Annotated in this window: 54 protein-coding genes and 1 pseudogene; 27 read left to right on the plus strand and 28 right to left on the minus strand. The window is 69.4% G+C overall.

Annotated elements, in window-relative coordinates:
- Window positions 1-101 precede the first annotated feature (101 nt).
- Both ABZU75_RS21525 and ABZU75_RS21530 read right to left on the minus strand, forming a co-directional pair.
- Window positions 102-1,598, minus strand: a complete 1,497-nt coding sequence (locus ABZU75_RS21525) for an MFS transporter (protein WP_355556848.1) — start codon at window positions 1,596-1,598, stop codon at window positions 102-104.
- Window positions 1,599-1,858: 260 nt separating this feature from the next.
- The gene (locus ABZU75_RS21530; protein WP_355556851.1) at window positions 1,859-2,080 is read right to left on the minus strand and encodes a hypothetical protein; all 222 of its coding nucleotides are present in this window, start codon (window positions 2,078-2,080) and stop codon (window positions 1,859-1,861) included.
- 418 nt (window positions 2,081-2,498) lie between these two features.
- Here ABZU75_RS21530 and ABZU75_RS21535 point away from each other — a divergent pair, with 418 nt between their 5' ends.
- The 3 genes from ABZU75_RS21535 to ABZU75_RS21545 are packed head-to-tail and all read left to right on the plus strand — an operon-like array spanning window position 2,499 to window position 5,876.
- On the plus strand, window positions 2,499-3,983 hold the full coding sequence (locus ABZU75_RS21535) for an FAD-dependent oxidoreductase (RefSeq protein WP_355556854.1): 1,485 nt from the start codon (window positions 2,499-2,501) through the stop codon (window positions 3,981-3,983).
- On the plus strand, window positions 3,964-5,508 hold the full coding sequence (locus ABZU75_RS21540) for an FAD-dependent oxidoreductase (RefSeq protein WP_355556857.1): 1,545 nt from the start codon (window positions 3,964-3,966) through the stop codon (window positions 5,506-5,508). Before ABZU75_RS21535 ends, ABZU75_RS21540 begins: the two co-directional genes overlap by 20 nt.
- On the plus strand, window positions 5,505-5,876 hold the full coding sequence (locus tag ABZU75_RS21545) for a nuclear transport factor 2 family protein (protein WP_355556860.1): 372 nt from the start codon (window positions 5,505-5,507) through the stop codon (window positions 5,874-5,876). The genes ABZU75_RS21540 and ABZU75_RS21545 overlap by 4 nt, the downstream gene beginning before the upstream one ends.
- 171 nt (window positions 5,877-6,047) lie before the next feature.
- Here ABZU75_RS21545 and hsaA read toward each other — a convergent pair whose 3' ends face one another.
- From hsaA to ABZU75_RS21580, 7 genes are all read right to left on the minus strand, one after another.
- On the minus strand, window positions 6,048-7,283 hold the full coding sequence (hsaA, locus tag ABZU75_RS21550; protein ID WP_355556863.1) for a 3-hydroxy-9,10-secoandrosta-1,3,5(10)-triene-9,17-dione monooxygenase oxygenase subunit: 1,236 nt from the start codon (window positions 7,281-7,283) through the stop codon (window positions 6,048-6,050).
- A complete protein-coding gene (dmpG, locus tag ABZU75_RS21555; RefSeq protein WP_355556866.1) occupies window positions 7,280-8,302 on the minus strand; it encodes a 4-hydroxy-2-oxovalerate aldolase in 1,023 nt (340 codons plus the stop codon). Before dmpG ends, hsaA begins: the two co-directional genes overlap by 4 nt.
- Before the next feature lie 18 nt (window positions 8,303-8,320).
- Entirely contained in the window at window positions 8,321-9,223 is a 903-nt protein-coding gene (locus ABZU75_RS21560; RefSeq protein WP_355556870.1) for an acetaldehyde dehydrogenase (acetylating), read from the minus strand.
- A gap of 10 nt (window positions 9,224-9,233) precedes the next feature.
- Window positions 9,234-10,034, minus strand: a complete 801-nt coding sequence (locus ABZU75_RS21565; protein ID WP_355556873.1) for a 2-keto-4-pentenoate hydratase — start codon at window positions 10,032-10,034, stop codon at window positions 9,234-9,236.
- A 136-nt stretch (window positions 10,035-10,170) separates the two neighbouring features.
- On the minus strand, window positions 10,171-11,205 hold the full coding sequence (locus tag ABZU75_RS21570; RefSeq protein ID WP_355556876.1) for a ferredoxin--NADP reductase: 1,035 nt from the start codon (window positions 11,203-11,205) through the stop codon (window positions 10,171-10,173).
- Entirely contained in the window at window positions 11,202-12,890 is a 1,689-nt protein-coding gene (locus ABZU75_RS21575; protein WP_355556880.1) for an FAD-binding protein, read from the minus strand. Before ABZU75_RS21575 ends, ABZU75_RS21570 begins: the two co-directional genes overlap by 4 nt.
- Window positions 12,887-13,756, minus strand: a complete 870-nt coding sequence (locus ABZU75_RS21580) for an alpha/beta fold hydrolase (protein WP_355556883.1) — start codon at window positions 13,754-13,756, stop codon at window positions 12,887-12,889. Before ABZU75_RS21580 ends, ABZU75_RS21575 begins: the two co-directional genes overlap by 4 nt.
- Window positions 13,757-14,006: 250 nt before the next feature.
- Here ABZU75_RS21580 and ABZU75_RS21585 point away from each other — a divergent pair, with 250 nt between their 5' ends.
- On the plus strand, window positions 14,007-14,612 hold the full coding sequence (locus tag ABZU75_RS21585; protein WP_355556886.1) for a flavin reductase family protein: 606 nt from the start codon (window positions 14,007-14,009) through the stop codon (window positions 14,610-14,612).
- 22 nt (window positions 14,613-14,634) lie between these two features.
- On the opposite strand, the gene ABZU75_RS21590 is transcribed toward ABZU75_RS21585, so the two are convergent.
- From ABZU75_RS21590 to ABZU75_RS21600, 3 genes are all read right to left on the minus strand, one after another.
- Complete coding sequence (locus ABZU75_RS21590) at window positions 14,635-15,525, minus strand: IclR family transcriptional regulator (protein ID WP_355556889.1); 891 nt, start codon at window positions 15,523-15,525, stop codon at window positions 14,635-14,637.
- Window positions 15,526-15,949: 424 nt separating this feature from the next.
- A complete protein-coding gene (locus ABZU75_RS21595) occupies window positions 15,950-16,129 on the minus strand; it encodes a hypothetical protein (RefSeq protein ID WP_355556892.1) in 180 nt (59 codons plus the stop codon).
- 180 nt (window positions 16,130-16,309) lie between these two features.
- Entirely contained in the window at window positions 16,310-17,044 is a 735-nt protein-coding gene (locus ABZU75_RS21600; protein ID WP_355556895.1) for a helix-turn-helix transcriptional regulator, read from the minus strand.
- Between the two features lie 67 nt (window positions 17,045-17,111).
- On the opposite strand from ABZU75_RS21600, the gene ABZU75_RS21605 reads away from it, so the two are divergent.
- Together ABZU75_RS21605 and ABZU75_RS21610 are read left to right on the plus strand one after the other, a co-directional pair.
- Complete coding sequence (locus tag ABZU75_RS21605; RefSeq protein WP_355557007.1) at window positions 17,112-18,476, plus strand: MFS transporter; 1,365 nt, start codon at window positions 17,112-17,114, stop codon at window positions 18,474-18,476.
- Between the two features lie 136 nt (window positions 18,477-18,612).
- A complete protein-coding gene (locus ABZU75_RS21610) occupies window positions 18,613-19,515 on the plus strand; it encodes a hypothetical protein (RefSeq protein ID WP_355556898.1) in 903 nt (300 codons plus the stop codon).
- Window positions 19,516-19,555: 40 nt separating this feature from the next.
- Here the strand turns inward: ABZU75_RS21610 and ABZU75_RS21615 are convergent, their stop codons facing one another.
- Both ABZU75_RS21615 and ABZU75_RS21620 read right to left on the minus strand, forming a co-directional pair.
- Window positions 19,556-20,896 carry a HAMP domain-containing sensor histidine kinase gene (locus ABZU75_RS21615; protein ID WP_355556900.1) on the minus strand — a complete coding sequence of 447 codons (1,341 nt, stop codon included), beginning with the start codon at window positions 20,894-20,896 and terminating at the stop codon, window positions 19,556-19,558.
- Window positions 20,897-21,342: 446 nt separating this feature from the next.
- Window positions 21,343-22,341 (minus strand): AraC family transcriptional regulator, encoded by a 999-nt coding sequence (locus ABZU75_RS21620; protein WP_355556903.1) that lies wholly within the window; start codon window positions 22,339-22,341, stop codon window positions 21,343-21,345.
- 131 nt (window positions 22,342-22,472) lie between these two features.
- On the opposite strand from ABZU75_RS21620, the gene ABZU75_RS21625 reads away from it, so the two are divergent.
- Window positions 22,473-24,233: an NmrA family NAD(P)-binding protein gene (locus ABZU75_RS21625; RefSeq protein WP_355556906.1), complete on the plus strand. Its 1,761-nt coding sequence runs from the start codon at window positions 22,473-22,475 to the stop codon at window positions 24,231-24,233.
- Window positions 24,234-24,970: 737 nt separating this feature from the next.
- On the opposite strand, the gene ABZU75_RS21630 is transcribed toward ABZU75_RS21625, so the two are convergent.
- Window positions 24,971-25,489: a GNAT family N-acetyltransferase gene (locus ABZU75_RS21630; RefSeq protein WP_355556909.1), complete on the minus strand. Its 519-nt coding sequence runs from the start codon at window positions 25,487-25,489 to the stop codon at window positions 24,971-24,973.
- Between the two features lie 82 nt (window positions 25,490-25,571).
- Here ABZU75_RS21630 and ABZU75_RS21635 point away from each other — a divergent pair, with 82 nt between their 5' ends.
- Window positions 25,572-25,781, plus strand: a complete 210-nt coding sequence (locus ABZU75_RS21635) for a hypothetical protein (protein ID WP_355556912.1) — start codon at window positions 25,572-25,574, stop codon at window positions 25,779-25,781.
- On the opposite strand, the gene ABZU75_RS21640 is transcribed toward ABZU75_RS21635, so the two are convergent.
- The 3 genes from ABZU75_RS21640 to ABZU75_RS21650 all read right to left on the minus strand — a co-directional run bounded on the left by ABZU75_RS21640 (window position 25,775) and on the right by ABZU75_RS21650 (window position 27,171).
- Entirely contained in the window at window positions 25,775-26,179 is a 405-nt protein-coding gene (locus tag ABZU75_RS21640) for a hypothetical protein (protein ID WP_355556914.1), read from the minus strand. The genes ABZU75_RS21635 and ABZU75_RS21640 overlap by 7 nt on opposite strands.
- A gap of 244 nt (window positions 26,180-26,423) precedes the next feature.
- On the minus strand, window positions 26,424-26,606 hold the full coding sequence (locus ABZU75_RS21645) for a hypothetical protein (protein WP_355556917.1): 183 nt from the start codon (window positions 26,604-26,606) through the stop codon (window positions 26,424-26,426).
- Between the two features lie 49 nt (window positions 26,607-26,655).
- Window positions 26,656-27,171, minus strand: a complete 516-nt coding sequence (locus tag ABZU75_RS21650) for a nitroreductase/quinone reductase family protein (protein WP_355556920.1) — start codon at window positions 27,169-27,171, stop codon at window positions 26,656-26,658.
- 318 nt (window positions 27,172-27,489) lie between these two features.
- Between ABZU75_RS21650 and ABZU75_RS21655 the strand changes: the two genes are divergently transcribed.
- Window positions 27,490-28,149, plus strand: a complete 660-nt coding sequence (locus ABZU75_RS21655; protein ID WP_355556923.1) for a TetR/AcrR family transcriptional regulator C-terminal domain-containing protein — start codon at window positions 27,490-27,492, stop codon at window positions 28,147-28,149.
- Window positions 28,150-28,309: 160 nt separating this feature from the next.
- Here ABZU75_RS21655 and ABZU75_RS21660 read toward each other — a convergent pair.
- Window positions 28,310-28,435, minus strand: a pseudogene (locus tag ABZU75_RS21660) (XRE family transcriptional regulator); the annotation flags it as partial.
- A 1,006-nt stretch (window positions 28,436-29,441) separates the two neighbouring features.
- Between ABZU75_RS21660 and rox the strand changes: the two are divergent.
- Window positions 29,442-30,869: a rifampin monooxygenase gene (rox, locus tag ABZU75_RS21665; protein WP_355556926.1), complete on the plus strand. Its 1,428-nt coding sequence runs from the start codon at window positions 29,442-29,444 to the stop codon at window positions 30,867-30,869.
- 108 nt (window positions 30,870-30,977) lie between these two features.
- On the opposite strand, the gene ABZU75_RS21670 is transcribed toward rox, so the two are convergent.
- Window positions 30,978-31,529: a hypothetical protein gene (locus ABZU75_RS21670; protein ID WP_355556929.1), complete on the minus strand. Its 552-nt coding sequence runs from the start codon at window positions 31,527-31,529 to the stop codon at window positions 30,978-30,980.
- 19 nt (window positions 31,530-31,548) lie between these two features.
- Window positions 31,549-32,124 (minus strand): hypothetical protein, encoded by a 576-nt coding sequence (locus ABZU75_RS21675; RefSeq protein WP_355556932.1) that lies wholly within the window; start codon window positions 32,122-32,124, stop codon window positions 31,549-31,551.
- 330 nt (window positions 32,125-32,454) lie between these two features.
- Between ABZU75_RS21675 and ABZU75_RS21680 the strand changes: the two genes are divergently transcribed.
- A complete protein-coding gene (locus tag ABZU75_RS21680) occupies window positions 32,455-32,775 on the plus strand; it encodes a hypothetical protein (protein WP_355556935.1) in 321 nt (106 codons plus the stop codon).
- Window positions 32,776-33,180: 405 nt separating this feature from the next.
- Here the strand turns inward: ABZU75_RS21680 and ABZU75_RS21685 are convergent, their stop codons facing one another.
- On the minus strand, window positions 33,181-33,537 hold the full coding sequence (locus tag ABZU75_RS21685; protein ID WP_355556937.1) for a helix-turn-helix domain-containing protein: 357 nt from the start codon (window positions 33,535-33,537) through the stop codon (window positions 33,181-33,183).
- Window positions 33,538-33,668: 131 nt separating this feature from the next.
- Between ABZU75_RS21685 and ABZU75_RS21690 the strand changes: the two genes are divergently transcribed.
- From ABZU75_RS21690 to ABZU75_RS21710, 5 genes are all read left to right on the plus strand, one after another.
- The gene (locus ABZU75_RS21690; RefSeq protein WP_355556940.1) at window positions 33,669-34,409 is read left to right on the plus strand and encodes an SDR family oxidoreductase; all 741 of its coding nucleotides are present in this window, start codon (window positions 33,669-33,671) and stop codon (window positions 34,407-34,409) included.
- Window positions 34,410-34,838: 429 nt separating this feature from the next.
- Window positions 34,839-35,729 carry an NAD-dependent epimerase/dehydratase family protein gene (locus tag ABZU75_RS21695; protein ID WP_355556943.1) on the plus strand — a complete coding sequence of 297 codons (891 nt, stop codon included), beginning with the start codon at window positions 34,839-34,841 and terminating at the stop codon, window positions 35,727-35,729.
- Window positions 35,730-36,437: 708 nt separating this feature from the next.
- A complete protein-coding gene (locus ABZU75_RS21700; protein WP_355556946.1) occupies window positions 36,438-37,025 on the plus strand; it encodes a sugar O-acetyltransferase in 588 nt (195 codons plus the stop codon).
- Window positions 37,022-37,597 (plus strand): TetR family transcriptional regulator, encoded by a 576-nt coding sequence (locus tag ABZU75_RS21705; protein ID WP_355556949.1) that lies wholly within the window; start codon window positions 37,022-37,024, stop codon window positions 37,595-37,597. The genes ABZU75_RS21700 and ABZU75_RS21705 overlap by 4 nt, the downstream gene beginning before the upstream one ends.
- Before the next feature lie 42 nt (window positions 37,598-37,639).
- Window positions 37,640-38,878, plus strand: coding sequence for an MFS transporter (locus tag ABZU75_RS21710; RefSeq protein ID WP_355556952.1), 1,239 nt, complete (start codon window positions 37,640-37,642; stop codon window positions 38,876-38,878).
- 307 nt (window positions 38,879-39,185) lie between these two features.
- On the opposite strand, the gene ABZU75_RS21715 is transcribed toward ABZU75_RS21710, so the two are convergent.
- The gene (locus ABZU75_RS21715; protein ID WP_355556955.1) at window positions 39,186-39,662 is read right to left on the minus strand and encodes a DUF6194 family protein; all 477 of its coding nucleotides are present in this window, start codon (window positions 39,660-39,662) and stop codon (window positions 39,186-39,188) included.
- A gap of 87 nt (window positions 39,663-39,749) precedes the next feature.
- On the opposite strand from ABZU75_RS21715, the gene ABZU75_RS21720 reads away from it, so the two are divergent.
- Window positions 39,750-40,493 (plus strand): MerR family transcriptional regulator, encoded by a 744-nt coding sequence (locus ABZU75_RS21720; RefSeq protein ID WP_355556958.1) that lies wholly within the window; start codon window positions 39,750-39,752, stop codon window positions 40,491-40,493.
- Window positions 40,494-40,787: 294 nt separating this feature from the next.
- The gene (locus ABZU75_RS21725) at window positions 40,788-40,979 is read left to right on the plus strand and encodes a hypothetical protein (protein WP_355556961.1); all 192 of its coding nucleotides are present in this window, start codon (window positions 40,788-40,790) and stop codon (window positions 40,977-40,979) included.
- Window positions 40,980-41,320: 341 nt separating this feature from the next.
- Here the strand turns inward: ABZU75_RS21725 and ABZU75_RS21730 are convergent, their stop codons facing one another.
- Window positions 41,321-41,728: a RidA family protein gene (locus tag ABZU75_RS21730; RefSeq protein ID WP_355556964.1), complete on the minus strand. Its 408-nt coding sequence runs from the start codon at window positions 41,726-41,728 to the stop codon at window positions 41,321-41,323.
- Between the two features lie 77 nt (window positions 41,729-41,805).
- Between ABZU75_RS21730 and ABZU75_RS21735 the strand changes: the two genes are divergently transcribed.
- Window positions 41,806-42,444 (plus strand): TetR/AcrR family transcriptional regulator, encoded by a 639-nt coding sequence (locus ABZU75_RS21735; RefSeq protein WP_355556968.1) that lies wholly within the window; start codon window positions 41,806-41,808, stop codon window positions 42,442-42,444.
- 308 nt (window positions 42,445-42,752) lie between these two features.
- On the opposite strand, the gene ABZU75_RS21740 is transcribed toward ABZU75_RS21735, so the two are convergent.
- Entirely contained in the window at window positions 42,753-43,187 is a 435-nt protein-coding gene (locus ABZU75_RS21740) for a MarR family transcriptional regulator (protein WP_355556971.1), read from the minus strand.
- 118 nt (window positions 43,188-43,305) lie between these two features.
- On the opposite strand from ABZU75_RS21740, the gene ABZU75_RS21745 reads away from it, so the two are divergent.
- From ABZU75_RS21745 to ABZU75_RS21765, 5 genes are all read left to right on the plus strand, one after another.
- Window positions 43,306-44,163 (plus strand): SDR family NAD(P)-dependent oxidoreductase, encoded by an 858-nt coding sequence (locus ABZU75_RS21745; protein WP_355556974.1) that lies wholly within the window; start codon window positions 43,306-43,308, stop codon window positions 44,161-44,163.
- Between the two features lie 72 nt (window positions 44,164-44,235).
- Window positions 44,236-44,547, plus strand: a complete 312-nt coding sequence (locus tag ABZU75_RS21750) for a hypothetical protein (protein ID WP_355556977.1) — start codon at window positions 44,236-44,238, stop codon at window positions 44,545-44,547.
- Between the two features lie 80 nt (window positions 44,548-44,627).
- Window positions 44,628-44,768 (plus strand): hypothetical protein, encoded by a 141-nt coding sequence (locus ABZU75_RS21755; protein WP_355556980.1) that lies wholly within the window; start codon window positions 44,628-44,630, stop codon window positions 44,766-44,768.
- A 272-nt stretch (window positions 44,769-45,040) separates the two neighbouring features.
- On the plus strand, window positions 45,041-45,592 hold the full coding sequence (locus tag ABZU75_RS21760) for a YciI family protein (RefSeq protein ID WP_355556983.1): 552 nt from the start codon (window positions 45,041-45,043) through the stop codon (window positions 45,590-45,592).
- The gene (locus tag ABZU75_RS21765; RefSeq protein ID WP_355556986.1) at window positions 45,589-46,203 is read left to right on the plus strand and encodes a class I SAM-dependent methyltransferase; all 615 of its coding nucleotides are present in this window, start codon (window positions 45,589-45,591) and stop codon (window positions 46,201-46,203) included. The genes ABZU75_RS21760 and ABZU75_RS21765 overlap by 4 nt, the downstream gene beginning before the upstream one ends.
- Window positions 46,204-46,503: 300 nt before the next feature.
- Here the strand turns inward: ABZU75_RS21765 and ABZU75_RS21770 are convergent, their stop codons facing one another.
- Window positions 46,504-47,106 (minus strand): CGNR zinc finger domain-containing protein, encoded by a 603-nt coding sequence (locus ABZU75_RS21770; RefSeq protein WP_355556989.1) that lies wholly within the window; start codon window positions 47,104-47,106, stop codon window positions 46,504-46,506.
- A 42-nt stretch (window positions 47,107-47,148) separates the two neighbouring features.
- Here ABZU75_RS21770 and ABZU75_RS21775 point away from each other — a divergent pair, with 42 nt between their 5' ends.
- Window positions 47,149-47,538: a RidA family protein gene (locus ABZU75_RS21775; RefSeq protein WP_355556992.1), complete on the plus strand. Its 390-nt coding sequence runs from the start codon at window positions 47,149-47,151 to the stop codon at window positions 47,536-47,538.
- Between the two features lie 127 nt (window positions 47,539-47,665).
- Window positions 47,666-47,890, plus strand: a complete 225-nt coding sequence (locus ABZU75_RS21780; RefSeq protein ID WP_355556995.1) for a Tn3 family transposase — start codon at window positions 47,666-47,668, stop codon at window positions 47,888-47,890.
- On the opposite strand, the gene ABZU75_RS21785 is transcribed toward ABZU75_RS21780, so the two are convergent.
- Window positions 47,828-48,490 (minus strand): response regulator transcription factor, encoded by a 663-nt coding sequence (locus ABZU75_RS21785; RefSeq protein WP_355556998.1) that lies wholly within the window; start codon window positions 48,488-48,490, stop codon window positions 47,828-47,830. The two genes, ABZU75_RS21780 and ABZU75_RS21785, sit on opposite strands and share 63 nt — an antisense overlap.
- Window positions 48,487-49,665, minus strand: a complete 1,179-nt coding sequence (locus ABZU75_RS21790) for a histidine kinase (protein WP_355557001.1) — start codon at window positions 49,663-49,665, stop codon at window positions 48,487-48,489. The genes ABZU75_RS21785 and ABZU75_RS21790 overlap by 4 nt, the downstream gene beginning before the upstream one ends.
- Before the next feature lie 163 nt (window positions 49,666-49,828).
- Here ABZU75_RS21790 and ABZU75_RS21795 point away from each other — a divergent pair, with 163 nt between their 5' ends.
- On the plus strand, window positions 49,829-51,061 hold the full coding sequence (locus ABZU75_RS21795; protein ID WP_355557004.1) for a lipase: 1,233 nt from the start codon (window positions 49,829-49,831) through the stop codon (window positions 51,059-51,061).
- Window positions 51,062-51,124: the final 63 nt, after the last annotated feature.

Consider the following 51,124-nt stretch of genomic DNA (forward strand, 5'->3'; position numbering starts at 1 on the left):
GCCCCCCCCCGGCGGCCCCCCCCCCCCCCCCCCCCGCGTTTTCCTCCGCCGCCCCCCCCCCCCCCCGCGGGCGCGGGCGCCCGCCCCCGCCGCCGTGAGGGTCAGCGCCCCCCGTCCGGGGCCGCCGCCACGGTGGCGGGGGGCGGCTCGGGCAGCGGATCCGGGATGTTGAGCAGCGAATCCTGCTTGCGGACCCGCAGGACCGTCGAGGCGAGCAGCAGCCCGATGATGATCAGGCCCGCCATGAACAGCGCACCCGCGTTGATGGAGCTCTCGGGGTACAGGACGGTGCCGTCCGGGGTACGCATTGCGAACTGCCCCATGATGACGAACAGGATGACCGGTGTGGTGCTGGAGAAGCCGCTGTAGCTCACCTGTACCATCCCGGCGATGGAACCCTGCTTGTCGGCCGGGGCGCCGGCGATGACCATGCCGGGGATCGAGCCGTAGGCCAGGCCCGTCCCGGCGCCCAGCAGCAGGGCGGCGATGAGGACCTGAAGGTAGCTGCCGTGGTTGAAGCCGAGTTGCAGACCGCCCACGAGGAGAAGTAGCAGGCCGATCTTCATCATGGTCGCGCCGCCCACACGATTGAGCAGCTTGCCGACGACAACGCCCATGATCACCATGGCGATCGACTGCGGAGCCGAGATCATCGCGTACTCCGACGCGGTCATCCCCAGGCCGTAGCCGAGCCCGGCCTCGCTCGGCGTCAAGCCGATCATCGGAGACATCGAGCCGGAGAGGCCGGTCGTCCCGTATGCCGTGGCGGCCGTCACCGCGGCGAGCAGGATCGGCCGGCGGGTGAAGATCCGCAGGTCGACGAGCGGATCGGAGAAGTTCAGCGACCGCATGACGAACCCGGCCATGAGCAGCAGGCCGACGGCGAACGCGCCCAGGGTGGTGACCGAGCCCCAGCCCCATGTACTGCCGAAGCTGATCCCCAGGAGCCCGATGCCCAGGCCGAAGCCCAGCATGCCGGCGCCCAGGAAGTCCACCCGCGAGGGGACGCGCAGCGGCGTCTCCGGAGTGGTCAGCAGCAGCAGCGGGGTGAGGATCGCCATCCAGAGAATGTCGAAGGCGAACAGGCCGCGGAAGCCCCAGTTGTCGAGCAGCCATCCGATGAGGAACGGCACGCCGATGGAGAAGACCCCGGTGCCGGTCATCGCGACCGCGCTGGCCAGCGGCAGGATCCGCCGTGGGTACACGTCGCGCATCAGCGAGTAGCTCAGGAACATCGTGGGCAGCACGGTGCCCTGCAGCAGCCGGCCCGCGATGAGCACGCCGAATGTCGGTGCCACGGTCGCGAGGACCGAGCCGACCGTGCTCGCCAGCAGGCAGACGATCATCATTCGCCGCTTGCCGTGGATGTCGGCCAGTTTCCCCACCAGCGGGCAGAGGACGGCCCCGGAGAGGATGAAGCCGGTGAGGAGCCAGCCTCCCTGGTCCGTCTTGAAGTGGGTGGTGATCGCCGGCAGCGCCGTCGACACGAGGCTGAACCCCAGCGCGGTCCCCTCCAGGATCATGACCATCGTCACCATGGAGAGGACGAGCCGTGGGGTCCACCCGCCCGTCTCCGCCGTCGTATCCGTAGTACTCATCGTCAGGCCTCCAGAAAAACGTGATGTTTCAATGAATCTCGGCGTGGCCGCGGACCTCAGCGTCTTCGTGGCGCAGGTCCCGGCGGGGGGATGCTGTTCCTCCTTGGCACCACGCGGACACCTCGGTGTCACGCACGTTTTCCGGTCGATGACGGACCGCAGGTCCCCCACGATGGGGGTACGGTCATCCCGGCCCGGCGGGGAACCGCCGGGGCTCGGGAAGATCAGGGGCGGCGCGGAGCGCAACCGGCTCGTCTGGTTCAGGCCGCCGCGGCGGACAGCGGGTCCGCGAAGGGATGGGCGTTCTCTGCGCCGGTGTGCATCAGGCCGTACCCGGTCGGCGCCTCCCAGGATGGCTCGTTCCACAGCTTCGGCACGAACGGGACGCCGCAGCCGACGAGCCAGTCGAAATGCTCCAGCCTGCCCTCGGCGGGGTCAGGTCCGCCGGCGAGCTTGAGGAAGGCGTACGGAGCCGCGCTCACCGGCGGTCCTTGCGCCCAGGCCGGTTGAGCAACGCCGTTGACCATCATCCTCGGCCTCCTGTTCGACGGTGACCGTGCCTTTCATCGAGCACCTGCGATGAGCGGCGTCGTGCACTGGCGCAGACGCTAAGCGCCCAGTGACGCGGATCACGTCGGGCATCCCAATGAGCGGGACCCAATGGTGAGAAGGCGGTGACACAAATCTCATCCGCACCGCGACGTCCGTACCCGGCGGCCGGCCGGAACCGGCGATCGGCAGGCTGTTCGCGCCGCCGACCGGCCCCTCGCCCCGGTCTTGCCCCGCTCGTCCTGCTGAGCGGGACCGGCCCGGGAGCGCGGCGAGGCCGTTGATTACGGTCCGGTTACCCGGAAGACCACGCCCCCGGGTTCCGGCGGGCCGATGCGGACGGAAGTGACGATGCAGTCAGCACAGCAGCCATATGACCGGCAGACCGGGGTCGTGGTCCTCGGTGCCGGCGCGGCCGGTCTCGCCGCCGCCATCTCGGCTCGCGAGGCCGGCGCCGAGGTCCTGGTGCTGGAGAAGTGCCCGCCCGAGACCGCGGGCGGCAACACCCGGGTTTCGGGCGGCAGCTGGTTCGAGAACCTCGACGCCCAGCGCGCCGCCGTCTATCTGCGCAGCCTGTGCGGGGATCTCCCGGTGTCCGAGGCGGTCATCCGCACCTGGGCGGAGGAGACCCGGCACAACACCCGGTGGATCGAGGGCCTCGGCGCGGCCGTGGCCGTGAACGGTGCCTATCCCCCGGAGTTCCCGCACCTCGACGGCGCCGACTGCTACGGCGGCTACCACAGCCTGGAGGGCCGGATGGGCGACCAGTTGCTGTACCGGTTCCTCGTCGACGCGGCGCTCGCCCGGGGCGTCGAGATCTGCTACGCCACGCCCGGCCGGGAGCTGGTCATCGATGGTGGGGTGGTCACGGGTGTCGTCGCCGAGTCCGGTGGCGGGCCACTGCGGGTGCGGGCCCGGACCGGGGTGGTGCTGGCGACCGGTGGCTTCGAAAACGACCCCGCCATGGTGCGCGACTACCTGCGACTCGCGCCGTGCCCGGTCTGGGGAAGCCCGGCGGGCACCGGTGACGGACACCGGATGGCGCAGAAGGCCGGGGCCGACCTGTGGCACATGGGCAACATGACCGCGTTCAGCGGGATACGCGTTCCCGGCTCGGACACCGGGTTCTTCATGGTGCCGCCCGCGACGGGCTACATCTGGGTCGCGCCCGACGGGCGTCGGTTCGTCGACGAGACCCCGGCGCTCGGCGGCCACGGCCAGTCGCGGATTCGCGGCCGCGACGAGCTGCATCCGGCGCAGCCCGCGTACGTCGTGTTCGACGAGCGCACGCGCCGCGCCGGGCCGCTGTGCCCGCCGCGCGAGTACCTGCCGGTCGGATGGAAGGTGCTCATCGAGGGCTACGAATGGAGCCTCGACAACCAGGCCGAGATCGATCGCGGCTGGATCCGGCGCGCCGACACCGTCGAAGGGCTGGCCGCCGGGCTGGGCGTCGCCCCGGAGACCCTCGCCGAGACGGTCCGCCACTGGAACGCGGCCTGCGCCGCCGGCCGCGACGAACGGTTCGGCCGCCGGGCCGAGAGCCTCACCCCGCTGGAGCAGGGCCCCTACTACGCGTTCGAGCTGGCACCGCTGCTGGGGTGGACCAGCGGGGGGCCGCGCCGTGACGAGCGCTGCCGGGTCCTCGACCCGTTCGGCTCGGCCATCCCCGGCCTGTACGCCGCGGGGTCGGTGAGCTCCACATACAGCTGGGCGAAGGACGGCGGGTTCCACATCGCCGATGCCCTCGCCTTCGGGCGGGTCGCCGGCCGCACGGCCGCCGTGCCGCCCGCCATCACGAGCGATCTGGAGGAGATCAGTGCCAGTTCAGTGGGATGAGACGGCCGACGTCGTCGTCGTGGGATCCGGGGGCGCCGCGCTGACGGCGGCCTACACAGCGGCGGCGGGCGGATTGCGCACCCTGGTGCTGGAGAAGACGAAGTACTTCGGGGGCACCAGCGCCTACTCCGGGTCGGGCCTGTGGCTGCCCGGCAACCACATCCTGCGCCAGGCGGGCGTCGAGGACAGCGTGGAGCGGGGACTGGAGTACTTCCGGGCCGTCGTCGGCGACCGCACACCGGCCGCGCTGCAGGAGGCCTACGTCTCGACGGCGCCCGAGCTGGTGGAGTTCCTGGACCACGACCCGGTGCTGGAGTTCGAGTACCTGCCGTTCCCGGACTACTTCGCGGCTCCGGGGCGCGCCCCCGGCGGCCGGGGAATCTGCCCCAGGCCGCTGCCGGCGCACCTGCTGGGCGCCAGGCTCGGTCAGGTGCGCCCGCCGATCTCGATCGACCAGTTCGGCGTGCCGCAGGAGCGGGAGACGCTGACCGGGGGGCAGGCCCTCATTGGCCGGCTGCTGCTCGCCCTGGACCGCACCGGGAACGCCACGCTACGGACCGGAACGCGGATGCGCTCGCTGGTGGTCGAAGACGGCCGGGTCGTCGGCCTGGAGGCCGAGCACGAGGGCTGCGCACTGATGATCCGCGCCGAGCACGGCGTGATCGTGGCCGCCGGCGGGTTCGAGCGCAACGCGGAGCTTCGGCGCGAGCTGCAGGGCCTGCCCGGCGCGGACTGGTCGTCGGCCGCCCCCGGGTCGAACACCGGGGACGCGCTCGCCGCGCTCCAGGCGGTGGGCGCCGCGACGGACCTGACCGACGAGGCGTGGTGGTGCCCGGCCGTACTGTTCCCCAACGGCCACGCAGCCTTCACCCTCGGCCTGCACGGGGGCATCTTCGTGAACGCCGCGGGCGAGCGGTTCGCCAACGAGTCGCTGCCGTACGACCGGATGGGCCACGAGATCCGCGCGGGGCACGCCACCGGTGTGTCGCACCTTCCGGTCTGGTGGATCTTCGACGAGCGCTTCCCGAACGCGCCGGGGATCTCCCAGCCGGCGCCCGATCCCGAGGAGTTCCGCACGGCCGGCCTGTGGCGCAGCGCCGACACTCTCACCGGCCTCGCCGAGCGGATCGGCGTGCCCGCCGACGTGCTCGGCAAGACCGTCACGCGGTTCAACGGCTTCGCCGCCTCCGGCGTGGACAGCGACTTCCACCGCGGCGAGGATCCCTACGACCTGTTCTTCGCCGCCGGTGACGGCCCGAACAGCTGCCTCGTCCCGATCGAGCGGGCTCCGTTCCACGCGGTGCAGGTGGTGCTCGGCGATCTCGGCACCAAAGGCGGCGCACGGATCGGAGAGGACGGGCAGGTACTCGGCGAGGACGGAAACGCGATCCCCGGCCTGTACGCCGTCGGCAACTCGGCCGCCTCGGTCGCCGGGCATGCCTACCCGGCCCCCGGAGTCCCGCTCGGCTCCGGAATGGTCTTCGGCTACCGCGCCGCCACCCGGCTCCGGATGGAGGACCGATGAGCGCCGGGAAGATCAACGATGCCGTCGTCCGTTACCTGGACGCCGTGGCGAACGGGACCGCTGACGACATAGCGTCCTGCTACACGGAGGGCGGGACACTCGAGGATCCGGTGGGCAGCGAGCCACGCCGTGGTCGCGCCGCGATCCGCGAGTTCTACTCGGCGCTCGAGGGCGCACGGCGGGACACCGAGCTGCTGACCATCCGCATCGCCGGCAACAGCGCCGCCTTCCACTTCCGGGTGCGGACCAAGCTGGGTGACCGGACGTTCGATATCGAACCGATCGACGTGATGACCTTTGACGAAGACCAGCGGATCGCCAGTATGAGGGCGTACTGGAGCGGCGACGACATGCGGGAGGCGCAGTGACCCCTCGGTGCGCGGCCGGCCGGGCCGTCGTCTTCCGCCGCCGGGCAGACCGCCCTGCCGCATAGGTTGAACCCGTCCGTGGCACAGGCCCGGCGCATCGCGCGCCGGGCCTGTGGCCGTTCCACCCGCCCGTCCTGGTCCCACCGGGATGCCCGGCGGGACCGGTCGGCATCAGACCAGACTGTCCTCGACGGTCAGGCCGAACTCGCCCTTGCCGTACATTCCCAGGGCACGCTCGACGTCGTTGGCGACGTGGACGCTGCCCGCATGCGCGTCCCGCCAGGCCCGCTCGATGGGGTTGCCTCGGCCGAGCGAGTTCCCTCCGGCGGTCTTGAAGAGACTGTCGATCGCCTCCACCGCCCGCTGGGTGGCACGGACCTGGTCCCTGCGGACGCGCAGCCGCAGCTCCATCGGAATGCGCTCGCCCCGGACGGCGTACTCGTACACCTCGCGCACGTTGTGGTCCGTCTGCAGCACCGCCGCGTCGATCTCCGAAGCGGCCCGGGCCACCGCGACCTGGGCGAACTGCTCCTCGGCGAACCGGCCGCCGCCCAGACTCAGCCGTACCCGGTCACGCATGGCGGTGACGTAGGCCCGGTAGCAACCGGCCGCCATGCCGACGACGGGAGCGGTGATCGCGTTGGTGAAGACGGTCGCGAACGGCATCCGGTAGAGCGGGCCGGTATTCACCTTCTGGCCGGGACCGCGCAGTTGTGCCTGCTCGTAGTTGCGCATGGCGTGGTGCTCGGGCACGAACACCCGTTTCACGATGATGTCGTTGCTGGCCGTGCCGCGCAGTCCGATGACGTCCCAGACGTCCTCGATCACGTAGTCGGTGCGGGGGACGAGGAGGGTCATGAAGTCCACCGGCCTGCCCTGCTTCTCCACCACCAGGCCCCCGACCAGTGCCCACGACGCGTGGTCGCAACCGGATGAGAAGCGCCACCGGCCGGAGAGCTCGTATCCACCCTCGACCGGAGTGAGCCGCCCCACCGGAGCGTACGACGAGGACACGAGCACGTCCGGGTCCTCCCCCCAGACCTCGTCCTGCGCGGCCTCGTCGAACAGGGCGAGTTGCCACGGGTGGACGCCGAGCACGGAAACCACCCAGCCTGTGGATCCGCAGACCGCGGAGATCTCCCGGATGACCTCGAAGAACTTCACGGGGTCGCTCTCGGCGCCGCCGTATCTCCTGGGCTGCAGCATCCGGAAGATCCCCGTCTGGATGAGCTCTCGTATCGTCTCCTCGGGCACCCGCCGGTTCACGTCGGTTGCGCCCGCCCGCTCCCCGATCTTCGGCAGCAGTGCGCGAACCGCGTCCAGGACCTCGTCGCCCGCGGGAGACGTGGGAGAGTCGCGTTCGCCCGACCCGTGCCGTTCACGCCGGTGCACCGTACCGATTCTCATCTCCCCGCCGCGAGGGCGACCGCGATCTCGATGAGCTGGTCTTCCTGGCCGCCGACGAGCTTACGGCGCCCGGCCTCGATGAGGATCTCGGCGCCCGACACACCGTATTTTCTCGCCTGGCGGTCGGCGTGCTTCAGAAAGCTGGAGTAGACACCGGCGTAACCCATGGTGAGCGACAGCCGGTCGAGCAGGCACTCACCGTCCATGACCGGGCGGACGACGTCCTCGGCGGCATCGATGATCTTCAGGGTGTCGATGCCGGTGCGGATGCCGAGCTTCTCGGTGACCGCGGCGAGCCCCTCGACGGGCGTGTTGCCGGCACCGGCGCCGAACCTTCGCGTCGAGCCGTCGATCTGGAGGGCTCCCGCGCGCACGGCGATGACCGAATTGGCCACGCCGAGGCCGAGGTTCTCATGGCCGTGGAAACCGACCTGGGCGTCGGATCCGAGCTCGGCCACGAGCGCGGCGATCCGGTCGCCGGTCTCCTCCATGATCAGCGCGCCGGCCGAGTCGACCACGTACACGCACTGGCATCCCGCGTCGGCCATGATCCGCCCCTGCCGGGCGAGGACCTCGGGCGGCCGGCTGTGCGCCATCATCAGGAACCCGACGGTCTCCAGGCCGAGCTTCCTGGCGAGACCGAAGTGCTGGACGGAGATGTCCGCCTCGGTGCAGTGGGTGGCGATCCGGCAGATGCTCGCGCCGTTGTCGGCGGACTCGCGGATGTCGTCCTGGAGCCCGAGGCCGGGCAGCATCAGGAACGCGATCTTCGCCCGCTTCGCCGTCGCCACCGCGGCCTTGATCAGCTCCTGCTCCGGGGTGTGGCTGAAGCCGTAGTTGAACGACGAGCCACCGAGCCCGTCGCCGTGAGTGACCTCGATCACCGGCACGCCCGCGTCGTCCAGCGCGGCGACGATGGACCGGACGTGCTGAGGCGTGAACTGGTGCTGCTTGGCGTGCGAGCCGTCGCGCAGCGACGAGTCGGTGATCCGGATGTCGAGGTCGGAGCTGTAGGACATGGATCGATCTCCCTGTGACTAGGAGCGCTCGGCGAGAATGCGCTGCGCGAAGCCTTCGCCGACCTTGGCGGCGGCGGCGGTCATGATGTCGAGGTTCCCGGAGTACGGCGGAAGGAAGTCGCCCGCGCCCTCGACCTCGATGAACACGGCGACCCGGGCGAGCCCGCCGCTCATCGGCGTGGGGTCGTCGAACTGCGGTTCGGCGCGCAGTCGGTAGCCGGGCACATACGCTGCCACGGTGCCGACCACCTCCTTGATCGAGGCCGCGATCGCGTTCTGGTCGGCGTCGAGCGGGATCGAGCAGAACACCGTGTCCTGCATGAGCATCGGTGGCTCGGCCGGGTTGAGGATGATGATGGCCTTGCCCTTCCGCGCACCACCGATCATCTCGATGCCCCGCGCGGTGGTGCGGGTGAACTCGTCGATGTTGGCCCGGGTCCCGGGGCCCGCCGACGGAGAGGCCACACTGGCGACGATCTCCGCGTAGGCCACCTCGGTCACCCGGGAGACGGCGTACACGATCGGGATCGTCGCCTGCCCGCCACAGGTGATCAGGCTGACGTTGGACACATCGAGGTGGGCCCCGAGGTTGACGGCGGGTACCACCGCCGGCCCGATCGCGGCCGGGGTCAGGTCCACGGCCGGGATGCCGAGCGCCTGATACCTGGGGGCGTTCTCCCGGTGGACGTACGCCGAGGTCGCCTCGAAGACGATGTCGGGCCGTTCGGCCTGGGCGAGCAGCCACTCGACACCCTCGGCCGAGGCGATCAGGCCGGCGGACTCCGCCCGCTTCAGCCCGGGGCTGTCCGAATCAATGCCGATCATCCAGCGTGGCCGGATGAAGTCGGAACGGAGCAGCTTGTACATCAGGTCGGTCCCGATGTTGCCCGAGCCGACGATCGCGGCGGTTGCCTTGGTCACTGTGTCACCCTCATTCGAATCGAGCGGTCACGGAGCCGAGCCCGGCGAACTCGGCACGGAAGACGTCGCCGGGGCGCGCGTCGATCGCCCTGGTGCAGGACCCGGGAAGGATGACGTGCCCGGCTTCGAGCTTCACTCCGAAGGAGGCCACCTTCCTGGCCAGCCAGGCCACGGCGGTGGTCGGGTTCCCCAGCACCGCGTTGGTGTTGCCCCTGGTGATCTCGGCGTCACCGGCGTAGAGCACGGCCTCGATGTCGGCGACGTCCATGCCCGCGGCCGTCAGGTCGGCCGGGCCCATCCGGGCGTCGCCCAGGATCACGCCGGCCGAGGACGCGTTGTCCGCGATGGTGTCGGCCAGGCGGATCCGCCAGTCCCTGATGCGGCTGTCGATCAGTTCGATGCTCGGCACGACGTACTCGGTGGCGGCGAGCACGTCCTCCTCGGTGCACCCCTCGCCCGGAAGGCTCGCCCCGAGCACGTACCCGATCTCCACCTCGATCCGGGGGTAGCAGTACCGGTCGGCCCGGATCGACGTGTTCTGCGACAGCACCATCGTGTCGAGCAGATGACCGTAGTCGGGCTCGTCCACGCCCATCATCCGCTGCATCACCGGGGAGGAGAGTCCCACCTTGTGGCCGTACACCCGGGCCCCGGCGGCGAGACGGCGGCGGATGTTGATGAGCTGGACCTCGTAGGCGTCCAGCACGCCGATACCCGGGTATGCGTCGGTCAGCGGTTCGATCGGCACCCGATCCCGCTCGGCCTCCCACAGCCGTTCGGCCGCGGACTCCCGTCGCGTTACCTCCAGCATTCAGTCCTCCCGAATTCGTGTCCCGCATCGCGCTTGGGCGGTGCGGGCAGTTGATGGATGGGGATGGTCAACGGTGACGCGGGGTTTCCGTGACGGCTCTCCCCCTCGGTGAAAGGGTTCCGGGCGCGGATGAGCTTCACCCGTCGTAGGTGATCTTGAGATGCTCGCTGAGCGGGAACGCCTGGCAGGAGAGGATCAGCCCGTCGGCGAGATCCTGCTCGTCGAGGACCGTGTTGCGCTCCAGCGCGACCTCGCCCTCCAGCAGCACGCAGGCGCAGGCGCTGCAGGACCCCTCACGGCACGAGTACGGCGCCTCCATGCCGGCCGCCAGCAGCACGTCAAGGAGCTTGTTGCCCTTCGGCCAGGTCAGCGTCCTCTTCTCACCGTCCAGCTCGATCTCGACCGTGCTACCGGGGCCCGACGAGTCGACCGCGACACCGGGTCCGGCGAAGGGGTCGGTGGCCAGCGACTCGAAACGCTCGACGTTGACCCGCCGCCTCGGGACACCCAGGTCGGCGAGGACCCGCACGGCGAGATCCATGAACGGGCCGGGGCCGCAGACGAACGCCTCCCGGTCGGTGTAGGGCCGGGTCAGCGCGGCCAGGCTGCTCGCGCTGGGCAGGCCCTGCACCGACTCCAGCCAGTGGACGACGGTCAGCCGCTCGCCGTACTCGGCGGTCAGCGCGACCAGTTCGTCGCGGAAGATCACCGAGTTCTCGTCGCGGTTGGCGTACAGGAGGGAGACGGCGCCGGAGCCTCCGCGCAGGCACGATTTGAGGATCGACATGACCGGGGTGATGCCGCTGCCGCCGGCGAGCAGCAGCAGGTCCTCGTCGAGCGAGACGGGGACGAATGTGCCCGCCGGTCGCAGCACCTCCAGCATGTCCCCCTCGGTGACGTGATCGCAGATCCAGTTCGACCCGTAGCCGCCCCGGGTGCGCTTCACCGTCACCTTGAGCTTCTCGTCGCACACCGGCGAGCTGCTCAGGGAGTAGCAGCGCGCCGCGCCCTCCGGGCGGGTGGTGGGCACCCGGATGGTGAGGAACTGGCCGGGCCGGTAGCCGAACCGGGTGTGGTCTCCGTCGGCGGGCTCCAGCACCAGTGAGTGCGCGTCGGAGGTCTCCCGGATGACCTCGACGACCCGCGCCTTCAGCGGTCCCGGCTGGGTCATGCTCCCCACTCCTCCCTGGTCACGGCAACGGCCGGCTGGAATCGCCCCGCCGCGTGCCGGGCGGCGATGTACCCGAAGACGATCGAGGGGCCGATCGTGGCGCCGGGACCCGCGTACTCGTTGCCCATGACCGATGCGGAGGTGTTCCCGGTGGCGTACAACCCTTCGATCACCGAGTCGTCGGGGCGCAGCACCCGGCTGTGCTCGTCGCAGACCAGCCCGCCCTTGGTGCCGAGGTCGCCGGCCTCGATGCGGAAGGCGTAGTACGGCGCCTTGTCGATCACGTCGAGGTTCGGATTCCTCAGCGTGGGATCACCGTAGTAACGGTCGTAGGCGCTGTCGCCCCGGCCGAAGTCCTCGTCCTTGCCGGTCCTGGCGAACCGGTTGAAGCGCTCGACGGTCTCGGCCAGCGCGTCGGCGGGCATGCCGACCTTCACCGCCAGCTCGGCGAGCGTGTCGGCACGGAACGCCACGCCCTGCTCGTAGAACGCCTCCGGTATCGGCATCCCGGGAAGGATCTGCGCGAACGGGTACCGCGCCCGGGCCTTGGCGTCCATCACGAACCACACGGGTACGTGCCCGCTGGCCAGCTGGTCGTGCACGAAGTTGACGTACGGGGCGGACTCGTTGGTGAACCGCCGTCCCTGCTGCGACACGATGATCGACGGCGGGATGCACCGCTCGGACACCAGCGGGATGGTCGCCCCCGCCGGGTGCCGTACGGCCGGCATCCACCAGGCGTCGTCCATCAGGTCGAGGGCCGCGCCGAGCCGCTCTCCCGCCAGGATGCCGTCGCCGGTGTTCTCCGTGGCGCCCATGCCGAAGTCGGTTCGGCCGCCATCGGGCAGGTACTTGTCGCGCATTTCCTGGTTGTGGTCGAAACCACCGGTCGCCAGCAGCACCCCGTACCTGCCGCGGATCCGGACGGTCTTCCCGTCGCGCCGGGCGACGATGCCGGTGACGGCGCCGCTTTCGTCGGTGACGAGTTCGGTCATCGGCGTCCGCAGCCACAGCGGGATCCACGCGTCCTTCAGCGCCATCCGCAGCCGGGCGACGAGCGCGCGCCCGCCGGTGGACATGTGGCGGCGGCGGAACAGGTTCGACGAGACCCGCCAGGCGGCGACGATCGACGCCCGGCGGCCACTCCAGGTGCGCTTGACCATGGCCAGGTCGTGGTAGTCCTTGCTGGTGACCCACAAACCCAGCGGGCCCTTCATCCCGTTGGGGCGCTGGTACTTCTCGTCCTCACCGAGCTTTCGGGTGTCGAACGGGATCGGCTCGATCGACCGGCCCAGCGGCCTGCCGCCTTCGAACTCGGGGTGGTAGTCGGCGTAACCCCTGGTCCAGGAGAACCGGATCCACTTGCTCCTGCCGAGCAGTTCCATCGCGGCCGGACCGTTGTCCACGAACGCGTCGAGCCGGGCCGCGGGGACCCTGCCCTCGGTCAGCAGGTCGAGGTAGCGGCGGATGGACTCGCGGCTGTCGTCGTGCCCCTCGGCCCGCAGGGTGGGATTGTTGGGGATCCAGATGCCGCCACCGGAAATCCCGGTGCTGCCGCCGAACGCCGCGCCCTTCTCGACCACCACCGCGGACAGGCCGCTGTCGTGCGCGGTCAGCGCCGCCGTCATGCCACCGCCGCCGCTGCCCACGATGACCAGGTCGAACTCGTGGTCCCACCCGCTCACCGCTCGTCCTTCCTGGTCAGGAAGGCCAGCACGACGCTCTCCCAGGCGGCTTTCTGCTCGATCATCACCCAGTGACCGCAGTCGGGGAAGATGTGCACCTCGACGTCGGGGATGGACCGCATCGGCAGGATCGCCATGTCAACCGGGCTGACCCGGTCGTCGCGGCCCCAGGTGATCAGTGTCTTGGCCTTGATCTTGTGCAGCATCGCCCAGTACGGCGGGGCGTCCGAGGCCGCCGCGGCCGCGGCGCCGGCGGCGAACGCCGCCTTGCCGTACATCCGGCGGGCGCCGGCCAGGGTGGCCGGTTCGGTGGCCAGCGCCCAGCGCTCCTCGATCAGTTCCTCGGTGACCAGGGACCGGTCGTAGACCATGGAGTCCAGCCACTGGACGAGCCGCTCCCGGGTGGGCTCCTCGGTGAAATCCATGAGCAGCTTGATGCCCTCACCGGGGCCCGGGCTGAACAGGTTCCTGCCGACACCGCCGATGGTGACCAACCGGCGTACCCGGTCGGGATGGGCCATCGCCACCTGGGCGCCGACGATTCCGCCCATGGAGTTGCCGATCACGTCGACCTGCTGGAGCCCGAGCCCGTCGAGGAAGCGGATCACCGCTGCCTGCGCCCCCACCATGGGATGCTCGCCGGTCGAGTCGCTCACCCCGAAACCGGGGAACTCCAGGATCAGGCAGCGAAAGCGCTCCGCCAGGACCGCGAGGTTGCCTCGGAAGTTCCGCCATCCGGTGACTCCGGGCCCCGAGCCGTGCAGGAGCAGCAGCGGCGGGCCCTCGCCGGCTTCGTGGTAGCGCAGTACACCCTGGTCGGTCGCAAGTTTCCGCGCCGTCGACTCGTAGGTCAGCTCGGTAAGCATTCATCCGTCCCGTTCATCGCGGAGTATCGGCTTCGGGGAAGGTAGCCCGCGAGAGCCGGAGAGCGGATCGTTCCTCCCGATGAGTGAGACCCGGCCCGCCTCCGCCCGGGATCGGCCGGGACACCGGGCCGCGCCCCGCGCCCCTTCCGCTCAGCGGGATCCGGCCCCGGTGAAGTCCGCCGGAGGTCCGTAACTTCGTCGCCCGAAGCCGCCAACGGGGCGGCGTCCGACGTCACCTGAGGTGAAACGCATGACAGCCGAGACCGCCCGGCCCTCGATCACTCCGGATCCCGTCGGCGTGGCTCCGCCCGATCCCGCGGAAATGCGGCAGGCGATGGGCATGTTCGCGAGCGGCGTGACGGTCGTCACCGGCATCGACGGCGGAGAGCCGGTGGGATTCGCGTGCCAGGCGTTCGCGTCGGTGTCCCTCGAACCGCCGCTGATCCTTTTCTGCGCCGACCACAACAGCCGCACCTGGCCGAGGATCAGGAAGTCCGGGAGGTTCAGCGTGAACGTGCTGGGCGAAGAGCAGTCCGACCTATGCAGCCGGTTCGGCTCCAGCAAGGGCAGGAAGTACGACGGGCTCGGCTGGGAGCTGTCTCGGTGGGGCACTCCGGCGCTGCGCGATGTGCTTCTGCGCGTCCACGCCGAGGTCGTCGACGTGCACATCGCCGGGGATCACGACGTGGTGATCGGTCGGGTACTGGAGGTGGAGCGGAACGCCGGGCGGCGTCCCATGGTGTTCTTCCGCGGGCGGTTCGGCATCGACCACGAGACGGACGCCGAACAAGCGCTGTTCGCCCCCGGTCTGTGGGGCTGGGCGGATCAGCGGGACCGGGATCGGGATCGGGCTTGAGAATGACGGCTGGCCGTGCGGATCACAGCCAGCCGTCGTTCTCGCCCATGGTGAGCAATCGGTTCATGGTCTCCGGTGACCAGTTACAGTCCGGCACTCGGGCGGCTTGACGGGATCGCCCCCGCTGGCTGTCCAGGTCCGGGAAAAGGGCGAGCGAGGCCTGCCGTGCCGCGTCGACCACCAGCGGGGCGACGTTCTCCAGCGGCGTACGGGTGTCGCCGACGAGAGAGATGCTCGCCACCGGGCCCTCGTGGCCTCGGATCGCCGCGGCGGCACACGAGATGCTGGGGACGTTCTCGCCCCGTTCGAACGCCAGCCCCTGGCGCTGCCGGATACGGTTCAGCTCCTGGTGCAGGGTGCCGATGTCGCCGATGGTACGGCTGGTGAGCCGCCTTACCTTGCCTCCGACCAGTTCCTCGACCCGCTCGGGCTCCAGCCAGGCGAGGATCGCCTTGCCCAGCGCGGTGGAGTGCGCCGGGGCACGGCCGCCGACTCGGGAGGGCACGGACAGGGCGAACCGCCCGCCGACCTTGTCCAGGTAGAAGACCTCCGAGCCGTCCAGGACCGCCAGATGGACGACCATCCTGGTTCTCATCTGCAGGTCGTGCAGCAGCGGCGCGGCGGCCTCTCGGATCTCGCCGTGGCTGCCGTCGCCCCCGCCGATCCCGAGCGCCCGCTTGCCCAGGCTGTAGCCGAAGGACGAGTGCTCCAGCCAGTTCAGTCGTACGAGTTGGTCGAGGATGCGATGCGTCGTCGAGCGCGGCAGGTGAGTGCACCGCGCCACGTCCTCCAGCGTGAGGTGGGTGAAGCGGCCGTCGAACGCGTCGATGATCAGCGTCATCCGCTCGACCATCGAGGGCGGGAGCTCTCGCCGCGCGGACGCGGCGTGGCCAAGGTCAGAGAGAGCGGTCATCACATCTCCCCAAAACTGAAATGAATTCTTGTTTCGAAATGTAGCAACGGGATGAGCAACAGGGAAGAGAGGGAGAAAGATCACCAAATGATACTTTTTGTTCGGTTCGTCCTGTGGGACACGGGAGCCCGCACCCCCTCTACGCCGGGAAGATTTCCGCGAGGAGCTCCGGGTTGCGAGAAGCCGCTCGCCACGCCGCGAAGCGTGGCAACGCGCCGAATCAGATTCATGCCATATGTAACATGTGGCCAATAAGTGCGTCAACGGACACAACACCGTCACACCTCCGCAACAAACCCGGGTAGGCCAGGCCCTCGCTTGACCGCCTCTCAGCAGCGTGTTTAGCTGAGGCAGACCCCGGAGCGCCCCGTCGACGACGGCCCAGCCGGGCCGCCCCCATTGGCTACGACACAGCGAACGTCATTCAGATGGATCGTCGGCACCGGTTGGGAACCATGACGAGGGCTGGATGCACCATCCCCTGAGCGAAGGCGAACAGGATCGTCGCCTCCTTCGCGGCGTCCAACTCGGCGGACACCTGCCCGGCGACCTGCGCGGCCCTGATCTGGTCGGCGTAGAACGCCATCACCTGCGTCACGGCCATCCTGGACCTGCACCTCAAGGGCAGGCCTCAGCCCGTGCTGGACAAGCCCTCAGCCGGGGTCAAGTTCTGGAATTGAGCCGCCGACGGGTGGCTGGAAGACGTTGACGCCCGACCCGCGAGATCATCGGCATTCCGGCGTTGCCAGGGCCATCTCCCCGGCTACCGTGAAGGAGATCAAAGTCAACGACTGAGCAGGTAACGCCGGGGCGTGGTACCGACCGTGCGGCGGAAGGCCGCCAGGAACGCGCTCGCCGTGGCGTACCCCACGCTGTGCGCCACCCGCGATACCGGTTGCCCCTCGGCCAGCAGCGGCAGGGCGGCGCGCAGCCGTACCTGCGTGCGCCAATGGTCGAAGCTCATGCCCGTGTCTCGCACGAACAGCCGCGTCAACGTCCGCCTGCTCACGCCCGCCGCACGGGCGTGCGCCTCCAGGCTGCGCGGGTCGGCCGGGTCCGCCAGCAGGGCGGCCGCCACTACCCGGACGCGCTCGTCGGTGGGTTGCGGCACGTCGATGGGCCGGGTGGGCAGCGGGCGCAGCAGGTCGGGCACCACCGCCTCGGCGCGCAACCGCGCGTCGTCGGTGAGGTCGGTGCGGGCCAGGTACCCGATCACCTCGGCCAGCAGGCCGTCGATGCCGACCGCCGTGGGCTCGGGCCAGTCCAGCGGGCAGCGCTCCGGCGCCAGGTACAGGCTGCACAGCACCGCGTCGCGAGTCGCGCCGGTCGCGTGGGTGACGCCCGCGGGCAGCCACAGCGCCCTGGTGGGCGGCAGGACCCAGTACACCTCACCCACGCCGACGCTCAGGACGCCGCGCCGGGTCCAGGCAAGCTGGTGGTGGGTGTGGCTGTGCGGGGGGATCCACTCCCCCGAGGCCAGCGGGAAGTGGCCGACGATGATCGCGCCTATGTCCTCCATGCGACACAGTCTGGCCTCACCGCGGATTGTGGCCAAATGCGGCGGATCATAGCGTCGTCGGGTGCCGATGATTGTGTTGTGCCTTGTCCAGTTCATGCTCGTGCTCGATGACACCGTCGTGAACGTGGCCCTGCCCAGCATCCGCGATGAGCTGGGCTTCAGCGCGTCCGGGTTGCCCTGGGTCGTCAACGCCTACTTCCTGGCCTTCGGCGGGCTGCTGCTGCTGTGCGGCCGGATGGCGGATCTGCTGGGCCGTCGCCGCGTCTTCCTCATCGGCGTGGCGTTGTTCGGGATGGCCAGCCTGGCCTGCGGGCTCGCGCAGGAGCCATGGCAGCTCGTGATCGGGCGGTTCGTGCAGGGCGCGGGTTCTGCGATGGCCAGCCCGGCGGCGATGTCGATGATCACGTTGCTGTATCCGGGGCCGGAGGAGCGGGCCAAGGCACTGGGCATCTGGGGCGGCATCGCGGCCCTGGGCGGAACCTCGGGCCTGGTGCTGTCCGGAGCGCTGACCGACCTGGTGTCCTGGCGCGGGATCTTCCTGATCAACCTGCCCATCGTCGCCGTGGCCCTGGCGCTGCTCCCCCGCCTGGTCCCCGAGTCCCGCGCCCCCGGCCGGCGCCACCTCGACGTTCCCGGCGCGGTCCTGGTCACCGGTGCCACAGTGTCGCTGGTGTACGGGCTGCTGCGGGCCGGCGAGACCGGCTGGAGCGATCCGATCGTCATCGGCGCCGTCGTGCTGTCCGCCGCCTTGGCGGTGGCGTTCCTGGTGGTCGAGTCGCGGGCGGTGGCGCCGCTGATGCCCGGGGCGTTCCTGGCCTCGCGGACGCGGGCGGTCGCCAACGGCGCGACCCTGCTGTTCTCGATGGCGATGTACGCGATGTCGTTCCTGCTGATGATCCAGATTCAGACCGCTCTGGGGTACAGCCCGCTCCTGGCCGGCATCGCCTACCTGCCCTACGGCGCCGGCATTCTGGCGGGCATGTGGCTGTCCTCCCGCATCTCGCTCAGGATTGGGACGCGCTGGGCGCTCCTGCTGGCGTTCCTGGTCAACATCGCCGGCCTGCTGCTGCTGTCCGGCGTGGCGGCAGGCGACTCCTACGCCGCCCACGTCCTGCCCGGCATGCTCATACTGAGCGTTGGCAACGGGCTGAGCCTGCCCGTCATGGCCGCAGCCGCGGTCGACGGCACCACCGAGGAGGACGCCGGTCTCGGCTCGGCCCTGTTCACCTCCGTCCAGCAGGTCGGCGGCGCCGTCGGGGTGGCCGCGCTGGCCATCATGGGCTACTCGGGCGGGCTCACGGCGGGCGCGCTCTGCGTGGCGCTCGGCGCTGTGCTCATCGTCGTGCTACTGCCGTCGCGTGCCGGCGGCCCGCGGCAGCCCGCTGGACATGGAGCCGGCGGCCGAAGCACGCCGGCGGCCGCTCCCCGGTGAGGATCTGGGCCACCGGCCCCTGCACCAGGACGCGGCCGTCGCGGGCCGCTGTCCTGTGGCAGCAGCCCGTACGGGTTCGCCTCGCCGGCGTTGAGGAAGTGCCGGCGGACGAGGTTGCGGCTGCCTGGGTGCCAGGGTGTTGAAGTCCTCCAGGAGCACGACCACAGCCCACGCCCGAGCCGCCGAACCCGATCCGGTGGCGGGCCTGCGTTCCCTGCTCGCCCGCGGTGCCGGCGCGACGACCGAGTTCTACGGCCAGGCCTCCACGGATCTGACGCGGCAGGTGCAGCTGAGCAACGGCAGGCGCACCGTCATCGGGAGTGGTATGGGAGTGCGCGGAACCGGCAAGGTCAAGCTGGGGCGGGCCGGCGTGATCGCCTCAGAACACATCCGGCAGCTGAGCATCAGCAACAAGCAGTTGGTGGTGGACGAGGCGGCCAAGGATCCCTACTTCGCCGGTGTGCTCCGCACGGTGGGGACGCTGCGCACGGTCAGCGTGGGCGGCTGGCAGTACCAGCTCGCGCCGCAGGCGAGGTCCTGGGCGCGCACCGGCCGCGCGAGCGGCGCCGCCGCCGCGTACGGCGACCAGTTCATCAACGTCCTGGAGCCGGCCACGCTGCGCAAGCTGCTGTCCATCAGGAGCCGCAAGAGCGTCGCGCCATGGCTCAAGGACCACACCACCGGCCGCAAGCAGCGGATCTACTCCCTGACCGGGACGATCACGCTCAAGGAGCTCTATCGCGTCTCGCCCAGCTTCCGCGAGGCCGCGGGGACCTCGGCCCTCGGGACGTCTGAGGTGACATGGACGTACATGTACGACGACCGCGGGTGGCCGTACCGGGTCGGCTGGCGGTTCTACGCGCACCCGCGGCCCGAGGTCCCGGGGCTCGGAGACGACCGGATCCTGCGGGGGCACCTGGCCACGCAGTACCGGAACTGGGAGAAGCCGATGACGATCACTGCGCCCAAGGCGACGCCGGTGCGGGGGCTGGAGTGCGCAGCACGACATCCCGCCCCCGTGCGGCACCCGACGAGGTGATTCTCCGCAGGCGAAAAGGACGAACCACCGGTTTACCAGGTCACATCTTCGTCGGCGTGCGAGCGTGATCTGCGGAAGGTGCGGCATGGCCGGGGAGGCGCAGCACGAACCGTGCGCCGCGGGGGCTGTCTTCGATGGTGAGGGTGCCGCCGTGGGTTTCGGCGATCTGCCGGGCGATCGGCAGGCCGAGCCCCGTGCCGCCGGCGTCCCTTCTGCGGGAGGCCTCCAGGCGGGCGAACCGCTGGAAGATGACCTCCTGCTGGTCGGGGGCGATACCCTCGCCGTCGTCACACACCTCCAGCACCGCCGTGCCCGATTCGAGCGCGAGGATGACCGTGATGGCGGAGTCGGCATGGCGTTCGGCGTTGTCCAGTAGGTTGTTCAGCAGCCGGGCCAGGCCGATCCGCTCCCCGTTGATCATCACTCCGGGGGTGAGGTGGCGGATCACCGCGACCCGGCGTGGCCGCCGGTCCAGCTCGGCCGCCACCAGGCCGGTCAGGTTGACGGGATCGCGTTGGCCGCTGATGCCCGCGTCCAGCCGGGCGATCTGCAACAGGTCGGTGACCAGGTCCTGAAGCCGTTCCACACTGTCCAGCAGCGCGTTCGCCGTTTGCGGCCAGTCGGTCTCCTGCGGGTCCATGAGCGCCTCATCGATCTGCACGCGCATGGCGGCCAGCGGGTTGCGCAGATCGTGGGAGGCGTCCGAGGCGAACCGCAGCTGCTGTTCGACCGCCGACTGGGCCCGGTCCAGGGTCCGGTTCGCGATCTCGGCGAGGTCTCGCAGCTCGTCTCGATACTTCGGTACCGGCACCCGGTGGCCGAGATCACTCGCGGTGATCTGGGCGAGCTTGCCGCTGATCGCGCCCACCGGCTCCAGGGTCTTGCTCACGATCCGGTAGGTGCCCGCGGTGGTCGCCCCGACCAGCAAGAGCCAGCCGACGGCGAGCGGGATCAGCAGCCGGGGGCCCACGTACCAGGGAACATCGGCGACGGCCATGTTGAGCAACCAGACGCCGTCGGCCTTGTGGAAGGGGTAAGAGATCACGATCTTGCACTGACCGGGGAACGCATGCAGATCACACAGCCGCGCAGTCGTATAACCGTCGACATCGGGGTGAAGGTTCGTTATCGGCGGCTCGCGTGCCGAGAAGCCCGGGGTGGCGGCGACCGTCGTGCCGGCCGGGTCGAACACCTGGATCGCCTCGTTGGGCCCGCCCGGCGGCAGGTGCGGGGATACGCCGCTGTGGCGTAGCTGCCTGGTCAAGGCCACGGCGTGGGTGACGAGTTGTTTCGTCCGGTTCTCGACGGAGCCCTCCCGTACCGCTACCAGGGTGAACACCGCGACGGCAGTGCAGAGCAGCGCCATGACGGTACTGGCCACCACGGTCAAGCGGGTCCTGATGGAGCACCCATGCCACGTGCTCACCTTGATCCCCCCCTCATGAGCAGACGCACACCCTATGGCGACTCCTTACCGGTCCTGGGAAGACTCACGACCAAAACCGTGTAAACGTCAGCTGGAACGCATGGAATGCCCACGTTGTGGCGAAAGAAGCAACGGGCGAGAGCGGCCGCCGCCAGCGACTCCAGGCCCAGCCGAACACGGAGGCGCGGTAGCGGGCCCCTCGAACCGGCTCTACCGCAAAAACGGGGTCCGAATCCTCCCCAAGGGCCGGCGAGCCGCGTGAGCTCGGGAGGGCCGGTCACGTTCCCGCTGGGGGTGGAGGTGGGTGCGCTGTCCGTCGTGATCAAGGATGCAGCGGTGGCCACCGCGAGCTGTGTGCCCCCGGCGCGCTGCACGACGACGAATAGCCGGCGGCACGGTCACTACGAAGGTTGTGGTGCCATTACGTCGACTTCACTGTTCTGGGTTTCCGCTCGGCTCTGTCGTCGGTATTTGCCCGGTGCGGTGCCGTACTCCCGCTTGAAGGCGGTGGCGAAGGCGAACTCCGAGGTGTAGCCGATCCGGGTGGCCACCTCGCCGAGCGGGGCATCGGACTCACGGAGAAGCCGGGCGGCGGTGGTCATGCGCCACCAGGTCAGATAGGTGAGGGGCGGCCGGCCGATCAGGGTGGTGAAGCGCCGGGAGAAAGCCGCCCGCGACAGTCCCGCCTGGCTGCTGAGTGTCCCAACCGTCCAGGGGAGTGCGGGATCACGGTGGAGGGCGTGCAGTGCGGAGCTGATCGCCGGGTCGCCCAGTGCCGCGGCCCAGCCGACGGCCGTGCCGCGTTCGGACTGTTCGTCGAACCAGGCGCGCAGGATGTAGAGCAGCAGCACGTCGAGCAGGGCGGGCACGACGGTGTCCACACCGAGGCGGGGAGCGTCGAGTTCGCCGCCGAGAAGGTCGACGGCGGCGCGCAGTTCGGGACGGTGCCCGAGGCGGGCAGGCAGGTGGACGATCTCGGGCAGATCGCCCAGGAGCGGATGGGCTCGGCTGGGGTCGAGCTGGTATCCACCGCAGAGGGTCACGGTGACCGCCTGCGAGCCGTCCCGTCCGGTCTTCCCCACGGTCGCGGAGGCGTAGCGGTCTTCGAATCGAGGGTCGTTCAGTGGGTCACAGACGGGTTCGGTCAGCGGGGTGGCGGGGCTGTCGGCGAGCGCGTAGCCGCTTCCGTGTGGCAGGAACACCACGTCGCCGACGTTCAGCACGATGGAGGTACCGCCGTCCGGGGGGATCAGCCGGCACGATCCCTGCAGGACCACTTGAAAGCCGGCGGAGCCAGGAACGGTGGGGAACCGCTGCCCCCAGGGGGCGTGCCACCGAACGCGCGCCGAACGGGGTTCCCCGGCGCGCATCGCGGCGATCACATCGCTGAGCACATCCACGGGGAGAGTCTATCTCTGCGGCTATACGAAGACGTACACATATAAATATGAGATTTTTACGCATTGGCTGTCTCTCTTCATCCCCATACGGTTGAGCGCACACGAAGTGATCAACCGTATGGGGGCCTTTTATGCCGGGGCAACGCAAGATTCTGGTGATCGGGGCGACCGGCACGGTCGGCCGGCAGGTCGTGGCTCAGCTGCTCGAGGCGGGGGCAGAGGTTCGCGCGCTGGCCCGCGATCCCGAAGTGGCCGGCCTGCCGGACGGCGTCGAGGTCGTGCGGGGCGACCTGGCCCATCCGGCCACTCTGCACGCACCCTTGGACGGGGCCGAGGCCGTGTTTCTCCTCTGGCCGTTCGCCACGGCCGAGGGGATGCCCGCGGTTCTGGATGTGGTCGCCACGCATGCCCGCCGCGTCGTCTACCTGTCTTCCGCGGCCGTACGCGACTACGAACAACAGGTCGAGCGGCTGATCGAGCGGTCCGGGCTGGAATGGACGTTCCTGCGACCGCACGCCTTCGCGGCCAACGCCTTGCGGTGGGCCGGGCAGATCCGCGCCGAGGCAGTCGTGCGTGAGCCGTACGGCGCGGCCGCCATGCCCCCGCTGCACGAGCGGGACCTCGCGACGGTCGCGGTGCGCGCACTCGTCGGCGACGGGCACAGCGGCGCGGTCCATGAGCTGACCGGGCCCGAGATACTGACCCAGGCCGAACAGGCGAGCATCATCGGGGAGGTAATCGGCCGCCCGGTGCATTGGGAGGAGACCTCGCCGCAGACCGCGCGGCAGCAGATGCTCACCCGGGGCTGGCCACCCGCGGCCGTGGACGGCATCCTCCAGGCCCAGGCCGAGATGGCGACCGCGCCGAGAGTGACCACGGCCACGGTGGCAGCGGTCACCGGAGCCCCGGCACGCACGTTCCGCACCTGGGTGGCCGACCACGCGGGCGAGTTTCGCGACACCATGAAGGCCGCCCGCATCCATGAGTACGGCGATGCCTCCGTCATCCGATACGAAGAAGTACCGCGGCCCGCGCCCGGGCCGGGCGAGGCCCTGATCCGGGTCGCCGCCACCTCGTTCAATCCTTCGGAGATCGCGCTGCGGTCGGGGATGCTGCGAGGCGTGCTGCCGGTCGACCTGCCCTACACCCTCGGCTGGGACGTCTCCGGCACGATCGCCGAGGTCGGCGACGACGTGGCGGGGCTGGCCGTGGGCGACCGGGTCATCGGCCGTCTCGACGCGGGCGGCGCCGCGGCCGAGTACGTCACCGCCCCGATCGGCGTGCTGGCCAAGGCTCCCGTCACCGTTCCCCTCACCGACGCGGCCGCGATCCCGGTCGCCGCGCTCACCGCCTGGCAGGTGCTGTTCGAGCACGCCCGCATCACCGCGGGCCGGCGCGTGCTCATCAACGGCGCCGGAGGCGGCGTGGGAGTGTTCACCGTCCAGCTCGCCAGGCACGCCGGCGCGACAGTGGTCGCCACGGCCAGCGGCCGCAGCGCCGCGGCGGTCCGCAAGTACGGTGCCGACCAGATCATCGACTACACGACCACCGCTCTCGCGGATGCGCTGGACGGCCCGGTCGATGCCGTCGTCAACCTCGCTCCGATCTCCCCCGAGGCCGCGGTGAGCCTGGTCTCCCTTCTACGGCCGGGCGGCGTCATCGCCTCCGTCGCCACCCCCGTCGAGCCGCCCGCCGACGCCGATGTCACCGCCCTGCACATGGTCGCCCGCAACGACGCCAAGCAGCTGGGCGAGATCGTCGAACTCCTCGACGCCGGTGCGCTCATCGTCGACGTCGCCGAATCCCACCATCTGTCCAACCTCGCGCTGGTCCACCGCAGGAGCGAGGCGGGCCAGACCCACGGCAAGATCACCATCTTGCCCTGGACGTAGGCATCTCCGGGGTCGCGGCAGATGTGCTCGGGGCTGGGACGGCGGGCGGGGACCGGGCGCCGGTCGGACAGGAACAGCGGCCCGCGAGTACGGACCGGTGCGTCGGGGGGCGCAGGAGGTGGGCGGTGCCGGCGTCCCAGTAGACCCATTTGGTGTCGCCGCCCTTGGACTTCAGCGGGGCGCACCGGTTCTCCAAGTCGAGGTCCTCGACATCGAGCGGCGCGGGCGGTGGTTTCGTAGAGCATCCGCCACAGGGTGCGTTCGCGGAGCGGGATGTCGCGGCGTGACAGCAGCCGTTCGATCTTGGTTTTGCTGACGGCCCTGGTGTGGTCGACGTTCTCGCGGCGCCGTTCGGCGTCGGCCGGGATCGATGGTGCGGCCCGCCTCTTCTTCGTCGCGCACCAGGTGAGCCAGGAGGAGACGGCGGCGCGGTTGCGGCTCCAGGTCGCGGGCGCGCATCCGCCCCACAGTGAGAGAAGGACGTCGCCGATCTCGCGGTCGGCGACGTCGGCGAGGCGACGCGCTCCGCCGCCGACCGCTGTGACGGTCCGGTCGACAGCCGAGGCGTGAGCGCGATGGGTGTTGGGGTTCGCGACCCGGTGGGTCGACAGGAACTCATCGGCCGCATCGGCGAGGGTGACGCCATCGCCGACACCCTGGCCGCCCTCGACGAACATGGAGGCCGTCCTCCGGTCCTGGCCCCGGATGATTGCGCGCCTCGGCAAGGTCGATGGTGTTCATCGCTCTTCGCTCTTCACCAACCTCAAGGGGAGGGCGAGGAGGTCCACGCCGTTCGGTGGCTCCGTAAGTTCGCCGACCTTCGCCCAGCCCCACCGCCGGTACAGCTCGCGCGCCGGCGCTTCGTTCGACGCAGCGAGCACGGCGAACGACTCGGTGCGGTCGGCCAGCAGCAGGTCCAGCAGCTCGCGCCCGTGCCCGCGGCCTCGCAGCTCTGGCACGACCGCGAGCTCGTAGACGTAGAACAACGGCCATCGCAGCCCCTGCGGCGCGGGCGCAGCGGCCCGCGGGTGCCACCATCCCTCCTCCAGGCGCACCCCGTAGGCGAAGCCGGTGAGCACACCGTCGTCGAGCACGGTGGTCACGGAGAAGCCGGGCAGTGCCGCGTGTCTGACCAGCTGCTCGGCGAACTCGTCCGCGACCGCGGCGCCCTCACAGTACGGCGGCTCTCGATAGACCCGGTGGTAGACGTCGCGGAACTCCTCGGGGCGGCAGATCTCGGCCGCGCGATCAACCATCCGCGGCCTCCCACGGGACGTATGCGGCGACGGCGGCGGCAAGGTCAGGGCCGCGCTTCGCTCGATCCTCGGCAGGGACGACGTGCCGGCGTTCATCGCCGGCCCGGCGCGCACGTACAGTTTCGGCAAGTCGACCCTCGTCGAGGCCAACGGGGCCCCGGCCGCCTGGATGACCATGGACGGGCAACCACAACTCGTCCTCTGCGACGGCCGGATCCACGCCTTCTCCAGGGTTCTCACCCCGGACAGGTTCGGGCGCATCCGGCCGGTCTCCAGGCACCGTGGTCATTGACGCCGCTCCCAGAGCATCATGACGGCCAGCAGTCCCGGCACGCAGGGAAGCATCTGGAGCCATCCGATCGCGGGCGCGAGCCCGACGTCGCCGGAGGTGTCTGTCACGGTCAGCCCGGCGAGCGCGATGCAGAGTGCGACCGCGAAGACGCCGGTCGCCGCCCAACGCGTGGACCTCTTGCCGGCCTTCGCTGCCCACAGCGTCCCGAGCCATCCGATGAGGCCCACCCCTCCCACCATCGACAAGATGGCCAGGTAGGCGGTGACAGCGGTATCGATCTCGCCGGCGCCGTAGGAGGGATAGCCCGCCTGGATATGGTCGGCCAGGGCATGCGTCGTGGTGCGGTCGACGAACGGGTAGACAGCGGCGATGACGGTCAGGACAAGCCCGATCCACATCGCCGCGAGGAGCCTCCGGCGTCGCCTGGTTGAACGTGCTGCGGTCATTCCTACTGCCATCTCGACTCTCCTGTCTTGAGATACTGGCTGTCTTGGTGAAAGCGACTCTCTCCAGCGCGGTCACGTGGCGAGGGAGCCGCAGGGGACCCGATGGTGGTCATCGCTCTTCCAGCAGGACATCTCCGGCGTTGCCGTACATCGCCACCTGGTAGAGGGCCGCAAGCGCGTCGTCGACGGGATGGGGCTACGGCTTGCCCGAGGAGCCGAGTCTGTTCCACCTCTGCAGGTTCGCGGTGACAGGACGGCCGGCGGCGCCGCGCCAGACCTGGTCGCCGTCATGCGCCTCGGTGAACAAGCCCGGCATCCCGGCGCGGTGGACATTTTCTATGGCGGCGTTCGGCTCCGCGGGATCCAGTGGGTTCTTCACGACATGTGTCCTTTCGTATTCCACGGGGGTGAGGGATGCCGGCCCGGCTCTACGTAGGTCGCCTGAGCGGGGTATCAGGGCCTGCAATCCGGAAGACCGGGTATCGGTGCGCGATCTTCTCGAACTCCGGCAGCGGGGCGCGCCGGTTCATCGGGATATGTGGCCGCGCACCGGGGGCGATGGCGAGATAACGGCGAAGCACGGGAGCGCGTTCGGTGACGGGGACCTCGTCGAGCGTGATCTGTTCGCGGCCCCGTCGGCGCAGGACGGCACGACCGCCTGCGGCGCGGACGTTGCGCACCCAGTTCGCGTTCGGGCCGAGCATCGCCACCAGATACCGCTGCCCGTCGAGCTCGGTGACGGTGATGGGCAACGGGATCTGCCGTCCTGAACGTCTTCCGGTCACTTCCAGCGTCGCGGTCTGCCGGGGTGTGAGAACTCCCGACGCATACAGCAGCGCATCGACGCGGTTCACCGCTCGTATGAGAGCTGTCGGCCGGCCCGTGCGTCCGCGGTAGAGCGCGCGCTTCACCGCGGCGATGCCGCCGAGGATGGACGGTGGCACTCGACTCACCCCAGCCCACCGGAGTCGGCCGTGAGGGGACTCATGCGTGCGGCCCCTTGCGGCTGCTTTCTCCACACGAGGACGACCACAAGGATTTCTGCCAGGCAGGGCAGCATGCCGACCCATCCCAGCAGCGGCAGACCGTAAAACGAGTCGACGTCATGGGGTGGCGGTTCCTCTCAGGTAAGTCCGGTTCAGGCCGGTGTTCGCCGGGCCGGGCCGGGTCACGCGATCCCGTTCGTGTTGTACGACGTAAAACTACGCGGCTCATGCTAGTTTTACGTCGTACAACACGTCAAATGAGATGAGACGGGCACCATGACCGCCAGCCGAGGCCGCGGGCAGCACGCCGGCCTCAACAGCCGGGCCATCCTTCAAGCCGCCATCCGCCTCACCGACCGAGAGGGCCTCGCCGCACTGTCCATGCGCAGGCTCGGTACGGAGCTCGGAGTCAAGGCGATGGCCCTGTACCACCATTTCCCCAACAAGGACGCCCTGCTCGACGGAATGGTCGAAGAACTCGCCACCGCGGCACCGGTAAGCTTCGACGGCACCGACTGGCGAGACGGACTGCGCGGCTACACCCGAGTGCAGCTGGACACCCTTGCCGCCCACCCGAACCTGGTCCCGCTCGTCCTATCCCGGCCGGCGACCACCGCAGGGAATCACCGCATGATGGAGACACTCCTCCAATCGCTGTGCACGGCCGGTTTCCAGCCGCGGCGGGCCCTCGACATGGTGTACGCCCTCAACGGGCTGATCCTCGTGCACGCCGCGCTCGGCGCCGGCGTCGGCGACGCGCCCCAGCCACACGGCGAACTCGGCCAGACCAGCCGCCTGGCCGACCTGCCCGCTGAGAGGTACCCGCTCCTCGCCGAAGCCGCCCGCGCCAGCGCGGACCGCGGCCCCACCGCCCGCTTCGAGTTCGCCCTGGAGGCACTGCTCACCGGCTTCGCCGACTCGCGTGGTGAGTCTTGACCGCGCCGTGGGTACCACTTGCCAAGGTGTTCGACGATCATCGGATCCACGCCGCCCGTCGCCCCTATTCGCCAAGTTGCCAGATAGCCGGGAGTCGAACCGTCCGCGCGGATCGGGTGGTTCCCAGGATCGCTACTTCTCGTGAGGTCCCTGAGCTTTCTTACTCGGCCGGGCCATGTCTCGGTGCTGCACGGACGTGCGCGCGTTCGCCTTGTTTCCCGATGAGACTCAGGTACTCGACGGGACCAGCGCCGGTGGCTCCGAACCAGTGCGGGGTGCGCGTTTCCTGAGCGGCGTAGGCGCAGCGATGATCATGCTTCGGCGTGCAGGCAGGGATCTTCGTGGTCCTCTTCCCGTACTTTCAGGCGGTGCTCGGCTGGTCCGGCCTTCTCTCATGCCGATGGCGCTGCTGATGATGTTCACCTCCGGCCTCGCCCCGCGGGTAGCCGCGCGCATCGGCAGCCGCTCGACGATGGCCTCAGGGATCTTCCTGGGCTGCGCGGGGCTTCGTCGACGGCTGGCAGCAGGCCATGTGGGCAGGCGCAGTAGTCATGGCGGTCCTGTTCGTCTACGTTCTCGTACGAGGCCCGCGGCAACGAGCCCCCGCTTCCGGCAGGAACAGCCCTGCATCCAACGATGTAGCCGCCGGCCTGCGCTGACTCACGAGGGGACCGAACGCCAGTTGCCCGGACGAGCTCTATCCAAGCCAAGGCCATCCGTTTCAACACCCTCACCTGTATCTGCCACGTCTCGGGCCGCCAGCCCGGCGACTTGATCACCGACGACCCGCCGGGTGACGCACGTTCCTGACGCCCGGCCTCAGGCTCAGATCTCCTCGTCGTCCTCGGCCACGTCCGGGTCGCGCAGCGATCTAACCGTTACAAGATCCCCACCTGCGTCGGAACGGCCACTCAACCCTTTATCGCGCAACCTTCACGGGGCGAACAGGACGCGGGATTCGAGGGGAGGGCCCGTCATCCACAGTGGACGACAAAAGGCAAAGGCAAGGAGGTTACCCACTCCCTGCCACTCTCAACGTATAGCGCACCGGGGGGCTTGCGGCAAGACCCGGGTCGTGCTGCAGAATCGTCGGCCGAGGCCAGAACCTGCGGAAATCAGAGATTCGCGAAGTACGTGTTCTTCTGTCGACGTGTGGATCACGCGGGACGTCGAACCGCCGGTGGGACTCGCGGTGCGGTTGCGGGCACTCGGCGCGGAGGTGCGGGTGTGCGTGCCGCCGCACTGTGCGGAGCAGCTGGCCGAAATACAACCTTGTTGAATGGGGGGTTCTCATGATTGACGTGATCGTTGCCGGTGGCGGACCGACCGGCATGATGCTGGCCGGCGAGTTGCGGCTGCACGGCGTGCATGTGCTCGTGCTGGAGAAGGAGGCGGAGCCGGCCAGGTATGTCCGCTCGCTCGGCCTGCACGTGCGCAGCATCGAGGTGATGGACCAGCGCGGTCTGCTGGAGCGGTTCCTCGCGCACGGCAAGAAGTACCCGGTCGGCGGTTTCTTCGCCGGCATCACCAAGCCCTCGCCCGACCGGCTGGACACCACTCATCCCTACGTCCTCGGCATCCCGCAGACCACCACCGATCGCCTGCTGGCCGAGCACGCCGCCGAGGTCGGCGCCGGGATCCGGCGCGGCTGCGAACTGGTCGGGCTGAGCCAGGACGGGCACGGGGTGACCGTCGAGCTGGCCGACGGCACGCAGCTGCGCTCGCGCTACCTCGTCGGCTGCGACGGCGGCCGCAGCACGGTGCGCAAGCTGCTCGGCGTCGACTTTCCCGGCGAGCCCGCCAGAGTCGAGACGCTGCTGGGCGAGATGGAGCTGACCGAGGATCCGGCGGCGCTCGCCGCCATCGTCGCGGAGGTCCGCAAGACCCAGCTGAGGTTCGGCGCCGGGCCCCTCGGGGACGGGGTGTACCGCGTCGTCGTGCCCGCCGAGGGGGTGGCCGAGGACCGCACGGTTCCGCCGACCCTGGAGGAGTTCAAGCAGCAGTTGCGGGCCTTCGCGGGCACCGACTTCGGTGTGCACTCGCCGCGCTGGCTCTCCCGCTTCGGCGACGCCACCCGGCTGGCCGAGCGCTACCGGGTCGACCGGGTGCTGCTGGCCGGCGACGCGGCGCACATCCACCCGCCGATGGGCGGGCAGGGGCTCAACCTCGGCATCCAGGACGCGTTCAACCTCGGCTGGAAACTGGCCGCCGAGGTCGGCGGCTGGGCACCGGAGGGGCTGCTGGACAGCTACCACACCGAACGGCACCCGGTGGCCGCCGACGTGCTGGACAACACCCGCGCACAGGGCGAGCTGATGTCCACCGAGCCGGGCCCCCGGTCAGTGCGCCGGCTGTTGTCGGAACTGATGGACTTCGAGGAGGTGAACCGGTACCTGATCGAGAAGATCATCGCGATCGGGGTGCGCTACGACTTCGGCGGAGGGCATGAACTGCTCGGCCGGCGGATGCGGGACGTGGAGCTGAAGCGGGGTCGCCTCTACGAGCTGATGCACGGCGGCCGCGGGCTACTGCTCGACCAGACCGGCCGGCTCTCGGTGGCGGGCTGGGCAGAGCGGGTCGACCACGTCGTCGACGTCAGCGAGGAACTGGACCTGCCCGCGGCGCTGCTGCGGCCGGACGGCCACGTGGCGTGGGTCGGTGAAGACCAGCAGGATCTGCTCAGCCAGCTGCCCAGGTGGTTCGGCGCTGCCGCCGGCTGAGCGCGCAGTTGTGGCTCGAAAGGGCGGGGGCCTATTTGCGGTGAACTGAAGTCGCCGCCGTGACAAGACCGCCGCCGCCCCGGGAGTGGGCGACGGCGATCGACCTTGTCAGCCCGCGAACGTCACCGTTCCGTACTGGTACTGCGTCTTGCCGTTCTCGTCACCGCTGTGGTTGCGCCCCGTCATGACCTGGTTGAAGCCGGCCTGCGTGGTGTGGCCGCTCTCCGTGTAGGCACTCGTCCACGTCCGGTTGGTGATACGGACCTGGCGCCCCTGCAAGTAAAGAGCCCCGGTCTTGTACTCGGTGGCGCCGTTCTCGTCACCGTAGTGCCGGCGCCCGACGATCACCTGGTCGAGCGGTGCGGAGAAGTTCGAGTTGCTCTCCTTCATGTAGCCGAACCAGTCGCCGGTGAACACCTCCACCTGCACGCCGTCGATGAGGATCCAACTGCACTGGTAGGTGGTGTTGGCGTTCTCGTCCCCGTTGTGCGACCGCCCGGTCATGACCTGGCCCGCCGGGCAGGCGAACTCACCACCCGACTCCTTCACCGTTCCGCTGTAGACGTACTCGACCTTGATCGTCGCCGCCGAGGCCGGGACCGGGACGTTCAGCACCGCGACGGCGGCGACCGCCAGCGCGGCGAACGTGACCTTCTTCATGTCGTCCTCCTTTCCGGGGTCAGGCGTCGATGGTCACGTAGGCGTGCTGGTAGCGGGTGTTGCCGTTCTCGTCCCCGGAGTGCGCACGACCGATCAGGACCCGCTGGGTGCCGGTCTGGTAGTTGTGGTTGCTCTCCTTGAGGTTGCCGGTCCACACGGGATCGATCAGCCGCACCGTCTGCCCCCGCCACGCCAGGGAGGCGGAGCGGTACCGGGTCCAGCCGTTCTCGTCGAGGATGTGCCGGCGCCCGACGAGCGCCTGGTTCGGCGGGGAGGAGTAGTTGGAGTTGCTCTCCTTGTATTCGAGGCTCCAGTCACCGATGCTCACCTGCACCTGCTCGTCGTTGATGAAAATCCAACTACAGGTGTACGTCGTGTCGGCGTTCTCGTCCCCGTGGTGCGACCGCCCCGTGAGCACCTGGTTGGTGGGGCAGACGAACCAGGAGGAAGATTCCTCCTGGGTCTCGGAGTAGGCCGGTACGACCCTGATCGTCACCGCCGCCGCAGACGCGGCCGGTGCGGGCGAGACCACGGCCAGGGCCGCCGCCGAAGCGGCCACCATCACGGTGTGTACTGCCTTGCTGTACGTTCTCATCTTCTTTGGCTCCTTTCTGCGTGCGAATACGTCCAGAGAGACGGCGTAGCGCAGGCCAAAGTATGAGTCGCGCACAGCGGAGACAGCGTCCGCCCGGCGGATGATCAACTATCCGCCCGCTTGCGGACGACTCCTCGTCATCTGCTGGCGGGGGTCAGCCCACATAAACCCAAAACCCACATTGGATTGATCTGGCGGGTTCTGATCCATTTCGCCGCTGCGTACGTGTTCGCCTCGCTACGGTGTGTCTCGTCCGTTGGGCCGGGGTGCCGGGAGGCATGTGCGGTGACGTCGGTGGAGCGGACGGCTTATCAGGTGTTCCCGCGGTTGATGACGACGCGTGAGCTGTACGCCTTCCACTCCCCCTCCCAGGAGGATCTGGCGTGGGCGCGGGAGAAGACCGACGCCGATCAACACCTGCCGGCGCTGACGCTCGCACTCAAGTGCTTCCAGCGGCTGGACCGCTTCGCCGAGGCCCGCGAGGTGCCGGTCATGGAGGTGGAGCCCTGGAACTGGATGAGCAGATCTCGCCGGTGTACGGACCGCCGAGTCGCATCGGGTGCTGGTGCGACGCCACGAGGGCGTGACGTACGCCGCCAGGGGTTCAGTGGAGCATCTCCAGCAACTGCCCGAACCGGCTGCGTCTGGTGACGTGCATCGCTGAACGTCGTACTTCTAGGGGTCTCAGTAGTAACGACGCAGGAGACAACGGATATGCAGGTCAGCGGCTCATCTTCCAAGCTGTGCCCGAAGGTCCTTAAGGAAGCTCTGACCTGCATATCCGTTGAAAATGCCGAAACTACCGGGACTCCTTATTCCCGGACCGCCCATGACCAGTTCGTATGAGATGACCCCGGTCGGGCAGGTGGTCGGCGCGCACCTGACCCGCATGATCGACGCCATCATCACCGACCTGCGAGAGCCCCGCCCGTGACTGCTTGTGAGCCCACACGCAGTGAGTTCGAGGAAACTCGCCGGCAGACAGCAGGTTCGTCTACGGTGCGTTCGTGGCCGACTTGCCGCTGTACCGGATCTGGCAGGCCCAGTGAGTCCCTATCACGGGCCGGTGGCGTCGAAGGAGGCCTGGGCGGTGAGGATGTCTTGGGCGTGGTCACGGATCCAGCCGGACAGGCCTTCCAGGGGCTCGGTGATGCCCTTGCCCAGCGTCGTCAGGCCGTAGGTCACCTTCGGTGGTGTGGACGGCTCTACCGTGCGGGACACCAGACCGTCCCTCAGCAGCATGCGCAGCGTCTGGGACAGCATCTTCTCGCTGATCCCCTCGATCTTCTCGCGCAGCTCTGAGAAGCGCAGGTCCCGCCCGCGCAGGGCGGTGAGGATCAGTACGCCCCACCGGCTGGTGACATGGTCGAGCACCATGCGTGCCGGGCATTCCCTGTGAAACGTGTCACTCACGCCGTCTCGCCACCGCCCCAACCTGCGAACCGTCCCTGACGTAGGGAGCTTACCTCAAGGTATGTACTTACCGACAGTTAGCGATGCCTCTTACCGTCGCCGTGGCCCCGCAAGAGACTCGAGGAGGAGAAGTGTCAAAAGTCGCCCTCATCACCGGCGCCGGTCGCGGGATCGGCGCCGCGACGGCCAGGGAGCTGGGACGACGCGGCTTCCACATCGTCGTCAACTACCGCGGCGACACGGTGAGCGCGGAGAAGGTCGTGGACGAGATAAAGAGAGAAGGCGGCACGGCAGAGCTCGCCCAGGCCGACGTCCGCGATCCGGAGCAGGTCGCCGCCCTCATCCAAAGCCGCGACGCCGTCGACGCGCTCGTCTGCAACGCCAACATCACCCCGCCGTTCGCACCGCTGGACACCATGACCTGGGAGGACTTCATCGGCAAGGTGGACGGCGAAATGGCTGCCGTCTTCCACCTGACCAAGCGAGTCTTGGAGGTGATGCGCGGCCAGGGGAGCGGGCGGATCGTCTACGTCTCCAGCCTCAGCGCTGAGCTCACGCGCCCTGGCGCGCTCGCGCACGCCACCGCCAAGGCGGCGCTCGACACCTTCGCGCGGCACGTCGCCGCGGAGGCCGGGCCGTACGGGGTCGGGGTGAACGTCGTCGCACCCGGCGCGGTGCGCACAGACGCCACGGCCCACACGACGACGCCGGAGGTGGAGAAGGCGCGCGCCGAGCGTTCGGTGCTGCACCGGATGCTCGAGCCCGAGGACGTGGCGAAGGTGATCGCCGCGGCCGTGGGAGGAGACTTTCAGGCGACGACCGGCATCCGCATCCCCGTCGACGGCGGTTTCCGCGTGCTCTCCGCTTCCTGAACTTGCTCGCCGCGTTCCAGGAAGCGGGCGGCGAGCTACGGCAGATCAGAGAACGCGGTGATCTCACCCGAGGGATCCGCGCGGTGACCGCCTGCACGTGATCCACCACTGGAACCGGATCGGGCTCCCCGCCACGGAACAAGCCATGCTCGCTCAAGCCGCGAACAGCTCTGCGGCGCCGGTCATCGGTTGTGTGAGCCCCACGGGAGGTGGCATGCCGATTCGGATCCGGTCGCCACCGGGCGACCTTCTCGCCGCTGCCGCGCCGCCACGCTCCATCGCCCGATTTGCCTTGACACCGGCGTCAAGGTTCTAACCTCACGGGAGGTGGGCCGGTCTGTTCCGGACGGGGCCGGGTCGCGGAGACGGCCGCTCCGCGAGGAGCGAGGCCCGCCGCTCGTATGGTCTCCTCTGAGGTAAGGGATTCGGGTGAAAGTCTTCATCGTCGGCGCCAGCGGATACATCGGTGGCGCGATCGCCGACAGGCTCGTCGGGCAGGGGCACGAGGTCGTCGGACTCGCCAGGTCGGCCAAGGCGGCGGAGGCCCTGGGCGGGAAGGGCGTGCGGGCTTATCTGGGTGAGGTCGGGGACATCGAGCGGTGGATCGACCGGGCCGTGGAAGCCGACGCGGTGGTCTTCGCCTGGCGGGCGTTCGACCTTGACACGTTCCGCGAAACGGACACCGCCGCCGTCCGGGCGGTGCTCGCCCGTCTGGCTGGCAGTGAGAAGGCGTTCCTCTACGTGACGGGGTCGCTGGGCACCGGTGACACCGGCTCGGCCACCGAGGTCGACGTCGACACGCCTGATGACCCGCCGGTCTTCCTCGCTTGGCGCTCCGCCCTCGAAGCCGAGATCCGCCGCTCCTCCCAGGCAGGTGTCCGGTCGGTGGTCGTGCGCGCCCCCATGGTGTACGGACGCGCCAGCGGTTTCATCGCGGAATCGCTTCTCGCCGACGTCAGCACCTCCGGACGGGTGCACCACGTCGGCGACGGCGACAACCTGCTGGCCTTCGTCCACGTCGACGACCTGGCGGAGCTGTGCGTCCGGGCGGTGCGGACGGCACCGGCCGGCGCACTGTACCTCGCGACGAACGGGGAGTCCCTGTCCTACCGCGACTTCGCCGTGCGGGCGAGCCATGCCCTCGGCGCCGGTGGGGCCGTCGCCTCCCTCCCCCTCCAGGCCGCCCTGGCCGCCATGGGGCCGTTCGCCGAGGCCCTCACCTACTCCCAGCGCCTGTCCGGCGCCGCCGCGGGCAGGGAACTCGGCTGGAGCCCTGCCATGCACGGCATCGACACGGAACTCCGCCTTATTAAGGGATAACCCCACAGTTCCCTGAGCTCTCCATCGTGGCCATAGCTCCAGGACCTGGGCGTTCTCCGTGCAGAGCACGTCGCTTTGGCGGTTGAAGGGGTCTCGGGATCGGTGAAGCCTCTTCCTCTTCGTTGAGGTTTTTGTCGTGGTGGTGAAGCCGAGGAGTCGTGTGCCGGCCCGGTCGGGGATGACTCGGTCCGGTGCTGGGCGCCGCCCTGGCAGAGGACGCCTGCTCACGCGGGAGTTGGCACCGTACACCGGACCGGCTCAGGCGCCTTGACTGCTCGCCGGGCCGGGGTGGTCTCGCGTCGCCGGGCGCTGGAGCGCCGCCCGGTGCCACTCCGGGAACGGCTGACCGTAGACGGCCTTGGGTTCCGGCGAACCCAAGGGTGCACAACCTCCCAGACCACCCCAACAGCCTGGACTCGACCTTTGGGTTCGCGGGAACTCTGGGATTTCCTGGGGTCCCAGTAGCAATGAAACAGAATCCAACGAACCTGCCCCTGACCTCCTGTGACGCGATGTTCCGCACCGAGGTGGAAGGACTCCGTCGTGGTTGCTGGCGCTGAGGGCTGATCTGCGGGCCGGCGAAGTCAGAGCCCTTTCATGCGTCGACACCCAGTGGAGTGGTGACCGTCTTGGCGGACGTCGACATCGACGCTGTCACGCTTTTCGCCGATATGTACATGAGTACATTGAATGTGTACGCTCGTACCTATGATATCTGACCTTGATGGCCGTTCGATGAGCGAGCGGATGCTCGCCGGTGACCTCTACATCGCCGATGACCCGGAGCTGGCCGAGCACATGCTGCGGGCCGCCGACCTGATGGACGCCTACAACGCGACCTCGGCCCGCGACCCGCAGGAGCGGTACCGGCTGCTCACCGAGTTGTTCGGCGCGATCGGCGAGGGTACGGTGATCCGGCCGCCGCTGCGGGTGGACTACGGCAGCCACCTCAGCATCGGCGCGCGATCGTTTGCCAACTTCGGTCTCGTCGCCTTGGATGTCGCGCCGATCACTATCGGAGACGATGTGCAGATCGGGTCGAATGTGCAGCTCTTGACGCCGACGCATCCGGTGGATCCGGAGCTGCGCCGGGCGAAGTGGGAGGCCGCCAAGCCGATCAGCATCGGCGACAACGTGTGGCTGGGCAGCGGGGCGATCGTCCTGGCCGGGGTCACGATCGGGGAGAACACCGTGGTCGGTGCCGGCACGGTGGTGACCCGCGATCTCCCGGCGAACGTGGTCGCAGTGGGCAATCCCGCCCGCGTGATCCGCACGATCGGGCCGGGTAGGGCATGAGCGATCCCACCGCCTCGCGGTCACCCGCTCCACGGCGGGCGCGGCGGCACGACCCTAGGCGGCGGGACCGGCTGATCGACGCCGCGCTCACCGTCATCGCCGAGCGTGGCGTCGCCGGGACGACGCACCGGGAGATCGCCCGCGCCGCGGACGTGCCGCTGGGCTCGATGACCTACCACTTCACATCGCTGGAGGAGGTGCTGACCGAAGCGTTCACCCGGCACGCCGACGCGGCGGCCCGCGTCTTCGACGAGCGGTTGAGCGCGGCCCGCGACCGTGACGCGGCGGTCGAGGCCGTCATCACGCTGGTGTCGGACAACCTGCTCGGCTCACAGCACGACCTCGTCTTGTCCGTGGAGCTTTACGTGGCCGCAGCGCGCAACCCGGCCCTGAGGGCTGTCACGCAGGCCTGGATGACACGCAGCCGCCGGGCGCTGGAGCGCCATTTCGACGCCACCACCGCCCGGGAGCTCGACGCGCTCATCGAAGGGCTCGTGCTGCACAGCGCCCTGTCGACCGACCCGATGACGCCCGAGCAGGTCCGCCACGCCATCCACCGCTACCTGCGCTGATCCCCTCCCTCACCTGCATGCGCCTATGTGATCGGAAAGCCGATGCCCGCTGCCCCCCTCACCGCGCCCACCCGTCAGACACGCCTGGCCCGCGCCGCCGTCGCGGCGCTGTTCCTCACCAACGGCGCCGTGTTCTTCAACATCATCCCGCGCTACCCGCAGATCAAGGCCGACCTCGGCGTGAGCAACGCCGTCTTCGGCACCGCGCTGGCCGGGTACCCGATCGGCGCGCTGCTGGCCGGGCTGCTCGCCGGAGCCGCCATCCGCCGGTTCCACTCCGCGCGCGTGGCGGCGTTCGGGATCGTCGTGACCACTCTCGCGACGCTGGTCATCCCCTTCGCGCCGAACTGGGTCGCGCTGGGCGGCGCGCTGTTCGTCGTTGGCGCTCTGGACGCGGTCGTCGACGTCGCGCAGAACGCCCACGGCCTGCGGGTCCAGCGCCTCTACCGGCGCTCCATCCTCAATTCGCTGCACGGGGTGTGGAGCATCGGCGCGGTCCTGGGCGGCGTGATGGGCTCGGCCGCCGCCGGCCTGCGCATCCCCCTGGTGGTCCATCTGAGCATCTCCGCGACGCTGTTCAGCATCGTCGCCATCGTCGCGTACCGGTTCCTGCTGCCCGGCCCCGAAGACATCGAACGGCCCGCCGAAGCTCAGGACCTCGGCGCCGCGGGCGGCCATCCGGCAGCCCCGCCACCCCACCGCAAAGGCCGGCGTTCGTTCACCGATTCGGCCGTATGGATGCTCGTCGCGCTGGGCGTGCTGGCCGCATGCGGTGCGCTTGTCGAGGACGCCGGCGCGTCCTGGGGCGCCCTCTACCTCAGCGGCGACCTGCGCACCGATGCCGCCACCGCGGGGCTGGCCGTCGTGGCGCTTCAAGTCGCCATGACCGTCGGCCGTCTCGCGGGCGACCGCGTCGTGAACCGCTTCGGCCAGCGCACCGTCGTCCACGCCGGCGGCGCCCTGGCAGCCGTCGGCATGGGCGCCGCCCTCGCCGTGCCCACCGTGGGCACCGCGCTGGCCGGCTTCGCGCTCGCCGGGCTCGGCGTCGCCACCCTCGTCCCCGCTGCCATGCACGCCGCGGACGAACTGCCCGGACTGCCCGCCGGTACCGGTCTGACCATCGTCAGCTGGCTGCTGCGTGGTGGATCCCTGCTGTCCCCGCCCCTCGTCGGATTCGTCGCCGACCTCACCAGCCTGCGCGTCGGCCTGCTCTCCGTCGTGCTGGCCGGCGTCATCACCGTCGCTCTCGCCCGCGTTCTGGTGGACCGCACCCCGGCCTAGGCTGGGGGTTTGCCCCGAACGCGCTGTCCGCTTCCGACCCCAGGGGTCGATCGGGGCGTCGGCTCCAGGGAGCTGGGGTTCATGCTTGAGGGCTGTCGCGTGCAGCCGCTCGGGGAAGGTGACACCGGTGAGTTCCTCGGAGGCGGTCCACAGGCGCCGGACGGTGTCCGGGTGCGTTGATTGGCCACTCCCTGCTCACGGCGGCCCCCAACGGTGCTCTTGGACGAGCCATCGGAGACCAACCAGCAGGCAGACCTCGGGTGGGGAACGCCACCTCAAACTCCATGATCTCCAGGGCCACCTCACGTCAGCGCGCCGTGGATTCAGCGCGTCGCTCATAGCGCGAGCGTGCGAGGTGATGGGCCGTACACAGCAGCTCACGGGTTGCCGCTTCAGCACGCGAGCCCGGGTTCAGCACTGCCAGCCAGCCGGCGGCGCCGTAGACGGGGTGCGCGATCACGGTGTCGGCAGCGCTGGGGTCGACCTCGGTGGCGGCTGATTCGCGTGGCGCGTGACCGGTCCACCGGATGAACGCTTCTTTCCCGGCGGAGATGTTCACGCGGAAGGTGTCCGGCCGGTCCAGGCGCGATGCCTCGTCGCCGGGGTAGTTCTTGGTCACGACCGTCGCGAAGGGCTGGGTCGTTGTCGGGGTGACACCATCAGGCGCGTAGTAGAAGAAGGTGTCGCCCCAGCTGATCTCCGGCGAGCCGTCGCCAGGTGCCGGCCTGAGGGTCAAGACGCCGTCGAGGCCGCCGATGAAACTGATGATCTCGTCTATGGTCATGTGCTCTAGCGTTTCATTAAAGTGCTTATGGAGACTTTGGGGCTGAGGGTGAGGGGTTTCGGGGTGTCAGGTCTCAAATCGTGGGGCATGCGTACCGTCGATGTCGCGCGGCGTGCCGGGTGCTCCGTTCAACAGGTGCGCAATCTCGAACGCGACGGTGTGCTGCCGCCGGCGACGCGCACGGCTACGGGCTACCGGATCTATGGAGAGATACATCTACAGTCCGCGTTGGCCTACCGAGCCCTCGCGGCAGGCGCGGGTCCTACTGAGGCCAAGAAGATCGTTCGGGCCGTCCACCGGTCACCTACCTCGCAGGTGCTCGCCCTTCTCGACGCGGCGCACGCCCGGCTCGACGCGGAGCGCACGGAACTGAGGCAGGCCGAGGAGGCCGCCCGGGCGATCTCCAGCGAGCCGATCGAAGACGTACGCGCATCGGACTCGATGGGCGTCTCCGAACTCGCCGCCGCCCTCGGCGTGCGCCCTTCGACGTTGCGGCACTGGGATGCCGAGGGTCTTGTCGTCCCTGACCGCGACCCCGCGCGAGGAACGCGGCGATACACACCCAACCAAGTGCGGGATGCGCGGATCGTTCACCAACTGCGCAGGGCCGGTTACCGCATCGCCCCCCTTCGGGCCCTCATGCCGGAGCTACGGCGCGCCCGCCGATTGGAGGACGTCGCCTCCGCGCTGGCTGCCAGAGGCGCCGGCATCGCGGCTCGCTCCAAAGCCCTCCTCGACGGTGCCGCCGCACTCAGTGCTGTGCTCTCGCTCGCCACCTCAGCACCCCGCGACCCTGCCTGCGCGGAACCCGCGCAGGTGGGGTGCCGTTAAGAAACGTCTCACCAGCCGCAAAATGAGAGAGAAGACGCAGGTCAGCGGCTTGCATCGAGGAGCTGCGATGGGTCCGACCGGTCGAACCTTCCTGACCTGCAGAGACGTTGCGGTTTGCGGCTGGTAACACGTTTCCTAACGGGGCGCCGCCCTTGTCCTTGCCCCGTCGCGGATCGCGGTCACGGGCGACTCCGTCGGTGGTCTGGGACAATCTAAACCGGCACACCTACACCGAAAAGCGGCAGTTCATCCTGGCCAGCGGCGACTGGCTCACCGTCTTCCGGCTGCCGTCGTATGCCCCTGACCTCGACCCGGCCGAAGGTTATCTGGTCGCTGCCGAACCGGGGCGTGCCGGCCAATCTCGCCGTGTGCGGCCTCGACCACCTGATCAGCGTCATCAAACACGGCCTAAAGAAGATCCAGTACCGTCCGTATCTGATAGACGGCTGCCCGGCCGAGACCGGCCTGGCCCTCAAACCACCGTGACTTCACGCATTAAAGATCAGTGAGCGATGCCCAGGACGGCGGGCGGCCCGGCCGGCAAGCGGCTGGGGCGCCTGAGCTGGTGCACGGAGCCGCGCCCCGCGTGAGCAGGCGTTCTTCTCCCAGGAAGGCACTCGGCACCGGACCGAACCGCCCTCGACCAGGACCGGCACGCACCTCCTCGGCTTCACCGCCACTACAAAAACCTCAGCGAAGAGGAAGGAGCTTCACCGATCCCGAGATCTCCTCAAGCGCCACAGCGACGTGCTCCACACAGAGAACGCCCTGGCCCTGGGGCGGGATGACCTGCATAGGCGCTCGGGAACCCCGAACTTATTTCTTATTCAGTTGATGACCGCGGTGGCCTCGACCTCGACCAGGATGTCGGGCTCGGCCAGTGCGGCGACGCCCACCCCGGTGAGCGGCGGGAGCGGGGTGACGCCCAGCTTCGCGGAGGCCCGGGCGACTCCCTCCACAAACAGGGGCATCTTGTCGGGGGTCCAGTCGACGAGGTAGACGGTCAGTTTCGCCACGTCGTCGAAGGAGCCGCCGACCTCGGCCAGGGCGGTGGCGATGTTGAGGTAGCACTGCTCGACCTGGGCGGCGAGGTCTCCTTCGCCGACTCTGCCCCCATCGGCATCGCGGGCGACCTGGCCGGCGATGAACACCAGCTTCGATCCGGTGGCGACCGACACCTGCCGGTAGATGTCGACCTTCGGCAGTCCTTCGGGGTTCACCAGGGTGATGGCCATGTTGACTCCTTGTCGTGAGAGCCCGTGGGCTCGGGATCCCGAAACTATAGCAGTGCAATGCTATGTATTCTGGTGCCATGGCGAGGACGAAGGACCCAGCGGTCCGCACTCTGCTCATCGAGCGGGCCGCACACATGCTCCGCACCCGCGAGCCCATCACCCTGCGCTCACTGGTGGCCGGGACCTGCGTATCGACGATGGCCGTCTACACCTACTTCGGCGGCATGGACGGCATGTGGAAGGCGCTGCGACAGGAGGGCTTCACCCGCCTGGGGGCCAAGTTCTCGACGGTGACCACGTCCGAGGATCCGGTTCGGGACCTGACCGCCCTGGTCGCCGCCTACCTCGGCAACGCCCTGGACCACCCCGACCTGTACCGGGTCATGTTCGACGCGAACTTCGACCTCGAAGACCTCAAGGCCGCGGACGCAACCCTGGAGTATTTGGTCCAAGCCGCCCGACAGGCCAGGGACACCGACCGCTTCCGCGCCGACACCGACCCGCTGGAACTGGCGATCCAGAGCTGGGCCATCGGCCATGGGCTGGTCTCCCTGGTCGCCAACGGCCCTCTGCCCCGCCAGACGCTTGACCACGGCGCCCCCATGCTGACCGCGCTGTTCATCGGCGCAGGAGATCAGCCCGACAGATGTCGCGCCTCGGTCGAGCAGGGTTGGAAGCAACTGCCCCCACCCGGCCAGGAGCCGGGGGCCGGGTAGGAACGCAACGGCGAGTCCCGATACGTTCCTCCCCGCATCGGAGCTGTCCGAGAAAGGATCCTTTGACGATCATGATCGACTGGCGGCGTGTGCGGCTTCGTAGCCGTGTTGATCACGTGTGAGAACCGTGCCGGAAAGTCCGAGGCGTCCAGCAACCCCCGGTAACCGTTTTTGCCACGCGTCCGGTGATGCGTCGCGGTGGTGCCCGGAGTCGGCGCGAACGCTTCTCCTTTGGGGCTCATGACACGAACCCAAGCGCAAGGCCTCCTGATGGTTGCGGCCGGTTCTCGCCCCTACGGCACCACGTGTCAAACGCCAAGGCCCGCGGCGATGGCGTCGAGGAGTTTGCCCAGGTCCACCAGTTGTTCGCGCTCCAGCGTCCCGAAGACCTCGCGCAGGACGCGCTCGCCGGCTGCCGTACCGGCGGCCAGCGCCCTGGCGCCCTCCGGAGTGAGGCTGACGAGTTTGGAGCGCCCGTCCTCGGGATCTGCCGCCCGTTCGACCAGTCCCTCGCGCTCCAGCGCCTCGACGGACTGGGTGACCGACCGAGGGGCGTGACCGAGTTCTTGCGCCAGTGACGACTGCCGCATGGCACCGCGCCGATCGAGCACCTGCAAGACCTTCGTGCGGGCCAGCGACAGCCCCCCGGCTGCCATGCCGTCGTCGACGACTTTGCGCAGGCGGTATCCGAGCGACAGGTACCGCAGTCCGATCTCCTCGGGTGTCGCCATCCGGTCACTCATGGTCATCACTCTTCACCGCCGCTCAACTGTTGAGGTACCTCATTGAATGCTACCTTAATGAGGTACCTCATCACTGCCCTTGAGGGGAGAGCCCATGAACACCCGGCCCGTCATTGTCATGACTGGTGCAACGAACGGCTTGGGCCGCCTGGCCGCTCTCGACCTGGCCCGCACCGGCGCCCGCCTCGGCATCGTCGCCCGCAGCCGGCCCAAAGCAGACGCGCTGCGGCAGGAGATCGAACAGATCGCCCCCCAGACCCCGGTGGATGTCTTCCTTGCCGATCTGTCCCTGCTCGCCGATGTTCGGCGGTCCGCAGAGCAGATCGATGCGCACTATCCGCGGATCAACGCACTGATCAACAATGCGGGTCTGCATGCCTTCTCCCAGCGGGTCACCTCTGAGGGATTCGCCGAGATGACCGCAGTGAACTACCTCGCGCCCTGGGCGCTCACCAACGCTCTGCGCGACAAGCTCACCGCCTCGGCACCCGCCCGGATCGTCACGGTCGCCTCCCGGGCCTCACGCCGGGCCAACATCATCGACCCGTTCAAGGACCTGACCGACACGGCGGACTTCACCCGCCGCGAGTCGAGCCTGCTGTACGGCCGGACCAAGCTGATGGACATCATGTTCACCCAGGAACTCGGTCGCCGGCTTGAGGGAACGGGCGTCGCGGTCACCTGCCTGTGCCCGGGCTTCAATGCCACCGGGCTCGGGCGTGAACTCCCCCTCGCCGAGACCCTGGAGAGGGTCCTCACCCGGCTGAACATCGGCAACCCCCAGCACGGCGCCGACATCATCGTGAAACTCACGACCGACCCCGCCTTCGCCGGCATCACGGGAGGCTACTTCGCCGCCAAGACCGCCAGGCCATTGGAATGCCCGGAGGTCGGCCGCAGCGAAACAGCCCAGCGCGCGCTGTGGGATGCCACCGCCGAACTCCTCCACGACCCTCGCCAACCCAACAGCACTTGAAACGCTCAGGCCGGAGCCGATCCGATGTGACCGTCGCGGCGGCCCGAAGCAGCTGCAGCAGCACCGCCGACGTTGAGACGCTGGTCGGTCACGGCCCATGTCCATCACGACGACGCCGGGACGCAGTTCCTCGGCCAGGCGCACGGCTTCGTGCCCGTTGGCGGCCTCGCCCACGAGTTCCAGGTCGGGGGCGGCGGTGATGATCATCTGCAGGGCGGCGCGGATCAGCGGCTGGTCGTCGGCCAGGACGATGTGGACCGTCATCGCACTGCCGCCGGCAGGGGCAGGCGGGCCGTCACCCGGAAGCCGCCCTCGGGACGCGGTCCTGCGGAGAAGCTTCCCCGCAGCATGCTGGCTCGCTCCCGCATCCCGACCAGGCCGTAGCCGCCCTCTGCCTTGCGGGAGCCTCGCCCGCCGTCGAGGACCTCGACGGCCGGCTCGTCGTCCCGGACAGTCCAGCCTGGATGTTCGCCCGGCTGGCCTGGCTGCCCGCGTTCGCGGTGGCCCTGCTGACGTGCTGGACCGCGTTCCACGCCCATGAACATCGGCGGCACGAAGAACCCGGCTACCGCACGACCACACCCGAGCAGCCGCAGCCACGCTGATCATCGTCTCTCCGGGCATCGCGTGGTGACCGGCGATGTCCCGAACCCGATCCAGTTGGCGAAGGCGTCGCAGGACTCGACCATGTTGGTGGCACGGGTGATGTTCTCCCGCAGCGCGCCGTCGGAGGCCGGGCGTGGGTCTGGTCGACGCCCGCGAGGCGTGCGCGGGAGCGGTCAGCTACGGCCAGGGACGAAGTAGGCGTTGATCGCGCGGTGCACCCGGGTGTTTCCGGGATGACTTGTGCGAAGTGATCTGTTGGTAGGTGAAGACTATGGGCATGGAGTTCTTCTGCTACCACCGCGACCGGCCCGGCTCCGTAGCGCTGCGCGACGAGCTACTGGAAGAGCATTGGTCCTATATGGACCGGTATGCGAAGGAGATGACCGCCCGGGGCCCGACCCTCGCCGGCGACACACCCACCGGCAGCGTGCACATCGTCGACCTGCCCGATCCCGTCGCCGCCCGCGCGTTCGCCTTCGACGAGCCGAACTACCAGGCCGGCGTGTACCGGGACGTGTTGCTGCGACGGTGGCGCAACACGCTGGGGCGCACCATGTGGGACTTCCCCGGCGGCCGGACCGGCGGCAACCGGTACCTGGTGCTCGGCCTCGGCACGGGGCAGGCCGCCGACCTCGCCGTACCGCCCGACCGGGACGTGCTGATCGCCTACGGGCCGTTGTTGTCCGACGACGGCGCCACCTGGCTGGGCACGGCGGCGCTGGTCCGGGCGCCGGACCCGGACACGGCACGCGCCATCCTGACCCCGGACCGGTACGCCGACATCGAGGTGCACGACTGGCAGTTCGGCGGGCGGCCGTCATGACCCGAGGACGTCCAGGTAGTGACGGCAGGCGATGGAACCACAACATCCATTACCACCCCCGCATCCTCAGCGCGGTCCCCGATGGCGCCCAGCGCGCCCTCGACGTCGGCTGCGGCGAGGGCATGCTCGCCCGTGAACTGCGGCAGGCCGTGCCGCACGTCACCGGCATCGACCTCGACGCGCCCAGCATCGACCAAGCCCGCGAGCACCCGGACGACATCGGCTACATCCTCGGCGACTTCCTCACCCATCCCTTCGAGCCCGCCTCGTTCGACGTCGTCGCATCCGTGGCCACCTTGCACCACATGGACGCCGCCACCGGATTGGCCCGCATGCGCGACCTGCTGCGCCCCAGCGGCGTCCTGGCCATCGTCGGCCTCGCCCGCAGCACCATGCCCAACGACCTGCCGCGCGACCTGGCCGGCGTCGCCGCCGGTACCTTCCACCGCGCCACGAAGGGCCACTGGGAGCATCCGTCCCCCATGGTGTGGCCGCCACCGGTGACCTACCCGCAGATGCGAGCGCTGGCCGCCGAGATCCTGCCCGGCTCCCGGTACCGCCGCCACCTGCTGTTGCGCTACAGCATCACCTGGCGCAAGCCGCAGGGCTGAGCGGGGCCGACCGGCCAGGTCCTGCGCGACCCCGCAGGCAGCGGGCCGCCGCAGTCGGCGCAGGAAGGGGCCGCCGAACTACGGCTCACACACCCCATTCTCACGCAACGTCGCAGACCGCACCTTGCTCGCGGCGGTCCCGCCCAGCGCCGCACGGCCTGAACTGAGAACTCAAGGTCCGAAACGGACATAGGCGTTCGCCGGGCACCTCCGGCCCGCCGCCACGAGGCCATCGATCGGCCCCATGGGAAGTCAGTGGGAACGGGCACGTACGGGCTGGGACAACAGCTTGAGGCTGTGTCATGGGTTCATGGCCCGCCGGGCGCGGAGAGCCCGGAGCTTGTGGCGGTTGCCGCAGCGCTCCATCGCGCACCAGCGCCGAGCGCCGGGGCGGGACGAGTCGACGAACACCAGCGGGCAGTCGTCGCTCGCGCACTCGCGGATGCGCCCGGAGAGCGGCCCGGACAGCAGCTCGATCATCTCCCGCGCCAGCGCCGACAGCGCTTGCGTTGCCCGCACCGGCGGCGCCCACCCCGCGGTCGTGCCGCCGGCGGCGAGCTCGGGGACCAGCGGCGCCGCGGCCGCGGCCCGGTTGATGGCCGCGACCGCCCCGGCGGGGAGGGGGCGACGCGCCGCCCGGGCGTGCGCCGCGTCCCAGATCGCCTGGCGGAGGGCCTTGGCCGCGGTCAGCTCGCGGGCCGTCACGGGGACCGTCATGACCGCGGCCAGCGGCGGCTGGGCCAGCCATTCACCTAGGTCGGCGGGCTCGTGGAGGGTCTCGAACACCGCGTACCGGCCCTCGCCGCCCGTGTGGGCGAAGTCCAGGCAGACGGCACCGGCGTCGAACCAGAAGGACCCTCCCTTGGGGTCGTGCAGCACCCGTCCGGTTGCACTCGCTCGCATAAAACCACTATAACCGGTGTCATCGTCAGCGGAGGGCGGCACATGAGCACACGGCACATCAACCCTGAGGGGCTGCACCGCAACCCGGCCTTCAGCCAGGCCGTCGTGGTCGAACAGCCGACGAAGACGATCTACATCGGCGGGCAGAACGGCGTCGACGCCGCCGGTAAGGTCGTCGGTCCCACAGTCGGGGAGCAGAGCAGCCAGGCGTTGCGCAACCTCGCGACCATCCTGGAGAGCGAGGGGGCGAGCCTGGCGAACATCGTGCACTGGTCCATCGCCGTGGTGGACGGCCACGCATTGAACGAGGGTTTTGCCGCCTTCCAGCAGGCGTGGAACCCGGCCGACCCACCCCCGGCCATCACGGTCCACGTCGTCGCCGGCTTGGGCCCCGGGTTCCTCGTCGAGATCGACGCCGTCGCCGTCGTGTGACGCCCCGGGGGCGGGACCATCCCCCGGTCGTCGGGTTGACCCGGTTTTGATGCTGGGTACGACCCGGCAGCGACGACCAGGTGGAGGTCGCCCGTCATCATGCGCGCCCTGGACCCAGAGGTGATAGATGCCGTGGCGCCTCACCCTGCTCACCAACGCCGTGATCACCTGGACCACCGAGTACTACGGCAAGGCGATCGGCGAGCTCCGTGCCCAGGGCCGCGACGTCTCCGACGAGCTGCTGTCGTTCATCGCCCCCAGCCGCCGGAGCGGGACCCGTACGGGCTGGTCAACCCGGCTGGATGAGGCGGGACTCGTAGGCGAAAACCACGGCCTGTACCCGGTCGCGTAGCTGGAGTTTGTCCAGGATTCTGCCCAAGTGGGTCTTCACGGTTGCTTCGGCCAGGTGCAGGGCCGCAGCGATCTCCGCGTTGGATAGGCCGCGGCCTACCTGGATGAGCACTTGGCGTTCGCGGGTGGTCAGGCGGGCGAGTCGTTCGTCCTGACCGGGACCGCTGCCGTTGAGCAGTTGCGGGGCGAAGTTCTCCAGCAGGCGACGGGTGATCCTCGGGGACACCACCGCGTCGCCGTCGGCGATGCTGCGGATGGCGGCCAGCAGATCGTCCGGGCGGGAGTTCTTCAGCAGGAAGCCGGACGCGCCTGCCTTGAGGCCTGCGAAGGCGTATTCGTCCAGGTCGAAGGTGGTCAGAATGAGCACTCGGGTCTGCGGGCAGTCACGGACAATCCGGCGGGTGGCCTCGATGCCGTCGGTGCCCGGCATGCGAATGTCCATGAGGACGACGTCGGGGTGGAGCTGACGTGCCAGGCGTTCGGCCTGGGCGCCGTCGGCGGCCTCACCTACCACCGACATGTCGGGCTGGATCTCGAGAACCATCGTGAAGGCCATGCGCAGCAACGACTCGTCATCGGCGAGCAGGATTCGAATCGTCACGCCGCGCTCCCGCCTCGCGAGCCTTCCTGGAGCATCCCATGGTGGGGTGCGGTGAGATCCAGCCGGGCCGATACCTGCCAGCCTCCTGCCGGGAATGGACCCGCCCAGAAGGTTCCGCCGTAGGCGGCCACCCGGTCGCGCATGCCTTTGATGCCGTGCCCGCCGCCGATGGTTGCCGGGGTGGTGCCGTTGTTGGTGACCTCCAGGGTGACGGCCTCGGGCGAGACCTCGACCCGGACCTCGGCACGGGTTCCGGGCGAGGTGTGTTTGAGCGCGTTGGTCAGGGCTTCCTGGACCAGGCGGTAGACGGTGAGCTGGGCGGCGGCCGGGATCTGGGCGGCGTCGCCGTACACCTGGAGGCTGGTTGCGAGCCCGGCAGCTCGCAGCCGGTCGACCAGGGCCGGGAGCTGGGCGAGACCGGGCGTTGGGTGCCGCCGCAGGTCTTCGGCCGCCCGCAATCCCGTCCCATCGGCAGCGTCCGGCTCGTGGTCATTGGCGTGCAGGGCGAGGCTACGGCGCATGTCGGCCAAGGCCTGGCGGCCGGTTTCCGCTATCTGGCCGATGGCGGCGGCCGCCTTGTCCGGGGCACTGGCGCGGACGTAGTGGGCGCTGTCAGCGAGAGCGATCATGACGGAGAGGTTATGGGTGACGATGTCGTGCATGTCGCGTGCCATCCGAGCCCGGTCCTCGGCGACCGCGAGCCGGGCCCGCTGGTCGCGGTCGCGTTCCAGCGCGGCGAGGTAGGCACGCCTGGTCCGCATGCTCGTGCCGGTGACGGCCGCGGCGGCAGTCATCGCCGTCAACGCCACCACCGACAGGAGGAACCGCCCCTCTGGCGCCCACCGTGCCGAGGCCAGCACCGCCCCGGCCTCGACCACCGCCGCGGCCGCGAGCGTGCGCCGCCACGTCGCGTGCGTGCCGACGCTGTACAGGGCCACCAGCAGCGCCACGTCGGCGGGCAGTTGCACACCAGCCAGCCACTGAAGGCCTGCCACCGCCGCGATCAACGTGAACACCGTCAGCGGGGCGCGCCGCCGCCACACCAGGGGCAGCACAAGGCCGACCTGGAGGAGAACAACCTCAAGACCGCCCCGCAGAACCTGGCCGGGGCCGAGTGTGACAAGGAAGATCACGGCGGCCAGCAGGGCGTCGAGCATCCAGGGCCGGCCGTTCATACCGCCACACTAAGCGACCTACCAGCCCGAATTCTCTCCTCCTGCGGGAGGAGGGTCAGCCCGAAGTCGTATGGCCGGATCAGCTCCCTGCCGCTCGTGCGGGCCGGAAGACCGCTGGAAAGCTCCTGAACCACGATTACGCATCGAGAACGGAGCCGACCACATGCCGACCACCGCATTCACGCGCCGCCGCGTGGCCATCGCCTCGCTCGCCCTCGCGACCACCGCCGCCATCACGTTGACAGCCCACCCCGCCAACGCCTCCTCCGTCACGGCCGCGATCACCGGCAGCGGCGCGACGATCGCCGAGGCAGCCACCAGGCTCGCCGTTTCCTCCGCCCCTGCCACCAGGTTGACGTTGCCTGCCCCCACGGGGCGGTATTCGATCGGCACTCGCGCGTTGCGGCTGGTCGACTCGTCGCGGCGGGATCCGCTGGTGAAGGCGCGGCCGTATCGGGAGCTGATGGTGAGCCTCTGGTATCCGGCCGGACCCTCCAATCGTCCTTTGGCACCGCACATGTCACAGATGGCGGCAGCCGACTGGGACCGGCATTCGGCACCCGCGATGGGAATCAAGCAGGGCAGCATGGACTGGGCTGCCACGACGACCCACGCCCGGGAAGGGGCGCCGGTCGGCCGGAAGGCCGGGTCGCTGCCGGTGGTACTGTTCGCGCCGGGGGACGGTGGACCGCGGACCCTCGGCACGGTGCTCGTAGAGGAGCTGGCCAGCCGTGGCTACCTGGTGGTCACCGTGGATCACACCTACGAGGCCGATCAGGTCGAGTTCCCCGGGGGGAGGGTCGAGCGGGCCGTCCCGCTGCCGTCGAAGCTGACGCCGAACGTCATCGCGAAGCTGCTCAGAAAGCATGCCGAGATCCGCCTGGCGGATATGAGGTTCGTACTCGACCGCCTCGACAAGATCGCCGGACTGCGCGGTGTCATGGACCTCTCGAAGATCGGGATGCTCGGCCAGTCCATCGGCGGATCCGTGGCCGCCCAGCTCGCCCACGACGACCCTCGCATCGACGCGGGCGTCAACCTCGACGGCTCCTACGTAGGTCCCATAGCACGGACAGGGGTGGGCAGGCCGTTCCTGCAGTTCGCCGCCCAGGCGCACACCCGGGCAGGCGACCGTACCTGGAAGTCCTTCTGGAACGCCTCCAGCGGGTGGAAGCGCGAGCTGAGACTGGCCGGCGCGGCGCATGGATCGTTCACCGACCTGCAGGTCATGCTGCCCCAGGTCAAGGATCTCGTCGGCACGATCGATCCGGCACGGTCGGTGGCAGCGCAGCGTGCCTACATCACCGCCTTCTTCGACCTGCATCTCAAGGGGCAGGCCACACACCTGTTTGACATGCCGGACCAGCGCTATCCCGAGATCACGCTGGTTCCCTGACCGCCGGCCGCCACGGACGAGCGAGGGCGAGTCGCCGACCGCGGTGGTGGCGGCCCACCACCG

The organism is Streptosporangium sp. NPDC005286 (genome assembly GCF_040607515.1).
Classification (GTDB): domain Bacteria; phylum Actinomycetota; class Actinomycetes; order Streptosporangiales; family Streptosporangiaceae; genus Streptosporangium.

Bases quoted from the DNA above. Each gene is read 5' to 3' on its own strand.
- ABZU75_RS21525 (WP_355556848.1), bottom strand. From the start codon at position 1,598: ATGAGTACTACGGATACGACGGCGGAGACGGGCGGGTGGACCCCACGG.
- ABZU75_RS21535 (WP_355556854.1), top strand. From the start codon at position 2,499: ATGCAGTCAGCACAGCAGCCATATGACCGGCAGACCGGGGTCGTGGTC.
- ABZU75_RS21545 (WP_355556860.1), top strand. From the start codon at position 5,505: ATGAGCGCCGGGAAGATCAACGATGCCGTCGTCCGTTACCTGGACGCC.
- hsaA (WP_355556863.1), bottom strand. From the start codon at position 7,283: ATGAGAATCGGTACGGTGCACCGGCGTGAACGGCACGGGTCGGGCGAA.
- dmpG (WP_355556866.1), bottom strand. From the start codon at position 8,302: ATGTCCTACAGCTCCGACCTCGACATCCGGATCACCGACTCGTCGCTG.
- ABZU75_RS21565 (WP_355556873.1), bottom strand. From the start codon at position 10,034: ATGCTGGAGGTAACGCGACGGGAGTCCGCGGCCGAACGGCTGTGGGAG.
- ABZU75_RS21570 (WP_355556876.1), bottom strand. From the start codon at position 11,205: ATGACCCAGCCGGGACCGCTGAAGGCGCGGGTCGTCGAGGTCATCCGG.
- ABZU75_RS21580 (WP_355556883.1), bottom strand. From the start codon at position 13,756: ATGCTTACCGAGCTGACCTACGAGTCGACGGCGCGGAAACTTGCGACC.
- ABZU75_RS21585 (WP_355556886.1), top strand. From the start codon at position 14,007: ATGACAGCCGAGACCGCCCGGCCCTCGATCACTCCGGATCCCGTCGGC.
- ABZU75_RS21590 (WP_355556889.1), bottom strand. From the start codon at position 15,525: ATGACCGCTCTCTCTGACCTTGGCCACGCCGCGTCCGCGCGGCGAGAG.
- ABZU75_RS21595 (WP_355556892.1), bottom strand. From the start codon at position 16,129: ATGGCCGTGACGCAGGTGATGGCGTTCTACGCCGACCAGATCAGGGCC.
- ABZU75_RS21600 (WP_355556895.1), bottom strand. From the start codon at position 17,044: ATGGAGGACATAGGCGCGATCATCGTCGGCCACTTCCCGCTGGCCTCG.
- ABZU75_RS21605 (WP_355557007.1), top strand. From the start codon at position 17,112: ATGATTGTGTTGTGCCTTGTCCAGTTCATGCTCGTGCTCGATGACACC.
- ABZU75_RS21625 (WP_355556906.1), top strand. From the start codon at position 22,473: ATGCCGGGGCAACGCAAGATTCTGGTGATCGGGGCGACCGGCACGGTC.
- ABZU75_RS21630 (WP_355556909.1), bottom strand. From the start codon at position 25,489: ATGGTTGATCGCGCGGCCGAGATCTGCCGCCCCGAGGAGTTCCGCGAC.
- ABZU75_RS21640 (WP_355556914.1), bottom strand. From the start codon at position 26,179: ATGTGGATCGGGCTTGTCCTGACCGTCATCGCCGCTGTCTACCCGTTC.
- ABZU75_RS21655 (WP_355556923.1), top strand. From the start codon at position 27,490: ATGACCGCCAGCCGAGGCCGCGGGCAGCACGCCGGCCTCAACAGCCGG.
- rox (WP_355556926.1), top strand. From the start codon at position 29,442: ATGATTGACGTGATCGTTGCCGGTGGCGGACCGACCGGCATGATGCTG.
- ABZU75_RS21670 (WP_355556929.1), bottom strand. From the start codon at position 31,529: ATGAAGAAGGTCACGTTCGCCGCGCTGGCGGTCGCCGCCGTCGCGGTG.
- ABZU75_RS21675 (WP_355556932.1), bottom strand. From the start codon at position 32,124: ATGAGAACGTACAGCAAGGCAGTACACACCGTGATGGTGGCCGCTTCG.
- ABZU75_RS21680 (WP_355556935.1), top strand. From the start codon at position 32,455: ATGACGACGCGTGAGCTGTACGCCTTCCACTCCCCCTCCCAGGAGGAT.
- ABZU75_RS21700 (WP_355556946.1), top strand. From the start codon at position 36,438: ATGATATCTGACCTTGATGGCCGTTCGATGAGCGAGCGGATGCTCGCC.
- ABZU75_RS21705 (WP_355556949.1), top strand. From the start codon at position 37,022: ATGAGCGATCCCACCGCCTCGCGGTCACCCGCTCCACGGCGGGCGCGG.
- ABZU75_RS21710 (WP_355556952.1), top strand. From the start codon at position 37,640: ATGCCCGCTGCCCCCCTCACCGCGCCCACCCGTCAGACACGCCTGGCC.
- ABZU75_RS21715 (WP_355556955.1), bottom strand. From the start codon at position 39,662: ATGACCATAGACGAGATCATCAGTTTCATCGGCGGCCTCGACGGCGTC.
- ABZU75_RS21720 (WP_355556958.1), top strand. From the start codon at position 39,750: ATGCGTACCGTCGATGTCGCGCGGCGTGCCGGGTGCTCCGTTCAACAG.
- ABZU75_RS21725 (WP_355556961.1), top strand. From the start codon at position 40,788: ATGCCCCTGACCTCGACCCGGCCGAAGGTTATCTGGTCGCTGCCGAAC.
- ABZU75_RS21730 (WP_355556964.1), bottom strand. From the start codon at position 41,728: ATGGCCATCACCCTGGTGAACCCCGAAGGACTGCCGAAGGTCGACATC.
- ABZU75_RS21735 (WP_355556968.1), top strand. From the start codon at position 41,806: ATGGCGAGGACGAAGGACCCAGCGGTCCGCACTCTGCTCATCGAGCGG.
- ABZU75_RS21740 (WP_355556971.1), bottom strand. From the start codon at position 43,187: ATGAGTGACCGGATGGCGACACCCGAGGAGATCGGACTGCGGTACCTG.
- ABZU75_RS21745 (WP_355556974.1), top strand. From the start codon at position 43,306: ATGACTGGTGCAACGAACGGCTTGGGCCGCCTGGCCGCTCTCGACCTG.
- ABZU75_RS21755 (WP_355556980.1), top strand. From the start codon at position 44,628: ATGTTCGCCCGGCTGGCCTGGCTGCCCGCGTTCGCGGTGGCCCTGCTG.
- ABZU75_RS21760 (WP_355556983.1), top strand. From the start codon at position 45,041: ATGGGCATGGAGTTCTTCTGCTACCACCGCGACCGGCCCGGCTCCGTA.
- ABZU75_RS21765 (WP_355556986.1), top strand. From the start codon at position 45,589: ATGACCCGAGGACGTCCAGGTAGTGACGGCAGGCGATGGAACCACAAC.
- ABZU75_RS21770 (WP_355556989.1), bottom strand. From the start codon at position 47,106: ATGCGAGCGAGTGCAACCGGACGGGTGCTGCACGACCCCAAGGGAGGG.
- ABZU75_RS21775 (WP_355556992.1), top strand. From the start codon at position 47,149: ATGAGCACACGGCACATCAACCCTGAGGGGCTGCACCGCAACCCGGCC.
- ABZU75_RS21780 (WP_355556995.1), top strand. From the start codon at position 47,666: ATGCCGTGGCGCCTCACCCTGCTCACCAACGCCGTGATCACCTGGACC.
- ABZU75_RS21790 (WP_355557001.1), bottom strand. From the start codon at position 49,665: ATGAACGGCCGGCCCTGGATGCTCGACGCCCTGCTGGCCGCCGTGATC.
- ABZU75_RS21795 (WP_355557004.1), top strand. From the start codon at position 49,829: ATGCCGACCACCGCATTCACGCGCCGCCGCGTGGCCATCGCCTCGCTC.